The organism is Maribacter sp. ACAM166, from assembly GCF_005771495.1.
GTDB lineage: Bacteria > Bacteroidota > Bacteroidia > Flavobacteriales > Flavobacteriaceae > Maribacter.
Genome location: NZ_VAUW01000024.1, coordinates 1 through 57671 on the forward strand (window position 1 = coordinate 1; position 57671 = coordinate 57671).

The window sequence follows — 57671 nt, forward strand, 5'->3', positions numbered from 1 at the left end:
GTAACTTTAGAGTAGATTACCATAGATAGATTTTTAGATTAATGAATTGAATTTCAACACTTTAATTTACTGAAAATCTATCTTTTTTGTTGCATAATAATCAAATATTATTAATCGAACTCAGGTTAAAATGTTTCCGACCGATGATACTGAGAAGGAGAATAAAAAGGAAATTTCTTAGTCATTTACCTTAGTGACGACAAAAAAAGCTTATTTCAGTACTTCAATAGTACTGATTCCTTAGGCATTTTTTATTATGAAATAGTGTTTAAAGAACTTTATTTTAGCGTTATAATGCCATAAACTCAACGGGTCATTATTTTTTATACGCTTTATTTCTACCCTAACTAACGGTATAACAGTATAAATAAATACACTATTCATGGCGTAGTAGGCCACAGGTTTGAACGCTCGTTTTACGCAGCAGCAAGGAATTTAAAATTAACCTAAAACGTATTGAAACAATAAACTTGAAGTAGTTAACACGTAGTGCTATGATGTCATTTGTAACTGGAGCTTGCAGCCAAAAAGGAAGAGGATACCTATTTAGCTCGTAATAGGTATGGCGTTGAAATTTGAGACGTAAAACCAGTGAAAATTCGATTTTTTAATAATAGCAAAGACGGAAACTGTTTAATTACGTTGCCCAATGACTTAGAATTCTATAACGCTGTACATTAATTAGGTGTAGTAGGAGACGGCTATGAATAAATGGGGATTAAAACTCTTGTTTTTATGTGTGCAAAACCAATAAAGGAATAACCTTACAAGGCGAGCATATTAAAAACACAATCGATTTAAATTTGAAAGTCGAAGTTCAAATACTAAAAGACAATCCTAATAAGTGCTCAAGATTTGAGAGCCTTGCTTGTCAAAAAAATAGATAATCTATTGCAAATATATTAATCGTTTAATTTAAGTACAGCCATAAATGCTTCTTGTGGTATTTCAACATTACCAACCTGTCGCATACGTTTTTTACCTTTCTTCTGTTTTTCTAAAAGCTTTCTTTTACGGGATATATCACCACCATAACATTTGGCTGTTACATCTTTTCGTAAGGCTTTAATGGTTTCTCTAGAAATAATCTTGGACCCAATAGCAGCTTGAATAGGAATATCAAATTGTTGCCTAGGGATAAGTTCTTTTAACTTTTCACACATTTTTTTACCGATGTTAGCAGCATTATCAGCATGTATCAATGCGGAAAGTGCATCTACGGTTTGAGCATTCAATAAAATGTCTACACGTACCAATTTAGATTCTCGCATTCCAATAGGGGTGTAATCAAAAGAAGCGTACCCTTTAGATACTGTTTTTAAACGGTCATAGAAATCAAACACAATTTCAGCCAATGGCATATCAAAACTGAGTTCAACACGCTCTGTGGTCAAATAGGTTTGATTGGTAATTTGCCCTCTTTTTTCAATACAAAGAGACATTACGTTTCCAACAAAATCAGATTTGGTAATAATTGTTGCTTTTATATACGGTTCCTCAACACGGTCTATGGTTGATGGATCTGGCAAATCGGTTGGATTATTAACAATCATCGGAACCTGAGGGTCTCTACGGGTAAAGGCGTGGTAGCTAACGTTTGGTACCGTAGTAATAACGGTCATATCAAATTCGCGCTCTAAACGCTCTTGAATGATTTCCATATGTAGCATACCCAAGAATCCACAACGGAATCCGAAGCCCAGCGCAGCACTACTTTCTGCAGCAAAGACCAAAGAGGCATCGTTCAGTTGTAATTTTTCCATAGAAGATCTTAATTCTTCAAAATCTTCGGTGTCAACAGGGTAAATACCAGCAAAAACCATAGGTTTTACATCTTCAAAACCTGCAATAGGATTTGTAGTTGGATGAGCAGAATCGGTAATCGTATCTCCAACTTTCACTTCTCGCGCATCTTTTATGCCCGTAATTAAATACCCAACATCACCTGCTTTTATTTCTTTTTTAGGTTGTTGAGTCAGTTTTAAAGTGCCAACCTCATCTGCAAAGTAACTTTTATCTGTAGCAACAAATTTTATCTTCTGTCCTTTTTTAATAGAGCCGTTCATTACTCTAAAATATGTTTCAACCCCTCTAAAAGGATTATAAACAGAATCAAAAACAAGCGCCTGTAATGCTTCGTCTGGGTTTCCTTTCGGAGCAGGAATTCGCTCAATAACCGCACTTAAAATTTCTTCAATTCCAATACCTGTTTTCGCACTAGCAGGTATAACATCCTCTGCCTTGCAGCCTAAAAGATCAACGATATCATCGGTAACTTCTTCGGGACTTGCGCTTGGTAAGTCCACTTTATTTAAAACCGGAATAATTTCAAGATCATTCTCTAACGCCAAATATAGATTTGAAATAGTCTGAGCCTGAATACTTTGTGCTGCATCGACAACTAAAAGTGCGCCTTCACAGGCAGCAATAGATCGAGAAACCTCATATGAAAAATCAACATGTCCTGGAGTATCGATTAAGTTTAGAATATACTCCTCGCCCTTGTAGGTATATTCCATCTGTATAGCATGGCTTTTTATGGTAATACCACGCTCTCTCTCAAGATCCATACTGTCTAATAATTGCTCTTTTTTCTCGCGATCGGTAACAGATCCGGTAAACTCCAAAAGACGGTCGGCCAAGGTGCTTTTACCATGGTCTATATGCGCAATTATGCAGAAATTTCTAATGTTTTTCATAGCGGTAGTAGTAATAATAATGCTGCTTTATACCTAAGAGAATCCTCGGTATAAAAGAGCAAGTGCAAATATAATCTAATTTAAACCGCTAAGCTTTGCTGTATACCCCAATTTATTGTTACCGTGTTTTCATTGGATTACAAAAAATATAACCAAAAACATCATATTTTTTATTAGATTTGGTATTCAACCTAAGTTAAAATTGAAATTACTATTTGCTGCCTTATTCTTCGTATTGGGTACTTCCCAAAGTATCTTTAGTCAAGCCTTTGAATTAAAAGGGAATGTTAAAGATCAATACCAAGAACCCATTCCTTTTGCATCGGTTTTTCTATTGACTGTGACAGATTCATCTTTGGTGAGAGGCACTTCGGCTGATGAATACGGCAATTTTTCAATTGAAAATATCAATGAGGGGGTTTATTTTTTAAGGGCATCGTATGTGGGTCAAACCTCTAATGATCTGGCATTAGAGATTTTTAAGGATACAAAAATTGGTGCGGTTATCATTGAACAAAAAGCTGAGGAGTTAAATGAAGTTACGGTTACAAGTAATCGGCCAGTGGTAGAGCGTAAAGTTGACCGTATCGTTTTTAACGTGGAAAACACAGTGCTTTCACAAAACAATTCTTGGGATATTCTACGGCAGACCCCAGGTGTAATTGTCATGAATGATGAATTACAGGTGCGTAATCAAGCTACAACAGTCTATATTAATAATCGTAAGGTGCAATTGTCATCGGAAGAGGTGCGTAATCTGCTAGAAAATTATCAAGGGGAACATATAAAATCTGTTGAGGTTATTTATAATCCACCCGCTAGTTATGATGCTGAAGGGGGTTCCATTCTCAATATAGTTACTAGTAAAAACGTGTCTTTAGGCTATAAGGGTAATATAAGTGCTGGATATATCCAAGGGGTGTTCCCAAAATATAGTTTTGGTACTTCTCATTTTTACAAAACCAATAAGCTTAATGTAAATGCCAGTTATAACTATGCGCCAAAAAAAGAATTCAAGAATACATTGAATAACACTAATTATAAGAATGATACCGGTATTTTTTCTAGTTGGGATACCGATTTTGACCAAGTTATTCGAAGTAATACACATAGCGCAGGGCTTGTAGTAGATTATGATTTTGACGATAAAAACACACTAAGCCTAGCGACTAACGCACAGGTACAACCCAAAAAGGAGTCTGATTTTTTTCAAAGCACAACTATAAAAAATGGAGTAGGGGTGTTAGATTCTACGTTTACTACAGGTAGTTTCTTGAATGAAAAAAAGAATAATATATCTGGTGATCTTACATTCAAACATGGGTTTAAGGGAAATGGGAATCTTAATGCAAATGCACATTACACCTATTTCGATCTTAACCGAAGCCAAGATGTCAATTCTAATTATTTTTTGCCAGATGGTTCGTTTATTCGTGAATTCAATTTCTTCACGAATGCAGACCAGCAAATTGAAATTAAAACCGCTCAGTTAGATTATAGCAATTATATAGGCAGCTTGTCTTTTGAAACGGGTATAAAAGGATCTTTCATAAATTCTGAAAGTATGTTGGGTTATTTTCTTCGGAATAACGGCTCGCAATTCATCCCCAATTTGTCAGATAATTATATGTACGATGAAAAAGTATACGCGGCATATGTTAGTTTTTCAAAAGACTGGGAGAAATGGAGCGTAAAAACTGGTTTACGGGCAGAACAGACAGAAAGCACAGGGGTCTCATCAAGTGTGGCAACTATAAACGATCTTGAGTATCTTGAATTTTTCCCTTCATTTTATATTCTACATAACCTAAATGAGAACCATAGCCTATCTTTTGATTATTCTAGAAAATTACAACGGCCTCGCTATGATGATTTGAACCCGTTCAGAACGTATATTAATGAAAGAACTTTTGAAGAGGGCAACCCAAACCTAACGCCTAATTTCAGTACTAATCTTAATTTCAACTATACGCTTAATCAAGAATACTTTTTTGATTTTTATTATCGGGATAATGGTAGGTATATCTCTAGGCTTACGTTTCAGGATAATGAAAATTTAGTTTTGAGGGACATTACCCAGAATGTTCTAGAAAGTACTTCGTTCGGTCTTGATTTCACTTATGGAAAATCAATCAGTAATAATTGGTACTTATATAGTTACGTATCCCTCTTTCATGAAGATGAAACATTTATAGCGTTGCAGAGTGATGCCTATGCATACCAGAATGAATACAATGGGGCGTATATTGACCTCACCAATTACCTGACTCTTTCGAAAGACGGCACCTTTAAAGGGGAATTGGGGCTCGTATACATGTCTGGCTATTTACAAGGATCTTTTCTGCAAGAGGAATCTATCAATTTAACCTTGGGCTTCAGAAAGTCGTTTATGAAGAACAGGGCCATTTTTAGCGTAAGTGCGAATGACCTATTGGGGAAATACAACGCCTATGTCAATTCTAACTATTTAAATCAAGACAACCGCTATTTGTCCGTTCCAGAAACCCAGTATGTTAAATTTGGATTCACGTACAATTTTGGGAATTTCCGGTTGGAGGATAACCAACGAGATATAGAGAAAATTGAGCGGGAGCGACTTAATAATTAATTAGAGGTCTAGTGATACGAATTTGATAATTCCCCCTGTTAAATAGTTGTCATTTCTGTCAGAAATTTCCGATTTTCTTTCCTATTTTTAGAGCTTAGAATTATCATTGAATGAAGAGTGCTTTTATTACACTATTGTTATGTAGTCTGACTTTTTCCCTAGCGTTTTCCCAAGAATATTCTATTACAGGTTTTGTACATGATGCGAATGAGCACCCAGTCATTTTGGCAAATGTGATTTTGCTATCTGAAGATGGCGATTTCACAAAAGGGACTGTGACGGATGAGAGCGGTTATTATAAATTTACCGCCCTTACTAAGGGCGCTTATCGCATAGTAGCCAGCTATATAGCAAATACCGTAGAAAGTCCGTTAATTCAGCTATCTAAAGACACCGAACTGGAAAGCCTTGTAGTAAATGATGCGCAGGAATTGGATGAGGTAACCGTAGTTCATCAAAAACCCAAAGTAGAACAATTAGCGGATCGCCTGGTCTTTAATATAGCCAACACGGCCCTTTCTGAAAATGATATTTGGAATGTTCTAAAGCGCACACCAGGGGTCATGGTCATGAACAACGAACTATACATTAACGGTAGCCCCAATGTCAGCATACTGATTAACGGCAAACGCATCAATCTACCACAAGAAGACCTCATGAACTTGCTTTCTGGCAATTCTGCCGGCAATGTACAATCAATAGAAGTGATTACCAGCCCACCTGCAAAATATAGTGCTGAAGGTGGATTGATGATTGATATTAAAATGAAAAACAATCTTGTTTCGGGATATAATGGTTCTGTTTTCAATCGGTACACCCAAGGGGTGTTGCCAAAACACACCCTGGGCATGGATCATTTCTTTAAAGGAAAGAAACTGGACTTCTCTACGAACTATAGTTTTAGCGATAATAGGGATTGGATCAGATATACTGAAATCACCAATTTTTTGGACAGTGGTCAAGAAAATGAAACGTGGGCGGCAGAACAGAAGTCCATTGAAAGAACCAAAAGCCACAACCTCAATCTGTTTTTAGATATTCAATTCAATGAGAAGAATACCATTAGTCTATCTTCTAACACCAGTTACTCCCCAAATGGCGTCATTAATTTTACATCTACAACGGCTATAGAAGATGCTAATGGAGGTTTAATGGCAAGCCTAGAAGGGTTGAATATTTCAAAAAATGATATGTTCAATACAGCTTATTATTTTGATTGGGTACGTAAATTGAACGATAGTGGTGCTGAGCTTTCCTTTAATTCACACATCACCTATTATGATTTTAAACGAAACCAAGAACTGAACAACGACATTGTTGAGGGGGATTCTGAATTTATTTCTGAAAACACATTCCGTGTTTCATCTAATCAAATCATCAATTTGTATAGCGTTCAAACCGACCTTACACTTCCATTGAACCAGCATTCGGTTATGGAAACAGGGTTGCGGTACGCGGGCATTAACTCTGAGGCCAGCATAGTACAAACAGGTTTTGACCAAATAAGAGAAGGTGTAGGTCTAACAGATTCTGGCATTTTTAATTATGATGAGCAAATTTATGCAGGGTATATCAGCTTGAATAATAGCTGGGAAGACTGGAAGTTAAATTTGGGTTTACGAACGGAGTATACCGACACGAAGGGTGAGTTGAATACACTTACTGATATAAATACCAATTCATACCTGAATTGGTTTCCTTCCATGGCATTATCGTATACCGCAAATAAAAACGCGTTCTTTTTAAAGTCTTACAGGCGCATTATAAGACCGAAGTACAATAGCATTAATCCATTTAAATTTTATCAAACGGCAAATTCTATAGAAGAAGGCAACCCTAACCTTAAGCCTGCATATAGAGATTATGTTCAATTCGATTATGTATACGACAAAGCGTACAAACTCGTATTATTTGCAGGGAAACAGTCTGATGAACAATCGCAGCAATTATTTCAGGATAACACGACAAACATTATACGCACGCAATACATTAATCTTGAAACCAACTATTATTATGGGGCAGATGCAAGCTTTTCAAAAGACCTAACATCCTATTGGAATGCATTTTTTTTAATCAGCCATTTTTATGATGAGGATAGCTTTACCGATTTAAATTCGAATGAAATTATTAAAAACGCTATTTGGACCACTCATACGCGTGCCACCAATAGTTTTACTTTATTAAATGACAAATCACTTTTTGCTGATATAACGTACGCCCATTTTTCACCGCGTATTAGGGGTAATTCTAGAATTGAGGCCTATGGTAAATTAGGCATGGTCGTACGAAAGACATTATGGAACAAAGCTGCCAGTATTTCATTGGCCATAGAAGATATTTTTAATGATGGAAATATAGCTGCAACTAGAAATTATCTCGATCAGAACAATAGTACGTATACCAGAAGGGAAAACAGGGTGGTCGTTTTTGGTTTCCGATATAAATTCGGGAATACCCAGATTAAGGATAATCAAAAAAGAAAGAATACCGAAGAAGGTAAGCGTTTATAGGGGTTATTCTGTGCCAGTATGGAACCGGATACACCAAGGCTTGCCAGAAAAGGCCTCAATGCTTTACTACATTACCTTATTGGTATTGATTGCCGGTGCATTAAACCGTAGTGTTCAATCGATTAGTAAAGCTGCTATTTCAATGAGGGTATCTTTAGGAAGAATACTTTCAATAGTTTACTTCACATTCATGGCAGAACATATGTCAAGACCTTCTCGTATTTTTATATAACTTTGCATCCCAAAATTAGAATACGCCAGTGCCCAAAATAGGAGACATACAACTACCTGATTTTCCGTTGCTTTTAGCGCCAATGGAAGATGTGAGCGACCCACCTTTTCGTGCCCTTTGCAAGGAGCTAGGAGCCGATGTGGTCTACACTGAATTTATTTCGTCTGAAGGATTGATTCGTGATGCTGCAAAGAGCGTCATGAAGCTTGATATTTATGAGAAGGAACGCCCTGTAGGTATCCAAATATTTGGAGCTAATTTGGAGAGTATGTTGCAGTCCGTAGCGATTGTGGAGAAATCAAATCCCGATATTATTGATATCAATTTTGGTTGTCCGGTAAAAAAAGTAGTTTCCAAAGGTGCGGGTGCGGGTATTTTAAAAGATATCGACTTAATGGTTTCGTTGACCGAAGCTATGGTGAAACATACCAACTTACCCATTACGGTAAAAACCCGCTTGGGCTGGGATGATGATTCCATAAAAATTGTTGAGGTTGCAGAGCGTTTACAAGACGTAGGATGTAAAGCGATTTCTATTCATGGACGTACAAGAGCACAAATGTATAAAGGCAATGCCAATTGGGAACCTATTCGAGAAGTAAAAAATAATCCACGAATGCATATTCCGGTATTTGGCAATGGTGATGTAGATACGCCAGAAGCTGCTTTGAAAATGCGTGATGAATTTGGATTAGATGGCGCAATGATTGGTCGTGCTAGTATAGGCTACCCTTGGATTTTTAGGGAAATAAAGCACTTTTTTGAAACGGGCACTCATCTAGAACCGCCAACCATGGAAGAACGGGTTGATGCTGCACGGCGTCATTTACAAATGGCCATTGACTGGAAAGGGGAAATCTTGGGTGTTTTCGAAACGCGCAGACACTACACCAACTATTTTAAGGGCATTCCTAATTTTAAGGAATATCGTATGAAAATGGTCACCAGTGACGATTCCGCATCTGTTTTTGCAGCGTTTGATGAGGTGTTGGAAAAGTTTGGGGATTATAATTTCAGCTTAGCCTAAGCATCCACTAATTTTTTATTGATTCTGCTACTTGCAATTTTAGAGGCAATTATCCCCAAGACGATAATTGTAGCCAATACAACTATAACATTAATGAACTCAAACTTTACAGGGTAGGCAAGGGAAGGAGTAATTCTTAACCAGCCAATGGCAAGTTGTGACCAAATTAAAAGCACGCCGATACCCACACCGATTAACCCTCCAAAACCAGTAACTAAAATTCCCTGTACAAAATAAATACGCCTTAAATCTTTGATGGTCGTTCCAAGGCTGTAGAGTGTTTTAGAATTCTGTTGCTTGTCCAATATCATCATGATGATAGCACCTACTACATTGAAGAGGGCAATAATGAGCACCAGGGTAAAAATCAGGTACGTAGCAACATTCTCGGTATTCAGCATTTTATAGAGTGTGCTATTCAGTTGCTGTCTATTTTTTAGTTGAACGCCAGATCCTAAAACAGCTTGTAGGTCAGAACGAACAGCACTAGGCTCAACTCCGTCATCCATTTTAAAATTAATACCCGAAATCTGCAGCGAATCTTTCTCTAACAACGCTTGTGTTAAGGCGAGGTCAGCGAATACATACTTATTGTCTAAATCGGCCTCTACGGCATACACACCACCGATAACCATAGGCAATTGATTATATAGCGATGAAATACTTTGCTGAGAGATGGAACCCTTACCGGGCTTGAAGGCATAAATCTGCATGGGACTGCGAAACTGGTTGATCGTAACCCCTAATATATTGGCGACACCCAAACCGGAAACAACCTGAGACGCATTAATGGTCCAATCACCCATATACAAGGTGCTATCCACACCAGTAACCTTGGTGTAATTACTGTCAATACCTTTTATATAGGCAATATGGTTTTTTCCTCTGTGTTCAAGGGAAACCTTCTCCTCCAATTCTTTGGAATAATAGGCAAGTCCTTCTATTTGATTGAGTTTTTGTTCCTGCTCGGGGGATAGTGAAAACGTTTTTCCAGCTACGGGTAAGGCTTTTAATTGTGGATCAAAAGATTCAGTAAATGACAGGCTAAAGGTTTTTAGTCCGGCGAAAGCCGAAAGAACTATGAACAGTGCCGCAGAACCGATAACAATAACTAAAAAAGTAATAAAATTAATGATGTTGACCGCGTTCTGGGTGCTTTTAGAACGCACATACCGTTTGGCGATATATAAGGGAAAATTCAATTGATCAGGACTTTTTTCGCTTTGGCAGCAAATCCCTGTTCTCCATAGGGTTTTCCTCGCGTTTTAAGGACTTTTCTATATTCTCAATATAATCTAACGAATCGTCTAGGTAGAACATTAATTCGGGCACCCTACGTAATTGGTTTCGGGTACGTTGCGAAAGTTCGTGTTTTATAAGGGGCTGGTTCGATTTTATCCCTTCCATTAATTCCCCTGCCTTATCGTTTGGAAAAATACTTAGGTAAATCTTTGCGATGGATAGGTCTGTGGTCACCGCAACTTTGGATACAGAAATTAGCGTATTCCGTAACCCACCATCAATAGTGGCCTTTTGTAAAATGTCTACAATATCCTTTTGAATGACCCCAGCTATTTTACGTTGTCTTTGCGTTTCCATACTGCAAAAGTAGGTAGAAAAAATGTATCTTGACCGCTATGTGATGGATCGTGAAGTAAATAAGGCATGAAAAAAATTGAACATTTGGGAATTGCGGTAAAGGACATAGAAACTTCCAACACCCTTTTCGAAAAATTATTGGGCGTAGCTCCTTATAAACAGGAAGCTGTAGCCTCAGAAGGTGTGCTTACTTCCTTCTTTCAAAACGGACCCAATAAGATAGAATTATTGGCATCCACAGACGTGGACGGACCTATTGCCAAATTCTTGGAAAAGAAAGGTGAAGGCATACACCACGTAGCTTTTGAAGTGGATGATATTGTAGCGGAAATGGCACGGTTGAAGTCCGAAGGCTTTACGCTGTTGAATGAGAAACCTAAAAAAGGGGCCGATAATAAATGGGTCGCCTTTGTACACCCTAAGAGTGCTAATGGCATGTTGGTAGAACTCTGCCAAGAAGCCTCACTCAAAAATGAATAATTTAATAAAAGCTCATTTTCACACTGAGCCTGCCTTGCCGGCATGGTAAGATTAGTCGAGGCGCTACATTGATAAAAGTTAAATCTGCACAATGAATACGCCTGTTACATTGAACGCAGTCTAAGTGTCTTCAAGATCAACAAGCCACTTTTGAACCTTACATGTTGCACCAACGGATAGACAGCCTCAATTAACTAAGAAAGTATTCTACAAGTATGCATAAAAATCTTGTGTTGATTAAAAATAAGTGGTAATATTGCATCCGCAATTAGCGGGTCCTATAGCTCAGCTGGTTAGAGCACCTGACTCATAATCAGGTGGTCCCTGGTTCGAGTCCAGGTGGGACCACTTAATTACCAAGCAGTTACATTTTAATGTAACTGCTTTTTTGTTTTAACAGCGTGCTTTCAGCGTGCTTTTTTTAATTCGGTTCTATGTGATTTCCTTTCATAATCAACCCTTGTTAGCAATAGAAAACCGGCTTAGTCTTGATTTTCTCCCCTAAGTTTAACAGGGCTTCACAGATGTGAGGCATTTTTTTCAAAATGCACAGTTTTGTGCACACTCTTGAATTTTTTTTCTTTTTCAGATAAAATTCAACTTTTGTTGGTCTTATTTGTAGTGAATAGAACCCATTTGAGTTTATTTAGCGTGGTATTTCCTACTTTTAGGATTATTAAACCAGATACCAATTAATGGCATTATTTCAAACTTCCGTACTTAAGAATTACCTCAAGCAATTAGATGAAAAAACAGTTAATAAAGCATATTTAAAATATGTTTCCTATTTTCAGAATGCCACCATACAAGAAAATATAAGAAACTCTAAAGAAGAGCAGTTTCAGGCCACATTTCTAAATGAACTCTTTGTTTCGATTTTAGGATATACGCTCAATCCAAATCCTGATTTTAACCTTGCTACTGAATTTAAAAACCAAAAGAATAATAGAAAAGCTGATGGGGCCATATTATCAGGTGATATTGCAATTGGGGTTATTGAATTAAAAGGCACTAATACCAAGGACTTGGAGAGTATTCGCAGACAAGCGTTTGATTACAAAGCCAATCAAAAAGGTTGTGTTTATGTAATCACTTCAAACTTCGAAAAGCTTCGTTTTTATATAAATGATGCGACAGAATTTGAAGAATTTAATCTCTTTGAATTAACAGTGGAGCGCTTTAAGCTTTTATACCTCTGTTTGCATAGAGTCAACTTACTTACTAACCTTCCTTTGTCAATTAAGGAGTCATCCTTGGTAGAGGAGGAAAAAATAACCAAACGTTTCTATGCGGACTATTCTTTGTTTAAAAGGGAATTGTACCGCGATCTAGTACGGCGAAATGTGGTTCGATTAAAGAAATATAGGAAAGCGGAATTACAAGAGGTTTCTCTTGGTGAAGTTGGCCATGAGGAGATGGCCCGATTAGAAAAAAATGTTAAGCTCGGTCTATTTAAAAAATCACAAAAATTGATTGATCGCTTTTTGTTCATCTTTTTCTCAGAGGACAGGGGCTTATTGCCTCCAAATTCCACTATTCAAATCTTGGACAAATGGAAAGCAGATGTTGATTTTGGAGATGAAAGACCCCTATATGACCTGTTTAAGCAATACTTCAATTTTTTGGACCAAGGCCGGCAAGGCACGACTTCAAGGGCTGAAATTTATGCTTATAATGGTGGGCTTTTTAAACCAGATACGGTATTAGATAATCTAGAAATAGACAATGATTTATTATATAGACACGCCCTTAATCTTGCAACGTACGATTTCGAAAGTCAAGTTGACGTAAATATTTTAGGGCATATTTTCGAGAATTCACTGAATGAGATAGAAAGTATTAACGCCGAAATTGAAGGGTCGAAATTCGATAAACAAAAAAGCAAGCGAAAAAAAGATGGGGTATTCTACACCCCTAAATACATTACCAAATATATCGTAGAAAATACGATTGGTAAACTATGTGACGAAAAGAAAGTTGCTTTAGGCTTTAAGGAGGAGGAGTATTTTAAAGGGAGAGCCAAGAGGCCTAAAACGAAAATACTGGAGTTGGTGCAACTCCTAGACTCTTATAGATCTTGGTTATTGGAACTTACCATATGTGACCCTGCTTGTGGGTCTGGGGCATTCTTAAATCAAGCATTAGACTTTTTGATAAAGGAACATAAATATATTGATGAACTTAAGGCAAAAATCTTAGGTGGTGGTTTGATCTTTAGTGATATTGAAAACACCATTTTAGAGAATAATATTTATGGAGTTGACCTTAATGAAGAATCTGTTGAGATTGCCAAACTCTCGCTCTGGTTACGTACGGCACAACCTAGAAGAAAATTGAATGACCTGAGTAGCAACATTAAGTGTGGCAATAGTTTAATGGCTGATAAAAAAGGAGCCGGTCATAAAGCGTTTGGTTGGGAGCAGGAATTCCAGAAGGTTTTCGAAAGAGGTGGTTTTGATGTTATAATTGGCAATCCACCATATGTAAAACTAGAGACTATAAAGGAGCAATCTTTACAGCTAGAAAAATACAATTTTGAAACATTTGACAAAAGAGGAGATTTGTATGTGCTATTTGTGGAGAAAGGTTTTAATATACTAAAACCAAAAGGGGTATTGTCTTATATAATGCCTAATAAATGGTTACAGGCCGGCTATGGACAGCCCTTACGTTCATATTTTTTGACTAAAGCATTACATCAATTAATTGATTTTGGTGACATCCAGATTTTTCAAGGAGCAACGACGTATCCTATAATTTTTGTTGCAAGTAATAATAGTCCGGAGGAAGAATTTAAAGTTGCTGTTTTACAATCTGCAAAGGCGACCGATTTCGAAACCAATGTGGAGCTAAGTTTTGAAAGTTATAAAACAAGCTCCTTTGATAAGAATACATGGGTAATTTCATCAAAAGGTGATAAAGAAATTTTAAATAAACTAAATGACAAATATATACCATTAAAAGAATTTGTGCATGGGAATGCATTAAGGGGCGTTTTAACAGGACTAACCGAGGCGTTTTTAATATCTCAAGAAGTTTATAATAAAATGGTGCAGGAAGATGCCAAGGCAGTAGAATTTTTGTTTCCTTTTTTATTGGGTCGTGAGGCAAAACCGTTTGCCAACCCAACACCACTAAATTATCTTTTACTTTTTGAAAAGGGTTTTACTAAAAGTAAATTAGGTGAAGTTGCTGAAGAAGAAGCTTGGCTTTGGCTACAAAAGCAATATCCGTCGATTGCCGAATGGTTATCTCCCTTCGAAGCAAGAGCTAAAAAGCGAACCGATAAAGGTGATTTTTGGTGGGAATTAAGAGCATGCGATTATTATTCCGATTTCAAATTACCAAAAATAATGTACCAGGTATTACAAGTTAAACCTTGTTTTATTTATGACGAGCAAGGCTTGTACTGTAACAATTCTATGTGGATAATCCCTACTGAAAATAAAGGTCTAGCAGGCGTATTAAATTCCAAAATGGGTTGGTGGCTTATTACCAAATATTGTACACAAATACAGAATGGTTGCCAATTGATATGGAAGTATTTTGGGCGAGTGCCAATACCTAATCTGAACGGTGAACTAGATTTATTGGTAACTGATATGATTGCATTAACAAAATCGTTAGATACGCAACTTGATAGTTTATTAAACTTACTAAAATCAAAATTCAGCATAGAAAAATTTAGTAAAAAACTTCAAAGCTGGCATGATTTAGATTTTGCAACGTTTAGCAAAGAGCTCAAAAAGCAAAAAATACAATTGAGTTTGGCTGATGAAGCAGAGTGGCTTAACTATTTTGAAGAAGAAAAAATGAAAGCACAAGAACTGCAACTTCAAATTAGCCAAACAGAGTCAGCAATTGACCAAATGGTTTATGAGCTTTATGAGTTAACAGAAGAAGAGATTGAAATTGTTGAGAATAATTAAAACATATATTTTAGAATGGCGGAGTGTATTGATTGTGGAAAGCAGATAAAGGACATCTATGAAAGGTGTTACAGTTGTAATAACGAAAATCAAAGACCTCCAAGTAGCTCAGAAGAAAGGAATGAACCATCGGAGGGAGAATTGTTTTTACAGGAATATTTTGATAGTGAGGGTATCGCATATAAAACTGAAGTGCCGATAATAGGTTTAAAGAATGACCCTAAAGCATATAGACTAGCCGATTTTTATTTACCCAACTATGGACTTTATGTAGAATTTTTAGGAAAATGGTTTGTTTCAGAAAAGGAGAAAGAACGTTATCGTGAAAAGAAAAAGGTATACTCGGACAACGATATTCCATGTGTTTTTCTGTACCCTGAAAATTTAGGAATAGTAGATTTCATTATTCCTAGTAGAGCAATTAAAGAATTCAAAAAGCATGGTCTAATAAAAGGCTTGTGGTTGTTTAGACTTAAATTTTTATGGGCATATAAAAACGGCAATATAGTCTTGCTACTTTTTCTGTTGTATGTTTTCATTTTTGGAGATTTCAAGTGGGAAGAAGACACCAATTTGATATTGGGGATTGTCGCCATAATTTGCTATCAGATATTTACGATATACCAGTTTTATAGAAAGAAGCTAGATTAATGTATGGCTTGATTGTATTTAGGTTTAGAGCTTTGCTAAAAAAATATACTAATGTCGATGTCCTCGCCATGAGTTTTCCTGAAAATTGGCAAGAAAAGGCTCTTTCGCCCCTCGAATAAAGTGTTAGGCAAACGATTTGGACAGGATTCTTAAATGCACGTTTCTTCTCCATTGTGTAGCCTTCATAGGTAATGGCATCAATGACGCGCCAATACTTGCTACGAGTAATGTAGCAATCGCAATGGTAGGTCTTGGTAGCGATGTGGCTATTTAGAACACAGATGTTATCATCCAGAACGACCAACCGAGCAAGATTGCAAGGGCGATTCAAATAGGGCATTCCACTCGAAAAATTGTATGGTAAAATATCTGTTTAGCGTTCGGAGGTCAAGATGGCATTACCTTCCGCACGGGTGTCTTATTTCTGGTCTTCTTTAATAGTCTCGGTAATTAACCTCTTACGGACACTTTTACACTCTTTGCAAAAAGCGGATTTTGTAAAGAGTATTGATTTTTTCATAAAACTTGCTGGTAGCTGAACTTACATTCCAAAAGCATATAAAAAAAGCTTAATGTAAAGAGTATGCCGTTAAGTTGTAGCTTTTAAAATGAAACTTATACACGGTCCGCTTTATACTTTGCTGGAATTTTATCTTTAATAGACTCTTTAAAACGATGAGTAGTAGAATAGGATACCTTGCCATTAAATGCAAGTTGACCGACAACGATTGAAGGATGTAAATCAATTTCTTTTGAAACATTTCGCACCAATTCCTCAGTTATATAGTTCATGTTAAATTTTAAAGCAGAGAAAATAGAAGATTTAAGAAGGACAACATCTGTCAATTCATTTGCTTCCTTTTCTTTTTTAGATGTCTTTTTCGAACTTGTATCGTCTATGAAAATAAGATTGCTGTCATCCGTTTTTGAAAGGTGTAAATAGACATGACTTAGCTCATGAGAAAGCGTGTGCCAGAAATTATCTATTCTATCAAACCGGCCGGTTAAACATACAACAGGGGTTTTGCCATCAAGGAATGCAGCACCATCTAAATAAGTTTTTGATAAATGAGATAAATAAACAAATTTTACCCCTACCTCTTTAAGTTCATTTAGAAAATTCTTCACACCATTTGGTTGAGTAGTATAAGAATGCATTGTCTGCATTAAATTATAAAGTGCAGCACGATCAAATTTTTCAACATCCAATTTTTTAGAAAAATTTAAAACCATTTGATACCAAATTACAGCGTTCTTTGGATTAAATTTCTCCTTAAAAGCCTCTGACTTTTTATAGTTTAATTTTTTTTCTAAAGCATTAATAAAGTTGAAACCTGATTCTGAAATTTTATTTTGCCCCCAGAAGTCATTGATTTGTTTCTCTAGGTTTGAGACCTTGTCAAACTTTTTTAGCCAACCTTTTTTCAGCATTTCTGTTATCGGCATCTCTATGTATATCAATTTTTTACGATATACAGAATCATCTTTAGCGTCAAGATTGTTTTTGGTCAATTGATATTTTGTATCAAGTTGCATCCAATCTTCAGCAGATAAATCAAATGCACTTTGTAACAATTTAGCAGTTGAAATAGTAATTGATTTTTTATCCTTTACCATTTCATTAACATGTTTTGTTGAGATGGATAGAACTTGAGCGAGATCCTCTTGAGTCCATATATAATCATCGAGGAAATATTTCAAAGCCTGACCTGGGCTTTGAAATTGCGACAGTTTTGACATTTTGACTATTTAGAATTAAGCATACATTGCTCCAAGAAGAGCATTGTTTAAAGTTCGACAAACAAAAGTACAATTTAGTACTACAATATAACCATTTAGGTAATAGTATGCAAATATAACGCACGACTAACATTTTAGGTTATAAGACAAAATATGATAATTACCATTTAGGTTATTTTTTTAGTACTTAAATTTTCTATATCTTTGCATTAATTCGATTCAAATTGAATCAAAAAAAATCAGGCAGAAAACTACCTGATTTGGATTTTAAATAGAATTCACAAGGGCTACGAACCCGAGTAAACCTCAATGTGTCGTTACTGCAAAGGTATAAATTCTTCTTTAAAACACCAAATGGTATTTTCTGCTTGATTATTAATTAATTATTTAAAGCACTTAATTCGTCTTACTATCTTTTTTATCTGATTAAAACGGTTGATCAATAGCTATTAGATCGCCAATTCCTTTAAACACCTTACGGAATGTTTGGTTTGTGATGGAGGTTTTAGTCTTGTAGCTCAATTTTTTTTAATTATTAAATACAGTAAGATGACTGCAAATAAAAAAGTCGATTTATATGATTGCTATTGTAAAGGAGTAAAACCTGAAATAGCATATGAGTACTCTTTTAAAATACTTAAAGAGGAATACTCAACAAGAAAACAAGTTTTAATAGGTAATGATCTACATGAACTATATGGTTCTAGTGCTGCTACCCATTTTATTAGAATGGTAGTAAAAGAAGGCAAAAAGGAAGTTGGCCCTTTGACTAAAATAGATCTAACAAAATGCGGAATAGAGAAATTTATTATTCGTCCCTATGAGCAAGAAACTATAGATTTGGAAACTTGTTATTGCGAGGGTGCGACCCCAATAATTACTTTTCAATACCTCCTTAAAATAAATAGGGAAAAGTATAAATCTGAGAAGGAAATATTAACTGGTGCAGAAATTTTGGCTTTAGCTGGAAAAGATTTTAAAACTTATAGATTAAGGATGTTTACCAAAAATGGGAAGGTCATTATTGATGCAGACCAAACTATTGACCTTACCAAATGTGGAGTAGAAAGGTTCGTGGCAGAACCTTTGGATTGCACCGAGGGATTTGTTGCAAAAAATCAGTTTACTCTACCTGATGAAGATGTACATTTTTTAAATTCAATTGAGAATGAAGCAGAACTGATTCAAGAAGGTAATACAAAGTGGTTAATTCTCAGGAATTACAAAATTCCAGATGATTATAATGTGGCAATTGCAGATTTAGCAATACTTATACCTCCGCATTATCCAACTGCCGGATTGGATATGGTGTATTTTAATCCTCCCCTTGCAAGAAAAGATGGTGCTTCTATTAAAGCTTTATCTCATCAATCAATTGAGGGTAAAACATATCAACGTTGGTCCAGGCACAGAACCGCTGCTAATAAGTGGAATTCGGATATACACAATATTGAGTCTCATATAGATTTGATGGCGAGATGTTTAATATCAGAACTTGATAAACGTTAATAGCCATGGTACATTTTAAAATTACAGATAAAATGTGCCAAGAGTTGAAGAACCATCTCCATAACGGAGATGGTTTGGAAGCTCTTGCATTAGTAGTATGCGGACGTTTAAATCATGAAAATGATAACTGGCTACTAGCACATGAAATTTTTCTAATGCCCTACGAAAAATGCTCAAGAGATATTGATTACGTAAGTTGGAAAACAGAACATATTGAACATTTATTAGAAAAAGTAAGAGAGAAAGGTTTCGCTATTATAAAGGTTCATTCACATTTTGTAACGAACTCTGATTTTTCTGAGTTAGATGATGCTTCAGATAAATCATTTTTTGAAGCCGTATATGGGTGGTCAAACTCTGATTTGCCACATGCAAGCGTTATAATGTATCCTGACGGATCAATGAAAGGCAGAACTATTGAAAGCAATATATGCTTTACTACCATTCCTAAAATTACCGTAGTTGGCAGCAATATAAGAGAATTCCATAATAGTTTTTCAGATACATTCATAGGCAAAGAATTTATTAGAAACCAACAAGCATTTGGTAAAAAAACGACCAAAATGTTGAGAGGTTTAAAAGTTGGAATTGTTGGATGTTCTGGAACTGGCAGTCCTGTTATTGAACAATTAGTAAGATTAGGTGTTGGTACCATAGTACTAGCGGATGCTGATTTAATTGAACACAAAAACCTTAATAGAATTATAGGTTCTACTTTTGCTGATGCTAACTCTAATAGACTTAAAGTAGATACAATTAAACGGCACATTGAAAAGATTGGCTTAGGCACAAGAATTATAACCTTTCCAGTAATAATTCAAGAGAGCCGAGAAGCTTTAGATTCATTTGCTAGTTGCGATATTATTTTTGGTTGCGTCGATTCTTTTGAAGGAAGATATTATTTGAATTTGATTTCAACGTATTATTTAGTTCCGTTGATTGATATTGGTATAAAATTGGTTGCTGATGGAGAAGGTGGTATTGATTCAATTAACGGAAACATACACTATGTAGATCCAGGTTCAGAAACTCTTATGGAAAGAAATGTTTTTACACAAGAGCAATTGACTGCTGAGAGTTTACGAAGGATTTCCCCGCAAGAATACGAAAAAAGAAAAGCGTATTTCGATAATTTGGATATAGAAAGTCCTGCTGTAGTAAGTATTAATATGACATTTTCCGCTTTTGCTGTAAATGAGATGTTAGGCAGATTTCATCCCTACAGATATAGTGATAATGCTAAGTTTTCCCATACCTGTATTAATTTATCAGATTGGGATATTAATACACAACCTGTAAATGAAACCAAATCTAAGTCCGCACTAAAACATATAGGAATAGGTAATCTAGAACCCGAATTGGAAATTTATGTAAATGAAACAGCTGTTTAAATGGATACTTAGTTTTTTCACAAAAGAAAGTAAAGCTTTTAAGTTGAAAATAGTTTCTGAATTACCTAAAGAACCAGTTGAGCATACTCTCTACTTAGAAGGTAATGTAAAAGAGGATGACTATTGGTATGCATTATTAAAATGTCCCTGCGGTTGCGGGGACAATATAATGCTTAACCTAATGACCGATTCAAAACCTTGCTGGGAGGTTAAGCTTATTAACAAGCACCCTTCAGTTTTTCCATCAATCTGGAGAACGAAAAATTGTAAAAGCCATTTTTGGGTAAAAGAAGGGAAAATATTTTGGTCCTAAAACCTAGGCAAAATCTAAATCGAATAAGACATTATTCTCAAATTCAGTTTGAGGATTGCAAACAGTCTCTATTTGATTACCATACAATAAAAAACCATATGTATCAATCGGATGCACACACTCAATAGAATTCTTATTGATAATGAATTCTTCCCTTAGTTGCATAAGTAACCTGCCTAAGGCATTTTTACCAATGAGAGTTTTTTCAATAGTCTCTACCGCAGCCCAATCTTTATCTTTGTTTGATAGCTCGACAATAGCCTTATCTCCAGTTTCACTTAAAACTTTCGAAAACTCGCTAAAATTTTGGGATAATTTTACTTTTAATACCCAATACATAATTGAATATTTAACTTCTTCCCAGTCTTGGCGTGTGTATTTTAAATATTTCCTGCTAATCATTTTAGCCGTCATTGGGCTATTCTGTTCAATAATCTCTTGTTGAATTTCTGGAAATAGGGGAAATCTACATGCCTGATATAAAGCTTCAGCTGTAGGAATTATTACCTCATTTACTCTTATAGAATATCCTGGAGCCATGTTTGACAAACCACCAAATTTAGCTTTTGTACTCTTAAAAGTTACGACTTCGCTTCTATTGTATGTCCTCTGGGTAATTTTCATCAATGACAATATAATAAGATTTGTTTATAATCCTCTATTTTTAACGCAAAAAAGTGGTGTCCAATTGTGTCCTGGCACGTCCCACCAAAATACTAGTGGACAAGTGTTGGAAATATTACGCCAGGTAAAAAACAAAGTTCCAGTCCCGAAGGTTCTATGCGACCTCACAGTATCTCCTAAAGGCCTTTTTCTTTTGTCAGGGTTTTCAGATTTAACTTTACTAAGAATTTCCAGTCCTTTATTCAAAAAAATTGATTCAATTCTCAGTCTATTTTCAGAACTACTAAAAAAAGTCTCTTTTTTTGGCATATTTGATGGACGAAATGCAGGAACCTTTTCGTGTACTTCTTCTAGTTTAGCTAAATATTCTAAAGCTTCTCCAGATTGTTCCTTAACAGGGTAGATACAATTTGCCTTTTGTTTTGGCCATTTCACTTGGTTTTCAATAATGTAATCATGTCCAACTATGAGCCGTTTTTTGATGGCATCGTCGAATTCCTTCATAAGGCGAAACTCCATATTTCCGAACCCTAATTGGTGATAGCAGAAAAAGCTAACCGCTATTGTTTTGGTATTGGCCAAAACCGCTTTGTAATTTTCATTGACACCATCTTCTTTCTCAGATAACCAAGTTTTTAAATCTTTAAATACAGTTCCACCCGTTGCAAGTATATCATCGAAATAAATAAAATTACGTTTAGGACGATTAGCAAAATTCTTATAATTTATCATATGCTCCGTTTGAAGTATATCATCTATTATTTCTAATAATTCTGGCTGACTTTTATTGGCTATTTGCATATCAAAAAAATGAGTGTTTTCCACCAGCACATTCATATTAGGATACTTATAGAATTTCATTATTTCTGTTAGTCTATTTCTTAGTAAGTCTTTAGCTTTTTCCTTAGATATATATATATTAGGAAGAAAATGTAATAGTTCCTCTAAGACAAAGGAACCATCTTCTCCAAATTGATTTGCCCATATAACAATATGCTCTATAGTAATTTCAAATTTTCTAGCTCCATAATCACATTGATAATCCTTGATTATTTCATAGATGGCTTCCGCTGTTTGCTCCATTTAATATTAGATTTATATAGGGTGGCACTTCTTTTTGGCTCCGATTCAAAAAAATAAAGTTAATAACCTTTTTACAGTTGCTATTGAATTGATGGTATTTTATTTGAAAAGTCCATAGAATACTTACCCAAAAACTTTGCGCGTGGATCCTGATCAATTTTTGTATTGTTCCGGCAGATAAACGTTAAGCAAAAATCGGATAGGGCGCAGCTACTTTGCTATGAGGTAAGTCATATTTGGTCTTAGTTCATTTTTTATACTCCCCTATTGTCCTTTAGTTCTCAACTAACTATTAATTGGTAGCCCACTTTTAATCGACTCTTTACAAATTGCACCTTTTGTAAAGAGTTTGTTGTGAGATATAATTTTTGACTAGAAAACCGGCACGGCATTATTCGATGCTGAGCAGCACCTATCAATAACCTCCAATATTTGTTCCGATGTACATTCATCTACTACCGATAAATCAAATTCACTAGCAAAATCATATAAGAATAATTTGAGTTCCCCATAAGTCTCATGTTCCAAACCACTACCATTCGGTTCGTAGATTTTATAGGCCAAAGACCTGCCAAATTCCCTATCGAATTCCTTTTTGGAACGGGTCTCATCATATTCGAAATCTTCCAAATAGGATATATATTTTTGGTTTAATGCCCAAAAATATAACGCGGTAATCTCATCTTTTTCAAGATTTTTTTTGAATCGACATAAGAATCCGGATAGGGTAAGCCCAATTTCATAGGGCATGCTAAAACCATAAAAATTCATACTTTGAAACAAGTCGGTAATTGTTCCGTTATTTGATTGCGATTCAAAACAAAAGGCCATCAATAATTTACGGAACACTACTTTTTTAACATATGCAACCGTGACCGAACTGACTTCTTCTGTGATGAACAATTTATCGTTTATGGTTATCAAAGCTTTGAAAATATTTCTGTTGGTCTGGGGTTCCGATTTGTAGATTATACAAAGATATTAAGTAACAATTATTGTTCAACGGGAAATTGGCATTTAATTTTTGCACCCTTTTATATTCCCATGCTCCTGCGGAAGTCGCGCAAACCTTCCACTCCAATCCTCCACATGCGTACGCGCTTCGCCGGTCCGAAGCACAAGTCTTTCCGTTCCAGTTTTGCACGACACCCTTGGTGCCGCGCAAAAGCCCAAGCGGCGAAAAAACCGCTTGATCTTTCCTCTCCCTGTCCACAAATTTTTGTTTTTCCGAAAGAGGACAGAAATTTTTACTTCTCTTTACTATTTATTGACACTTTAGGATTTAAACAAAGAATTAATTCGCTTACTTAAGCAGCAGCAGCAGTTGAAGCTATAAGACAGCTTAACCAATCAGTTTATAGTCTATGGAGCGAAATGAATCTTGACTATAGCTCTTAGCGACCTGCATCACGAAAATAAATATTATTGGTCTATTATTCTACAATTTTTAACACCCCTTCAATACTTTCCTTAAAGGAGTTGCTTGCGCGAATAACATCTTCCATTGCATCCATATCGTTTCCTGAAATAGTATGGCTAAAGGCATGGGCACGTTCCAACATTCTTATATAGACTTTTGGGTCATTATTTCTTGTCAACCTTCTCAATCCTCCCAAATAGTCTTCACGGTACACGGTAGGAACAATAATCTTGGTCTGATGTGCAGTCGATAGTTCGGCGTTCATCATCACACGTGCCATACGCCCATTGCCATCTAAAAAAGGATGTACCTCGCTTACGACGAACATCATATAGGCCGCCTTTGAAAAAGGATGTGTTAGTGTCTTGTAAAAGTCAAAACTCTGTAACAACGTACCTCGCACAAGCTCCATATCGACAAAGGATGTATCCCCGGCCTGATTATTCTTGTCCTTGAACTTTCCAGGTTTTTTGTCGGTACGGGCGCTGAGTAATATAGCGTGACGGTATTTAAGGATTTCAATAAAATTCTCCCCGGAGTATGGAACAATTTTCATTTCGCGCTTGTTGGAAACTAACTGGTAGGTGCCCAGAACATCATGTGAATCTTCATTTCTTGATGGTACGGGTTGTTGGGTGGCAATTACCTGTTTCGCTTCACCAATCTCAAAAACGGTACCTTCTATGTAGTTGGAAAAGTAACTTTCATAGAACGCAAAATTTCGATATGCCTCTGTTGTCGTATTCTGTTCTTTGCGGTATTTGAACTCTTGTTGTTTCAGTTCCCTAAAAAGTAGTTCGAATAGCTGTACACGTGTTGGGTCGAAAGGATTACCGATTGCACGTGCTTTAGCCAAGGATGATTTCAATTCTTTTGCCGGTCTTGTGGTCAATAAGGCACTTATAACCCTATTGAGCTTTTCGAACGCTGTCTCCAATCCCAATTCTTTAGAAATCTCCCTAGCACGATCACGAACCTGATTGAGTTCCTCTTCTCCATTAACACGAACGATTTTTTCCAATTTCTCCTCGATTTGTGGAAAGGCAAGTGTTTTTGAATCGCCACCTGTTTGTCTTGATACTTGAAGGTTTTCAAGCAAAGCACGCTCCCTTTGCGATACCATCAATGCTCCGGAAAAAGAAGTATCTCCCTTGATTGCTTTCGGACCTTCTAAAAAGCGTATTACAATTCCCGGAAGTTTTACCTTTTTAGTGTATTTATAGGTCACGAAGATTTGGCCACTAACTGTAGGAGCGAACTCAAATGCCGAGCGATGGCTTAAAATGGCACCTGGATATAGATTTCCAAGAATTGGGAATATATTTCGTCGAATGATATCCTCAGGAGTATCTTCGAGGTTCGAGGTATAGATCCTTGAAGCAATTTTGCGAACGATACCATCATCTTCCCATTTCGATATCCTACGCGAAATGACCGAGTCTGGAGAACCATAAATAATTTCTTGCAGGTGTAAAGGCGTATGTTTTTCCATTATAATCGGTTTAAATGTAAAATTGCAAAATATTTTCCACTATGATTAAGTTTCAGTAAAATATTTTCCAGTATATCAATGTCTAATAATTTTCTAATAAAACACTGATATTAATTTATTAGTAAAATATATTCCAGTGTAAACTACAAATTGTTAAATATTTTCCAGCATAAAAACCAGGGGTATCACAAAATGTGATACCCCATTAGCTAAATCAACTTTTCCGATCTTGTTCCTATGTACCAGATACTCCTTTATCATTTTGATAAAAAGAATTAGCCGTTTAACTTATTTTACTCTACTGTAAACCTTAAAAATTGGGGCTATCTCTAAATAAAGTATCAATGCCAATTTTGTATTGAGCAGCTAATTTTCCATGATATGTATTCCCCAAGCCCCTGCGGAAGTCGCACAATCCTTCCGCTCCAATCCTCCCCACCGGACACGCTACGCCGGTCCGCACGGGAGGCCTTTCCGTTCCAGTTCTGCACGACACCCTCGGGGCCGCACAAAAGAACAATGGGGAAAAACCCTTGCTCTTTTCTCTCCCTGACCACAAATTTTTTGTTTTTTCTATGTTCCCCAAACACCAAACAAGACCATATATGTTATCGGTCTGGTCTCATATAATCTGATATGTACCGATATGGTTTTATGTCATAAAATACTGATTGTTAAGTTGTTATAATCAATAACTATATATTATATTTATCCACGAAGGTGGATGGCAAGTAATGTTTTGCGCACCGCAAAACGCCTACTTCTGCGAAGTGAAAACGGATAAAAATCGAACTGAAAATGGCCAATAGCAAAGGAGGCAGGAAACGCCTTGGGGACAGAAAAAGGGAGCACGCCATAACGCTCAGGTTCAATGGCGCGGAACTGGAAAAAGTGAAGGGCATCCTGCGGTCGTATAATCTTGATATTGGAAAAAGGGGAACCGTCGGCCCATTCCTAAGAAAGCTCATATTGAACGGGGAGACGATAAAGGAGAAACGGATTCCCGATGGACTTTCCAACCTCAGTTACCAGATGAACAGGATAGGGAACAACATCAACCAACTGGTCAAGGTGGCCAACTTCAAGAACATGCGCAGCCCGAACTCGAACCTCGAACGGGAGATAGAAAAGTCCAACAGACTGATGCACGAACTCATAGAAAAAATCAACAACCAACGGTAAGATGATAGCAAGGGTACTTTATCGAAAAAATGTACAGGGAGTCCTGAACTATGTATTGGGCAAAACGGAAAGTACCATACTCGGTTTTCAGAACACCTATTCCGATACGGACACCGACACACAGTTTTTCGGGAGGGTGCTCCATTATCTTGGCAACAGGCACGATACCGAAAAGCGATATCTGCACGCCTCGCTTAATCTGCCCCGTGGCGAGCATTTGAACGACACCGACTTTTTTGAACTTGCCAAAAATTATATGGAACACATGGGCTACGGCGAACAGCCGTTTATCGTGGTGCGCCATAACGACACGAAGCACGAGCATATCCATATCGTTTCCACCACCATAAAGGAGGACTGCTTGCAGATAAACCTCTCCAATGATATCAGAAGGAGCATTGCGACCCAGAAACACCTAGAAAAGGAATTTGGACTTTCCCCATCCCCAGATACAAAACAGACCAAGGAACTGCCTGTCTACGACATGCCCCATTTCCGAAATGAGGATAGCAACGGGGTCAAGTTCTACATACAGGACATCGTGAACAACACCCTTCAAAAATACAAGGTGCGCAGTTTTAATGAACTGTCCAGACTATTAGAGCCACATCACATCGAGGTAAGGACCGTGAACTATAATGGAAGAATAGGCGTAGCCTACGGTATCTCCGTAAAGGACGGTTATCGTTCAAGGTTCATCAACGGCTATACCGTACACCCGCAGTTGAGCGGCCCAAAACTGCAAAAGGTATTTGAGGCGAACAAGAAATCAACGCTGTTGCCGATGGTAAAGAAGCGGCTTGAAAAGCAACTTCTGACCACCTATGGACTTTTCAGGACCATAAACCCCGAACACCTACCCGATATCCTGAAGGCCTATCAAAAACTGGATTGCAGGATCGATTTTGACGAAAACGGAAAAGCCATGGATTTTATCATCTATGACAAATCCGGTCATGTTCTCCATAGTGAAGAAATAGCGACCAATATCGGTATACGACAAAACACGGAACTGTTCGATAGCGAACATACCCAGATGTATGCGGAAAGCGAACAGCTGGAACTGGAACTCCAAAGGTGCATCAGGGAAGCATATCAAAGCGGTTATCAGAATTCAAGGAGCAACATCCTTTTCTCGGAACATATCGATAGGATATCGATAACTGAAGTCGTGGCCGAAATGGCCAGATCGGAACGTTTTCTGTTTATTAGCAAATACCTGAACATGGACAACCATAAACTGGGCAAGCTGATAAAAAATCGAATCGACATTGTAAAGAACAAGCTTTATGCCACCGAAACGATAAAGGAGGAACAAGAACTACATAAAAAGGCGGAACTACTAAAGGATTCCATCCGAAAAGGACTGTTCGACACCCCGAAACAAAAGGAGGTACTTTATGAACTTCTTGGGAGTATCGGCACCGAATATGAAAACGGTACGCTAAGCTACACGCATTCTAATCGACATAAAATAAAACTGGATTTTGGTAACATACCGTTACCGAATCAGATTGATTTTTATGCCTCCCGAAGTTTTATCAGGGAAAATGGGAAAGTTTTGGACGGACTGTTGAACGACAGGTCCGAAAAGGAAATGGATCTAGGTCCTACGGCGATATTCCTACCGTTGATGTTCCCGAGGGTCTACGATGCCATGGTTCCGAAATACCGACAACAGTTTGACCGGCTAAGCCTCAAAACCTATTATAAATATGGCCAAAGCATGCAGGTATCCTTCGAGAAATCCCCTTCTGATCATATCGAGTTTTTCAATGCCAAGGGCTTCTATTTTGAAAGGAAGGAGGAGCGGATATATATCCGTTCGATATATCCAAAGTCTCCGGTAAGCGTTCCGCTTGCACCAAAAATGCAGACCTATCTGGAATCATCTAAAGACCTTAACAAGACTTTGGAAAATCAAACTATAATCTTGGAGGATATAGTATCCAAAGGACGGGACAGCCTAAAAAACCTTTGGTCAACATATTTGGTAGAGCGTGGCCAATACAAGAAAGCGGCGTATCTTTTTATATTGGACGGGATCAGGCCAAATCTGCCACTGGAAATACTGGAGCACCATATGGACAACGGACTGAGGGAAGCATTGGAAAGCGTCGCCAAAATACAATTGGACAGGAAGCAGGCGCATATCCTACGGAAAGGCATCTATGCATTGGGCAATCTACTGGGAGGTGAACGCCCCAGATCGGAGGAAGCGTTCAACGGCTTTAAAGATGAACTTACGGACTATTCAAAATACAAGAGCAGGGGGTTTTCGATGTAGAATATAACGAAATGCTTTGCTCATGGAATTCTGCGCACTAGCGCGCGTTTTTCTGTGGTTAGGGAGAAGAAAGAAAATTGTGGGCTCTGATAAAACGCTAATGCTTCCACTTCTTCTAAAAGCTGTGGCTTTTTAATGTTTGGCGTTAGTAATCTTAGCATTAATCTCATCGAGTATTTTCTCTGAAACACTTTTGCCATAATGTTTTTCCGTAACCTGAACACTTGAATGTCCAAGCCCCGAGGATATTTTTCGAATATCTATACCCATATCCAAACCAATATTTGTCCAAGTATCTCTAAGGGTGTAGGTAGTGATTTTTTTGTCGATTACTGCTAAGGCCGCAATACGTTTAGCATACTTATTGAATATTTGAACCTTACCCTTATTTACCTTAAACAACCTTTCAGGGGATGTTTCTTTAGGGATAATTGGAAAGAGATAGTCATTATCGTCTTGTCCGTTCAAATAATGATTAACGATTTCCAAAGATTCCTCGTTTTGGAGAACGCTGAAATAATCGCCTTCGTAATGTGTTTTCTTGCGAAAATATTTGATGCGGTTTTCTGTAAATTGAAATCGTTTTAAAACAGCCATATCAAAGAAATTCATTCCCATATTGTTGAACATAAAAAGCAGATAATTACGATTGTCCCAAATAGGTGTATGCGGTACTAATTCTAAGGTTCGAATTTTATGGATATCCTCCAAATCGATAGGAGCAGGGGCATTCGCATGGCTTTTCTTTTTAATATTGGATAAGGGCTTATGCTCTTTCAAATCCACAAAAGTTTTTCCGGCGTCGTTCATTATGGCCTGTAGGCTGCGGAGAAAGATAGCAGGAGTGTTTTTTGAGGCATAGCGGTTAATCAAATAGGCTTTAAAATCCTTTGAGAAACCATAGTCAATGGCTTTGATTTCCATATCAAGATTTTTAAATTCCTCCAATGGAATCAATTTATCTTCAATGATTTCATACAGCGTTTTTATTTTGAGGTCTTCCATACCTTTTAAATACCTTCTGTATTTTATTAATGACTTTAAAGCATCTTCATAAGAACTGGCTGTAGAAAATCTACCTTCCATTCTCAGGCGATTTAAATATTTAGCTCCATGATTAAGGATGGTTCGTGATGGGGATTTATTAAAATATAGCTGTTCAATTTCTTGTTTCAGTTTATTCATATCCCAATGCTTAATCTCCCCCTCATGTTCTGCAAGCCATAAATCAACTTCCGAATAGATTTTTCGTATACGTTTTGTGTGCCTCACAGAGTTTATAATCCCTGTAATATTTCCAGTAGTAGGGTTAAATTGATTTTCCTTTAAATGTAAATTAAGAGAAATATAGCGTGTTTTTCTATTGTGACTAATACGAAGAACTAGCATATACTTATTTCCTATAATTGTGTTAGACGAGCGTTTGTCGAAGGTTATCTTAATTGTTGCCATAGTGAATCGGGATTATTGAGAACTTTTTTTCAGCGTGCTTTCAGCGTGCTTTTTTTGGTTTCAAGTGGTTTAATATGGTTTTAAATATAAGTAAAAACCCTGTAATACAGACCTTTGTATAAATAATAAATCATATAAAACCATAATCGGATTGACTCATAATCAGGTGGTCCCTGGTTCGAGTCCAGGTGGGACCACAAAAAACCCCGTAACGTCAATGTTTACGGGTTTTTTTATTTCTGTATACGACGAAGTTATGTTTTTTACCCCTTAATTTGATGGTTAATAACTATTTTTTTATTTCTTAAAAGGGTGGATTAGCAGGATATTTTTAAGTGTTTTGACACATATTTAACAGGAACGTTACTATAGCAATGTTATTTGCTGGCTTTTTTCATTCAAATTAATATCCAAGCATAGTTTTTATCATTTCTCGGTAACCAGGGAATTCATTTGGATTTAAAAGAATCTGATCTTTATTGTCCGCAAGATTTAAAACCTTAAAATCAGGTGCAGGACTTGTTTGAAGTATATATTCACTCAAAACTTTTGCTCCTAATTTGTTATTGCCACGTAAACTGTAATAATATGTATAAGATGCAGGATTGTTGGCTTTGTCTCCTAATTCTGTCGAAAGCCTGTCTATTTCTGATAATATTTTCTCAATCTTTTCGATTTCAGCATTCAGTTTAGAAATTTTTTCTTCGCTGTACATTGAAGGAAATTCATTTTTATATTTTTCTTGTCTTTTAAGTTCGCCTTTTTCAAATTTTAAATCTTTCTCGAAATATTCTTTACGATACTTAACATTATCGCTGTATAGCACAGAATCTGTTAGTTTTAATTCCACAAATTCGTAACTTTCTGGGTCGTTCATTTTTGGTTTTAGATATTCTTCAACATTCTTTTTTACAATATCTTGTTGAGTTGGCTCTTTATCTGATTGGCAGGAAGTCAGTCCGAATGCTACAATTGCAATTCCGATAAATAAATTAGTAGTTTGTTTAATCATAATTTCTGGTTTTTGTTTTTTAGCTGGCGCACGATGCATTGATACAATTAATCCTTCCAGTTCCACTTTATACCCTCTTAACAATAAATCGCGTTAGTAATCTGTCTTTCCTTAATATCCTTCAAGGCTAAATTAGAATTTTCATTAATTAATGCATTTCAATTTATCTACCAAAACCTCTTTATATGTAAAGTAATCATAATCATGATAGCCGTCCGTTCCTTGTAATCTAATTAACTGAATTGGAGAACTAATTAGTTTGTTGTAATTGCTAGAACTTATTACACCGTCGAGTCCAAAGCTTCCACAATCGAGATCTCCATTATGGCGTATAATTACAATTTCACCGTTTTCCAATTTAATTTTAGCAAAAGAAACATCATTGCTTAGTGGACTAGTACAACCTAAATCGTGAATAGATCCTATACTAAATATTTTTTTTCCGTCGTAGTTTCCGAGGGCAATCCTTAGATCATCTAATTCTGTAGATATAAGATAACTTTTGGTTAGCCTTTTCTGAATATTATCAAATTTATCTATTTCATTGGTTACATATTGGCACTCACTCTTCTCCTTAATTCTTTGAATCTCTTTCTCCTTTTCTTTTTCTTTTTCAGCTACTAATTCCTGTTCATTTTGTTGCAATAATACTAGGTCTTTTTGCTCTTTTACCTTCTGTTTTTGAGCAATATGCATATCTCTGATAAAACCCTTGCAGTTTTCAGTTTCAAAATACCAACGGTCATTCTTAAATCCTAAAAGTGTTATTTCTTGTTTATAGTTAATCCGACATTCAGCTTTAGTGTAGGAGTTGGCATCTGAATATATTATCGGATTTCCATCAGGGATTATTTGAACCTCTTCATTAAGTTTAAAGTAGTCTTGAGCAGAAAGGCTAGATGTCATAAGAAGTGTTGTAATCAGGATAATTTTAATTTGGTCAAACATACTTTATAAATTAATCGTTAATTTCTTGTTTCATCTTTTTACTAAGGTAATTAAATAAAGAAACCCTCCAAAGAACGGTTAAAACTATGGAGGGCTAAACAAGAAAGAACGGTATAACTTTCCTGCTATGTTCTATTAAAACGTCTTTTTTTCAATTCTGTATTTATATATTTAAGGTTTAGAAAAATGTTGTGCAGTATATCAGACTCGCTAAGATTAAAACTATTAACGCTTGTATGGTTCAACCTTACATTTTGTACCCTTAATTGTTCGTGCAACTGTACGTCCGTTAAGTAGGTGTAATCAATAACACTATCCTCTACCTTTATCTTTTTCATGCCTTGAAGTATTGTACGTTGATAACTGGGTTCAATCCCTCCAATAAAATCCCTTGGTGATATCTTACAACATGGGCTATCATAGTGGCGTTAAATTTTGAGTGTAGCTCAATAGCTGTATCCATGAATTTTGTGACTAGGTCGTACTCTTCTTTTTTATTCTCGTTCAGGTAGATATTAAAATCATCTTTGTTTATAGTCGATTTAAGCCCTGTTTTAGATACTTTGGGAGCGTACACGACCATTTGCCTAATAGTAGCCTTTATACTGCTTTCTAGGGCGTTAAATTGCTCTCTGCTTATATTTGTTTTAGTTTTAAAAACAAGTTCCCTATCTAGGTGTTGGGGCTCATTCTGGCAATATTTATCCCAAAATATTTCAAGCGTATAATCAAAAGGACTTTCTAAAAAATCAGCTTGGTCTGTTATCATTTTGAAGTCCCCGATTGCCTTAGTGGTCAGTTTGGTCAATTCGCTGTAAGTATTGAATACTTCCTCATCTTTTGTTAGATACTTTTTGTATCCATCAGCATCAAAACCAATTTGTGTTTTTACATTTTTACTCATAAGATATTTATTAAAATTTACTTTTTGTAATTACTCTTAATCAATAAACAAAGGAATTTCTAATCCATCCTTTATTTGCCATTGTTCCATAAACTCCTTAACTTTTTTCAATGTTTCTATTACTCCGATACTACTATCTGTGAAAGCACCTGTGGCATCTTGTATAAGATTATCCATTTCTCTACCTTCTAGTTTGTTCTTTAAAATATATTCTTCCAATTCATCGAAGGTTCTAAGTACAACATCTTCTAGTTCAACCTCTTTTATTTGGTATTTTGTGGCATTCTCTATTTCCTGCAACACATCTAATTCTTTCTTGCTATCCATATTTAATTGTTATTTAGTTTATTCTGTAGCACCCTTATTCGCTCCTGTCTTTCTTGCGGCGTCATTTCGACAAAATCCTCTATACTGGTAATACTTTCTATCTCGGTTCTATTTAATTTAGGCAAAGCGTACTCCAGTAGCTTTATAATAGTATCAATTCTTTCTTTGGCAGATAACTCCTCAAAATCGTTTATTACGTTATCCCATTGCTCATCTAAAAGGCTCTCTATTCGTGTTCTAAGCGTTTTTAAGTCCTTATTGCTGCTACCTTTAGGTCTGCCTGAATTTTCTCTTTTACCTCCTCTCATATTTGATTAATTTTGATTTTTTTTCAATTATGCACTTGCCAAAATTGAATTTGTTAACCTGTCTTTAAATTCCTGTAACCTGTTCAGGTATGGTAAATAAACATTGTTGCCGTTGTTGGCTTTCACGGTGTCAAAATGACTTTGAACAAATGCGGAGCAATCCCTAACCGTACCAAAGCCCAGTTTAATTTGGTCGCTAGGTATTTCAATCGATTCAAAGTAGTTTTCAAGGTTTAGAATATCAGCGTTCCAATCTTGGGGCTGCTCCTCTGTGAACGGGTCAAATTGCTCGCTTACAAAAACGTCAAAAGGCTCATCATCTAAAAATAAAATGTTTTGTTCAGGGATAACATTAGTAACATTAGTAACACTTTCGGGTTCTTTGTAAATCGGTTTTTCCCGTTGTTCCCTGAATAGTCGCCAATCTTGTTTTATAAGATAGTCCGCAAGGTCGCTACCTTCTATTTTGTCATTTTCAGGTGCTAACCTTTCCAATAGGTCCGAAAAAATAAACCTTGTTTTAGGTAGTCTACTTTCATAATTTTTTGCTTTTGTTTCCCATTCTTTGAAGGTGTTGCCATCTTTTGAAAGGTCTGGAAATACATACACAAAACGTCCTTGCAATACTTTCAGCTTATCAAATGAGAAACTACTTTTATTATATACCGCCAACCAAATAAGGCTTTCAGGCGTTTCGGGCAATCCAAAATACAAAGTGCTATAAATAGCCGTTTTAGGGGCTTCTACCAACGCAACGGGGTTATTTGGGTACTTGTTTAGTAAGTGCCCCCCAAACAGGCAGGAAACCCTTTTATCCTGCTTTGTGTAAGCTTCCAGCCATGCAGGCAACGGCTCGTTTTTTCGGCTGTGGTGTTTCTCGATTATCGAGTGTAAAAAATCCGTTCCCGTGGTGTGGTTCTGTTCGTCAAATTCCTTTACTTGTATTGCCCTTACATTGTCGTTTATATCAATAAAAGGAAAAGTAGTTGCCCCTGCTCTGTAACCATTTGCAACCGTACCCAATCGGTACAGCTGTATAACCTTTGTAACGTCATCAACTTCAAACGGAAATTTAACCATATGGAATAGGTTTTGGATAAACATATTGTTTTCATAGCGTTCACTTAATAGTGTTTGTTTGAAAGTTCCAAAGTCAAAAAATACTGGTTCAGGCTTGGATTGAGAGATAAAATATTTTTGTTCTGGGAGGGTAACATTAGTAACACCAGTAACATTTTGTTCCTGCTCCCAAATCATTTTGGCATATTCATTTAGGTATGGATTCAATTTATAGGCACATTTATTTTCACGGTCACAACGTCCGTATTCCTTTGGTAAAGGTTCTCCCGTTTCAATGTCGATATAAGCAACGAACGTTTTTTTGTCGCAGTTTGGGCAATTATGCTTTTTGCTGCCCCTTTCTAATTTATAGCGGTATGTGTTACTATTGTTATTAATGTTACTCATTTAAAAAACATTTTTTTTACGTTAAGTCTTATTGAACGGGCTTGATATATGCCGCTAATTGGTTTCGAGAAATCCTATCTACAACAAAACCTAATCCTTGTAGCTGTTTTATGAAATTTGACTTTTTAAAAGGTGTCATCCCATCCTCTATACAAAAGGCTTTATATTCAGCGTATAAGTCTTTAATTAACTCATGTTCGTCTGGGCTTTTCTCATAGTCGTTTTCATTCAAAAACATCTGTACGCTGTTGCTTTCTGTTTTATATTGCTCAATGGCTTCTTGTGCCGCTTTGCAATCTGAAAAACGCCTTTGTTCCAATAATCTATTAAGGCCATCCAGTACCCAATTGAATACTCCTGAAAGTTCGTTTTCAATTATTTTGGTGTGTAAATTTTTATCCTGTTCCTCTGGTGGTATGGTAACGTCAAAGGGAATTATTAAAAACCTCCTGAAATATGCCGTTGTATGCTCAACATCCTTAGGTAGTTCATTGCAGTTAAAAATTAGTTTTGCATATTGCTTTAAAATGAATGGCTGCCCATAAGGCAAACGGGCTTCAACGGGTTCGCCTGAAACTAACTGTTTAAATATTGACGCTTCCAATTTGCCATTTATTTCGCTTGCGTAGTTTACCAGTTTATTAGCCAACTTCGCCCTAAAATATCCGTTGTCATTTGTAAGGCTTTGCAATGAATAGCTGCTTATATTGTCATTTCCCAACAAAGCACTTACCACCTCGAAGAAAACGGACTTACCATTCGCACCAGTACCGTATAGTATTAAAGCTTTCTCCTCTTTTAATGCGTTACTACCATGTTTAATAAAAACAAAGCCTAGATATTCAGCCAATACCTTTTGGCGTTCTTTATCGGGCAATACTTTATTTAAATATGATTCAAATAGGGGAGCCGTCGCATTAGGGTTATATTCAAACGGCAATTGATATGTAATGAAGTCGGAGCTATCGAACGGTCTTAGGTTTGTTCCCTGTGGGCTTATTTCAAACGTCCCATTTAGCAGGTTAATCAATACAGTATCCTTATCACTTTCGGGTGTTGGTAAATATGCCGTTGCAAGGAATTGTTTAAAAAGCTGTTCCCTGAATTGGTAAAATCTTGCAGAAAATTTGGTAACACCCATTTTCTCTGCTCCCTCGCCTAAAAATTTTTGAAAAGTTTCCTTATCAATGTCAGCCCAAAACGTACCATTGTACAGATAAATAAAATCGTGGTTTTTACATAAGCCCCAACGATTTTTTTCGGCAAAATTCAAAGCGTTCTCAATTGATAGAACTAAATAATGCTTAACATTCAATTTTAATTTATCCAACTGCTTTTGGATATCCTGTGCCTTTTCGCTTCCTTTCCCTGCCTTTTCCAGTTCCTTCATTAGTTGCTTAGCCTCAGGAAATGCAAGTAATTTAAAGTCAAGCCGCTCAAACTGTTCAATCAGCTTTTTTAAAATATCATAATGTGGTGTAGCTTCACTTCTTTTAACCAGTTCTTTAGTATGTACTGTAAAAGTATCTGCTTTGTCAAGGTCATCAAACGTAACATTCAGCTTCGTTTTACCTTCCTTTCTTTGCCCATAAGGCGCTAATAATGTATCCTTACTCATATCCCGTTTTTATTAAAAATTAAAATCCTACAATTCCTTTTTGTTGGGTTTTTTATTGATTAATATCTAGGATTTCGTTTAGATCATACCGCTTAGCTTTACCCAAACCGTAGTTTTTTATTTCACCTCGTTCATCTGCACGGTACACGGTAAATAAGTTGACATTGATAGCCGCGGCTAGTTCTTTCGCTGAAACTAAATTTCTCATTTTCATACTATTAATTAATTAATGTTATGAGAGAAAACCGTATTATCAAATTTTATACCTTTGGACTTACCACAGTACCAAGGGCGTTGTTCGATATTTCGGATTTCGCTCTTTTTTTTATGCTCTATATGAGCTTCCTAATCTATAAACGTAAATTGGGGTATTCTGTAAACTACTGTTTTTGATTAATTTTACGTTTTCGCCCCGATACCTTACTTTTAATAGCGTATTTGTGTTTTAAAGCATTGAATATCAGTGGTTAATGTTTATATATTAAAGTTTTGTTAAGATATACTTTTTAGGTTTTCACTTCGTTTGTCGACCGTCATTTTATTGATTTCCTCAACCCTTAATCTATTGGCTTCGGTTATAGCGGAATTTTTACCACCTACGTAAATAAAGAAATTTTCAAGTTGCTTATGCCCAGTTATTGCCATACAGCTTTGAGCATCCCATCTTAATTCTTTGTATAAATAGGTAGCCAATGATTTACGCCCTGTCTTAGTTGTAATCAGTTCGTGTTTAGGATATTCACCTATTTTACCATTTTTGGATTCATTAAGTACTTCCTTTATTTCACATTCCTCACACACCTCTTTCACCATCTTGTTAAGGTGTGCGTTTTGGCTGCCTTCATTATCGCTAAACCTAGGAGGGAAACCACCATATTTATCGATAACCCTTTTTACACGGTCGAAAATCGGTATTTCAACGGTTGCCCCTGTTTTCCTTTGGGTCAAAACAATAGCCCCATCCTTAATATTATCCTTTGTAAGTGCATTACAGTCCACAAACCTCTGTCCAGTACCACAAAGCACGATTAGCCAATCCCTTGCGTATTCCATTATTTCATTTGGCATTGTGGTTGAGAATATTAGTTCCTGCTCCATTTCTGACAACGGGACTACTGTTGTGTCGTAGCTGTAGCCTTTTATGTTCCTGAAGTATGGGTCGACCTCCTGATTGTCATTATAGGCAGCCGTTAATATGGTCTTTAAGGATTTAAGTTTACGCCCTGCAGTAGAAATAGCGTATTGTTCAGTTAGAAACGATTCAAAGGAATCGATTGTCTTATTATCGAATGAATTTAAGTTGATTTTTACGCCTTCCTCTTTTTGAAACAGTTCTAAAGTTGATTTTAATTGCTCATATTTCCTTAAAGTTCCCTTGGTGTATTGTTTTAGTTTGTTCCCTTTGGTTCTATAGCCTTTTTTCTCGCACTTCTTTATAAACGCATCAATGTAGTCCGTAATACTCTTGGTATCGGTTTTAGTGAAGGTTCTTTCTTTCTCGGGTATCCTACGTATATCATATATTATTTGCCTAAAGTCGTCCCCAGTAATATCGCTTACAGATTTTGAGAGGTCGAGTTCTACATCTGTTATGTGATTAAGGAATTTTGTTTCTATGGCAGTTAAATATTTGACTATCCTTGCATCCCTTGGCATTTTCTTTTTGAAATCCCAGTTATTTTCAACATCGGGAACGCTAATCTTTGTACTTATAAGAAAATTTTTGTGCCTTCCTATAGATATACGAGCTTGGATTTTTGAATTTCCTTTCTTTGTTCTAGGGTAAAAGTTTACTGTAGCCATAATATGTATACAACATTAATTACAGTAAAATTAGTAATAAATAGTAATGAGTAGTTGTAAGCCTAAGTAAAACGGGTATAAAGTAATTAACAGCAATGTTAAGATGTATACTGCCTTCGGGTACAGGTGGGACCACAAAGAGAAGCCGAAAGGCTTCTCTTTTTTTGTTTATAGCTATAGTAGCTTTCACTTACATCTTACAAAGCTATGTGCTAATCAAATTCTATACAGGAGCATGCCACGTATATTGTAGCCTTTGCTCTTTTTAAAATTAACCATAACTGGAACTTGATCCCGTTATGGTTAATTAAATAGTCATTATTTTAAGAAATGCTTAATGCTGATGTTTGTGTTTGGTGTAGTGTTCTTTTAACAAGTCCCTGCCAAAATCACCATCAAAATCACGCCAAACCGAGTGAATGTGGTTTGCATTGTTTTGGCTGTTGTCAAATTCGATCATAAAGGTTTTTGCCTGTATGCGGTAGTAGTGTGCTTTTCCAAGTTCTGTGGCACCTGCCCATGCAAATCGCATCTCATCCATTTCCTCTTTATGGATGTTATTTATTTTCTCTATTGCCTGATCTGCAGGGATAGTGGAAACATATTCGTAAATGATGTCCATTACAAGTTTTTTCTGAGCGGTATTTAGATTACTGACCAATATGCCTTCAGGGGCTAGTTTCTCTACTTCTGACTTGTTGAGGCTAACCACATCGTTGTACGCTTTTTCATTAAAAATAGCAATCTTCTTCTGACTACTGCTCAGCATATTGATTAGTTGTAATCCCATATCTTCTTCATTTACCAAAGGGCTAAATCCTTTCCGTTCACCTTCCATTATTCTTCCTGGGTTTGAACCGAAGAATCTAGGGGCATAAGAAACAGTATCAGCTACGGTCGTAAAATGTAGTGAAACATGATGTCCTTCAAAAGTCCACATCCAAATGTCTTCCTGTGCTGGATTTCCGTAAATGGAAACGTAATACCTTTCTGGATCTCGGTAAACCGAGTCGCCAGAACTTGCCGCCAGTACGTTTTCTAGGCCAATGATTTCAGTCGTCTGCTTGTAGCCGGTGTCACTTAATGATGACTGGAGCAGCCTATGGACTAATTCCTTTTGATCCGGTCTTAACGCTTTTAACGGCAGTCCTTGTCGTTCATGAGAACTCCAGGGTAAAAAGTGCCATTGGTCTCTAGTATCTGCATTAAATTCATGAATAATTGTTGCTTTTTGGGGTGCTGTCAAAGAATTAATAAATTGGTTGACAATCGTCACATCTTGTGGGAATCCCAAAAAGGGGAAAACGGCAATAAGGACTACGAGGATATGTTTTTTCATATGTAATACGATAGTTCACCTACTTTATAAGGTTCAGATTAATACGTTATCTTAAAAATACTTCCACCAAAGTCATCACTAACATATAATGCACCATCTGGCCCTTGTGCCAGTCCGCATGGGCGGTGTTGCAAGGTGGCATCTGTTGGGTTGGCCAAATCAAATCCGGCAAAATTATCGAGGAAAATTTCCCAATCTCCACTTGGTTTTCCATTTTTAAAAGGAACAAAGGCTATAAAAAAGCCCTTTTTAAGCTCTGGAGATTGATTGTGAAATGCTATGAAGGCGCCATCTTTATATTTATCTGGGAACATGTCTCCCGTATAGAAAAGGACATCATTTGGGCCTAAATGCGCAGGGAAGGCCACAAGGGGCATAATAGCTCCTTTTTCACCTGACTGCTCGCCGTCTCCCCCATACTCGGGAGCTAAAATACGCTGCTTTTTAAATTGGTCGTAATACGTATAGGGCCAACCTGCATTGTCATGTTCCTTCAATTCATATAAGGTTTCGGCAGGTAATTCACCATCTTGTTTTTGAGTATAGAGATCTGGATAAAAATTGTGTAGTCCTCCCCGGCCATGATCGGTCGCAAACAAGGAGTTTGTTTTGAAATTCCATGTAATTCCAACTGAGTTTTTAAGGCCCGTAGCATACCGTGATCCATCGGCAAAGGTCTGATTCAGTTTATCGGACCTAAATTTCCAAATTCCTCCAGCCGAATCCAATATGCTACAAGGCATCATCCCTGTATTTGCTTCTTGATCCCTGCATGCATCGTTCCAAGAACCTATGGTCACATATAGGTTGGCATCATCATCAATCGCAAATGGTTTGGCATTGTCCATGCCCATATCAATTAAGCCACCCACAATTTTTTCCGGGGTATCCGTATCAATAATGTTATGGTCATCATTCAATTTATAGCGAAACACACCCGTATTTGAAGACGCATAGAGGTAGTCGCCCTTTGCTAGAATTCCTGTGCCGGGAACGTCGGCAAAGTGCTGTTGCTCATCTATGGTGCCATCCTTATCATTATCCTTAAGTAACACAATGGCCTTGCCATCTTTCAGAACGGATCTATTGGCATAGATATCACCATTTTTTGAAATGGTCAAATGTCGAACAGCGCCTAAATCTTTTCCAACTTCTTGAACTGAAAATCCTTCGGGGGCTTTTAAAATGGTTTCATTACGTGCTGTTTTTTCTGATGGCTTAGTTTCGTTTTTGCATTGCACAAAAAAAGTTGCAACTACCATAGCGGTTATCAACAGTAATGGGTTTCGGGTAATAGGTGTTCGTTTCATTTAGTGGTTTTAGACGATTGGCAAGTTTTAAAGTTACTATTTCAATATCACTTCTATACCAAAAAATTAAAATACACCTATGTTGTTAATTGTTGAACTACAAATTACTATCGAATTTTCAATCTTTTTATAAGATGAAAACGATACCTCAGGCAATTCACTTCCTACTATTTTTCTAATAGTCAATCTTGGGCATGCCCAAGAGGAATATAAACTCTGGGAAGGCGAAAAAAACCTTTTATAAGGACAACAATCTCCAGGAGTTCGAAAAAGAGGCATGAGGGAACAACAGTAGCGGGAAAAAGTACGGAACCTACGCTAACAATTTATAAAACTGAAGGGCAAAATACGGGCAAGGCGGTCATTATAATTCCTAGAGAGGGGTATGAATTGGTGGCCATGTACCATGAGGGGGATGAGTTGGCAGAGCTGCTATCAAAAAAGAGAATAACAGCGGCTGTGTTAAAATATAGAATACCCAATCGAAAATCTTCAAATGAACCACACTTGGTGTCGTTGACCGGATGCTCGCAAAGCACTTAAAATTATAGTGAAAAAGCGGAATTCAATGGTGTTAACACAGATTAGATAGGCGTTATTGGTTTTTTCTGTCGGAGGACATTTGGCAACGGTTCTGGAGCTTTGGAAGAGCGAAGAGGTGCATGCAACCGATGACGATTCTTGTAACCTTAAAGAGACTACGTTATATGCGCAAAAACTACGGGACCAACAAGTGTTAGCGGAAACACATGTTTTACCTAATGGCGGTCATGGCTTTGGGGTTGGTAGCGCCTCTGACGGTGCAGAATAATGGGTTGGCCTTTAAATAAACTGGCTAAAGAACAATACATTTTGAGTACGTTATAGGAACGAACCTATGCTATTAATTCATTATTCTTTTTGGCGTTTACCTATTCGGAATTTGACCTTAGAATATCGGAGTCAACACAATATTTCTATAGGCTACAGTGCCATGGTCACCCTGTAAATAAATTGGGCCTGGAGCAAAAACATCAGCGCTAATGGCTCCACCTGTAGGGCCTTCCACAGCTGCATTATCTACAATCTTTTTTTCGTTTAAGATGACCGTTATATGGCGGTCTACCAAGGTAATGTCTAAGGTCTGCCATTCACCTGCGGGTTTTTCGGCAGTTTCATTTGGAGTAACACGGCTATAAACGGCACCCATATTATGGCTGTCAAGTTCTAATCCATAAGAGTCCACTACTTGTATTTCATATAAGCCCCTAAGATATACCCCGCTATTGTTGCCCTTAGGTACGTTGACCTCTAATTTTAAATTGAAATCTGCAAACTCTTGTTCGGTACGTAGGTTTCCATAAGAGATATGTTCACCATTATCGGGCTGTGCGGGATCATTCTGCATGGTACCGTTTACCACCTTAAAACCATTTGCCATGTTAGGGTTAATAGGTCTCCAACCGTTCATATCCTTCCCATTAAATAGTTTTATAGACTTCCCATATTTAAGCGCAGTTAAGTCTGGTGCAGTGCCTACGGCAGGCATCCGTTCTCCTCTGAAATAACTAAGTTCCTCTCCGGTTCCTCCCCAAGATGGTCCCGTCATCGTGCCGGCAATGGCATCGTTTATTTTGGTAATGCGTAAGGTGTAGGTTTTGATATGGATACGCTCTTTTCCAATGGCGTCTTTCTCGAGTACTTGTTCAGAAGTTCGGGTTACGACCAAGGTATTTTCATCTACCAAATACATATCTGAAACAGGGAGCACACTACCACCGATCCATAGCAGCTCTCCGTCTAGAACTCCTTGCTGCTCATGCACTTTAAGCCAACCAACACCACCACCCACAATATCAATGCCCCATGTACCCAGAAAACTGTTTTCCGCTTCGGGAGATAATTCACAGGGCGTATTCGCAAATAAGGAAGGACCGGTTAATACAACAGCAATAAGGGCAAGGACTAATTTTTTCATGATTTCGGTTTGGTTTAGTGTCTTAGATAGGGCATACACTATAGTATGTATCGCATACTAAAAGTAAGGATTTATTTGGTAGGGGGTACTTTAGTAGTAAAGTTTATACTAGGTAGTATTGTGGTAAGCCCAAACACAACCTATTACATAGAGGTAAATCCATCAAGGAATTGGAGGTTTTTTTGTTTTTCACAAAAACGTTGTGAGCATCTTAGTACATCTCTTAACTTTACACCCCATGAAAAACCGAAAATTGAAAATCAGTGATATCATTTTTATAGTTTTTATCGCCTTGTTGCTTATTCCACAAACTAGAACACCCATTCAAGTAGCGCTCAACAAACTAAAGGTGGCAGTATGGTCTCCAAGTATTTCAGCTATGGAAGATCAAGATCAGGTAACGCCTTTTAAATATGCTGTACAAGATTTAAACGGTGTATCTAAAACCATTCCAATTGGTCAAGGGAAGGTCACTTTTTTAAGTTATTGGGCGACGTGGTGTCCACCATGTATTGCAGAAATGCCCGGTATTCAAGAATTATATATAGATTACGGAGAGACCATCAATTTTGTGTTGCTGACCCAAGAAGAGGCTGAGAAAGCACAGCGGTTTATGACTAAAAGTGGGTATGACTTACCGGTGTATATTCCTCAAATGCAAGCTCCTGAAATACTCCAAGAAAACAGTCTTCCCACCAATTACATTATTGATGCCCAAGGTACTATTATCATCAAAGAAACCGGTGCTGCAGATTGGAACAGTGGCAAGGTGCGCAAATTGTTAGATGGGCTGCTTTCTAAATAAGAACGATATGCGCACGAATCTTTAGAATCTTAATTAACGAAGTCTTTCTTTAATATAAGTAGACATCACTTCTTTTTTGTTCAACGCTTTCTCTGCAAAATTGAAAAGGCTTAAACACCTGTCTAGATTTTGATTCTCATACGATACTTTATAGTAGATGTTATTATTCAAATAGTCTGTAAGCGCCCTTATGCCATGCATAAAAGGCATAAATACGGCGCCAAGTGGAAGACTTTCTTTTTCTGCATCCGTTAAAAATTCAGGGTTTGATGCGAGTCCGTCTACAAAGGCTTCGAACAGTGCAGTATTAAACGTAATCTTTTCATGATTTTGTTCATCTTCAGGTGCTGTGTTTACAACAGTTCTAATAGCATCACCAAAATCGTAATAAAAATAGCCCTTCATTAGTGTGTCTAGGTCGATTAGGCACAAGGCCTTATCAGCGTTCTTGGAGAACAGGATATTATTGAGTTTTGTATCGTTGTGACAGATACGCACCGGTAGGTTTTCGGTATCTAAATGGTTGAGTTCGTTCAGAAAATAATGTGCTTTTTGAATAGCAACTTCCGCAATCTGACGTTTTTGGGGTTCGGAGGTGTTAAGCGCTAGTTTAAATTCTTGGGTTCTATGGGGAAGGTTATGAAACTTTGGTAGGGTATCTTTAAATAGGCTGACATCTATTTTTTTCAAGAAACGATGGAATGCACCAACGATTCTGCCCGCTTCAAAAGCAATATTCGTATTGGTGGTCGTGTTGTAGGTAGTACTATTAGGTATATAGTTCATCATGCGCCAGAAACCACCATTTTTCTGTAGGTAATTTGCGCCATTTTTGGTACTTAAAAAAGTAATTTGAGCATAATTATCTGGCCCCAAATGAGGAAGGGCGTAGCCTATGTTATCCATTAAAATACCTGCATTCTTAAACACATTATGATTTATTTTCTGAAGAATGAATTGTTGGTCCTCCCCATCTGTCACCAAAAAGGTGTCATTAATTAGACCGGCATTTAAGGGTGTCCAGTGAAACTGATTTCCGTTGAGGGTAAACTCTTGAAGGATATCAAGAATGTTTTGTTGGTGGGTCATAAAAGTGATTTGCGAAATAATTGTTAAAGGTATTAAAACCATTGATGTCAAGCATCAACCCTTGAGATTAGTTCTTCTATTCCGTTTTAGAAAAGGAACTATGTGGTGTTGTGAAAATTCGTTTAAATGATACTTCGTGTTATGAGCAGGTTAAGCATAGCACACTATAGAACGTAAAAATTTAATTTATATACACACAAAGGCAATAGAGGTTATATGTTATACGTTTGTAAGTCAATTCCTATAGTTGTAGATAATTCCGTTTGAGAAATAAAAGTATATTCATTTTAAATGCAGTATAACTTTTACGTAAACGATTTGTACCATTAGCCAGTTTTTAAAAGAGATTTAAAACCCCCAATAATGATTCAGATTAAAACCTACTTTAAAGTTTCAGTATTATTTCTTACTTCCCTGTACACCCAAGCGCAATGCGAGGTGTTTAAAAGTGAAATTGCCGACGTTAAAAAGTACATGTTGCAGGTGAGTCAGCTATCTGATTCATTACGTCCGGCTTCTGAAATTGCATCATTTAATGCTAAGTTTAGTACAGCACGATTCAGTACCAAAACGGTTCTGTTATTAATGGGACAAGCGGTTACGGCTGCCGATGAAGCTGTTCTTCTTGCTTCGGAAGCACAATATGACTCTCAGAGCTGCGGATTGGTAGAAGCAATGAGTTATAGCATAGACGCAGAGCGCCATGCCATTGACGCTCGTGATTTTTCCAGTGAGGCATTTGAAAATGTAAAAAGCGCCTCCAAAGCGAGAAACTTGGGAAATTTACAGTTCTATATGCGAAAGGCGCAACGTATAATAAGGGAAGCCATAAATTCTGCGGATGCATCTGCATATGCTGCCGAAATTGCACATTACAGCTGTAGTCATGATGAAGACCATGCCAGTTTAGATAAATAATTTTCTCTGGTAATTTCAGAAATCAAAAAGCGTTAAAAGGTGGTTTAGTGTTGTATGCACTGGGCTACAAATAGCACTACACGGTTTCTGCTTTTCCTGCCCCTAAACCCATATATAATTTGAGGACAGCAATTATAAATAACGACATAAGGGCATAGTCCCAATTTCCTGTCAAGTCAAAAATCCCACCAAATAACATTGGTCCTGTTGCAGCTACTAGATACCCTATAGATTGTGCCATTCCAGATAATTCTGTGGCGCCTTCGGTATCGCGTGAGCGCAACACTAAAAACAGTAAGGCAAGCCCAAATGTGCCGCCTAAGACGATACCTAATAAAGATATCCACATAGCGACCAAGCCAAACTGAGGTAAAAGGAGTCCGGTTAAACTTATTAGTTCAAGAAGTATTAATACAACCACTATTCCGCGTTGGTTTTTCAACTTTCCTGCCAAATAGGGGATGCAGATAGACCCGATAATTCCGGTTGCTTGAGATAAGGAAAGCATCCAACCGGCAAAGGCAGCATCATAGCCCCTACTTTGTAGAATAACAGGTAGCCATGCCAAAATAATATAGAACACCATCGACTGTAGCCCCATAAACAGGGCAACTTTCCAAGCCAATTTTGATTTGACCAGTTTTTTCATGGCTACGCTAAAACTTCTATTACTCGAGGTTTTAGTCAATTTACCCACCTGGGGCATCCAAACAAAAATAGCTACAAACGATACTAGCCCCCAAACTACTAATGAACCACGCCATCCTAAATTAAGATTGTCTGCTAGAGGAACACTTAGCCCAGCAGCCGTAGCCGCTCCCACAGACATAATACTAGAATACATACTGGTAATAAACCCAGAATTTTCACTGAAATTTCGCTTGGTCAAACTGGGCAACAGTACATTTCCAAAGGCGATTCCAATACCTAATAAAAAAGTACCCAAGTAAAGAGCAGGGATCCATTCAATATAGCGCAGGGCAATCCCTAAAGTCAATAAAATCATGGCTCCTAATAAAGTACCGCCAATACCAAAGCGTTTGGTGAATAAGGGTGTTAGTGTAGATACAACTCCGAATGCAATAAGCGGAAGGGTCGTCAATAACCCTAAAAGCGTATTCGATAACCCTGTACTACTTCTAATTTCTTCGATTAACGGACCTACACTTGCTAAGGCAGGACGCAGATTTACCGCAATAAAAATAATACCTACTATTAAAAGGTAGTTATTGATTTTCTTAGGGTTTTTGAAATGGGATTCGGACATAGTAATAGCCATATAAAAACGATGCAAAAGTACCGAAACCTAGACCCATAATTTCTATAGAAGTTTAAAATTTATATATAAAACCAAGTGAATAGCTATTCGCATCGTTTGCAAAACTCAGCTGCATATGTTCCCTTTGGTATGGAGTGGTAAAAATGTAAGCGCTACCGATACCAACAACGGCTCCTGCCAACACATCCCAACTATCATGTTTTTGGGCATTTATTCGACTATACCCGGTATAGCCTGCTAAAATATAGGCGGGTATTCCGTAACTCCATCCATATCTTTTCTGAATAAAAGCTGCACTCTGAAACGTGGTTGAGGTATGCCCAGAGGGGAAGGCCCGATTCCCATTGTTGAATGGTCTTTTTTTGTCGGTCGCATATTTGAGACCTATGGTTACGGCTTGGTTAAGTGTAAAACCCTTGGCAAATTGCCAAGTACCCTCATAATCGCCGATAACTAAGCTACTTGTGAGCGCTGTTGCGGGCATCACAAACAGGAGTATATCACCAGAGGTCTGTATCGTCTTGTTTTGACTATAAACAGTTGTGCTAAGTATGAGTAGAAGCGTTATTGTACAGTGTCGTATTTTGTGCTCGAAAGTAGAACGCATAAAGTTTCGTATTTGAGTTTTTTTTAAAAAAATACAATTTGATTCTAAAGAGAATTTAAAGTTCGGATAGGTTGAATACCAATAGGTCAATTATTTTGCGGTAAGGACGCACAATGATTTTTCTAAAATGGAAATTGTAAGTTGATTTGTATCTATTCGGTTATGTTCACCATCTACTTGAGTATCGAAAAAATCTGCATGATTACGGGTAAGTTGCACATTTGTTGTCTGAAAGCTTTTCGATTCTTTTAGCCAATGTACTTTTCTAATAATGATTAAAATACCCAGCCATAACATTTTTAATCGATTAATTTTCTTGATGACCAGCACGTCTAACATGCCATCTTGAAGGGAAGCTTTCGGAGTTAAACTCAATTTATAGCCCATTTCATTTGAATTCGAGACCAAAACGATAAATGGATTTATCATTGGGGCTTCCCCATCGATACCAATGGATAATGGCGTATTCTTTTTAATATCGCGAAACGTTGTTACACAGGCACTGATATATCCTAAAAGGGTTCTTTTTTCAGAGGACTCATAATGTTTGATTAAACGGGCATCAAAACCTACGCCTGTATTGCTAAAAAAATAACGACCGTTGATACTCCCAACATCAATATGTTCTTTATGTTTATCCCTAATAATCTCTAAAGCCTTTCTCCTTTTCTTCGGAATTTTAAGGTTAGATGCCAATCCGTTGCCCGAACCCATAGGTACAATACCCAAAGCAATATTCTTACCTATTAAACACGTGGCCACTTCATTTATAGTTCCATCACCACCGCAGGCAACAATGATATCTGCCTTTTCTAAAATGGATGCTTCTGTCAATTCTGTAGCATGTGCTTTATATTCAGACACCTTTATTGTCAACTCGTGTACCCCTTTTATAAAATAGGGTTGTAGCTCCTCTTTGGTTAATGAAGCGTTGCCATGACCAGCAATAGGGTTTACGATGAAATGTATACGAATCATTGATTAAGCGATTTTAATTGAAGCCCTCCATTATGGTACAGCTCATCTGCTACTTGGTAATTTGAGATGGCTATTTTTTTAAAGGATTCATCCATTGGTATTTTTTGTAGACCGTTATCCATAGCGTTCCAGTTATAAAAATTTACTGTTTCTCCATCGCCTAACACTAGAACTTTTCCATCTTTTAGGTATCCTAATTTTCTATAATTGCCAATAAGGGCACGTTCATCTTGCGGACCCATTTTAAGGATATCCATTCCGAACAGATTGCTATTGTATTCCCATCCTAAGGTAGAGAATAACGTAGGAAAAACATCTATCTGTGAACAAAGCGTACTGATTTTTGAGGCTTGAACATTGGGTAAATTATAAATAAAAGCTGGAATATGGTAGTTAGCCACATCCAATTCCCATTTACCTGCACTACTGGCGCAATGATCACTCATAATTACAAAGACAGTATTTTTGAACCAAGGTTTAGTTTTGGCCTCTTTTAAAAACGCTCCGATTGCATAATCCGTATATTTTACAGCACCACTTCTACCAGTACCAGAGGGAATATCTATTTTTCCTTCCGGATAACTAAACGGTTTATGGTTGGATGTGGTCATTACAAAATCGAAAAATGGTTTGCCAGATTGATGAGCTTTATCTGCTTCTTTCAACACCTTATTGTAGATATCTTCGTCGCAAACGCCCCAAGCATTTTTCAAATGTGACCTCGTCATCTTCTATATTGGTACGCTTTACAGCTATATTGGCATCCAATAGAAATCCACGGCCTCTATCCACAATATTGAAACCATTGCCTCCAAAAAAGGTATTCATATTATCAAAGTAGCCATCACCACCATAAAAGAAATTACAATCATATCCTTTTTCCTTGAACACCTCTCCAATTGTAAAAAGCCCCGTGTTATTATTTCTTTTTACGATGCTACGGCCAGGAGCTGTCGGTATCGAAAGGGCTATAGCCTCCATTCCTCTTACGGTACGCGTTCCTGTAGCATATAGATTATCAAAGAAAAGACTGTGGTTGACAAGAGAATCTAAAACCGGAGTTATGTTCTGGTCACCACCCAAACTGTTCAGATATTTCCCACTAAGACTTTCAATACAGATAAAAATAACATTAGGTTTTTGTTCTGTGCCAGTCGTATCTAAAGAATGAATTGTTCTATAAATCTCATTCTTATCTGGATGCGTAAATTCGTCGTGAAAGGGTAGGTATTGTTTCTTTATAGTTGTAAAAGCATCAGCTTCTGGGATAGTGCTGTAAAATTTAGAATAAGCCAACTCATTGTTTCTAAAGGCTGCAAAGAATGAATATATACCGGCTTTTGAAATCTCGTTGTTATACCTGTTTTTCGACCATTCTGCTTGGTCATTGTTTATGAAAAATCCAAATAGGACACATACTGCAACCCAAGGTAACGTGGCTATAAAGCGTTGTTTAAAAGTCGTCTCGTTTTGAAAAATTGCTTGAAATAAGTTCTTTTTATAGCATATAAAAAGCGTAGCTGCAACTAAAGTAATTAGTGAACCTAAAAGCAATGGTAAAGTATACGATTCATTAATATTTTTGACCACTTCATAGGTGTAGATTAGATAATCTACCGCTATAAAATTAAAGCGCCGTTGAAATTCCTCCCAAAAAGTAAACTCTCCAAAAAAGGAGAAATAGATAATTAGAACAGCCAGAAAAAACCCGAACCAGGTACTTATTCTATCGAGATAGCTTCCACACCATTTTTTGGGGAAAATTAGCAAATAAAGTAAAAAGGGCATCAAGAACATTGAAAGTGTTCCAATGTCATATACAAGTCCTGTTGCAAAAGTTCGCACAAGGACACCTATATGCATGTCTACCTCTGAAAAGTCCCAAAATAAAAATGTAAGACGTACTAAAAATGAAGTAGTAATGAATAGCAGCACGAATGCTTTAAGTAAGGTATAGCGTTTTGGAAAAAGAAGGTTCCACATATTAAGGTAGTTGTTATAAACTGACCTTAAAAGTATGTGGTGATTCTTAAGAGATCTTAAAGCTCACACATTGTTGGGTGAATTTTATTTTACAGTTTTTAGTTTTCTGTGTGATATGATAATTAAAAACATCATACAAACAAGAGCTACTAAAGACGCAGGTAATGTTCCCAAATCCATCCCCCCTTTGTTTATGGGCTTGGTTAGAAAATCACCGAAGGTCGCTCCAAAAGGTCTTGTGAAAATAAAGGCAATCCAAAAAAGTACAATCTGGTTGATTTTTGTAAAATAATGCAATAAAATCGCCAAAATAATAATGCCGGCAGTAACCATCGCGCCATTCATGTAGCTCAACCCAACGACATCACTAAGATAATCGCCAAAGGCCGTACCTAAGCTATTAGAAAATAAAATGGCAATCCAATAATAGGTTTCTTTGCTACGATTAGTAATGGGATATACTTCTAAATTATTGAATTTTTATACCATAGAAATAATGTCGTTAATAGCCCAATAAATAACAACAAGCTCCCCCATGTATAGCCAAGATGCAGACTTCGGTCAATGAAATCTGAAATCTCTGTGCCTAATGTCGTAGTTGCAATAATGACCAGCCAAAACCATATTGGGATGTACTTTTTTCGAGTCAATTGAATTCCTAAAACAATACAGAAAAAAGCAAAGGTGATAAGAATACCGACCATATAGCCCAAACCTAAGGTTTGCGCAATAAAATCACCCAAGGACTCTCCGAGCGTGGTAGCCACGATTTTCATCAACCAGAAAAGCAAGGTGATTTGTGCTACTTTATTAAGTGTTTTCATGATAGAAGGAGTTATATTTTATATATAAAGCCTCCGCGAAATAATTGGGTTTCAAAATAATTCTGATAGGCGGCTGAAAAACCTTCATTCCTAACTTCTTGACGAATGCCAAAACGATTAAATATATCGGAAGCAGAGAAGGTGAGTTCCGCTTTTTTGTTCCAAAGGTTTTTCTTGATGCCTAAGTCTATAGAAGAACGGGACAGCTCTCTACCTTGGGGGAATGTTTTTATCGGAATAATAGACACCCGTTAATTGAAAGGTGAAATCACTAGGCAAACGAAGCTCTGAGGAAAGCTTTGCGTTCCAAGCATTGGCAGTAGATTCTTCAATTACAAAAGGCCGCACGAATGGAAATAGCACAGTGCCTTCATATTTTTCTATTGCATTTTAGTACCAGTTAATAGTACTGGAGAGGCTCCAATTTTGGGTTATGTCTTGACTTACTAATAATTCTAAACCGGTATTGGTAGCACTACCTGTATTTTGGTAGATTCTATTTACAATATCATAATTAGGATTCGAATCATCAATACTGAAAATACGCATGTATTGATCCTGTATGATTCTATGGTACACGGCGGAAAATAAGGAGCCAGAATCCCATGAGTATTTGTGAGCCACTTCAAAGGCATCGGTAAATTGAGGGCGTAAATAAGGGTTGCCAACCTTTAAAAGCTCTGGGTCGTCATATTTTGGGAATACCCGTAATTCTGGTTCACCTGGCCTATCGATACGTCGATTATAAAAAGCAGATATTTTGTTATACTCGTTTAATTTATAGGTGAATCGCACACTAGGGAACAACTCAAAATAATCGTATTTATCATTATTAGGATAATAGGTATTCGCAGGGTCTAAGTCATAAAATACGTTTGTCTGTTCTGCTCGTAGGCCTGCTTCAACATCATAAAATTCTTTTTCCAATAAGTAATTTACATACCCGGCATATAAATTTTCTCCCCAATCGGAAAATGAACCAAGCCCGGGATAAATTATAGATTGATTACCTGGAGTAATCGTATAATCTACAGGCAGTCTTCGAATACGCAGTTTCGCCCCTAGTTCAACTCTTCCATTACTAAGAGGCTTTACATAATCACTAGATACACTTGTGGTATTTTCTATTGCCTTAATAGTAGTCTTGTCCCTACCAATGCGAACTGAAGAGCTATCGTTTAATGAATAGGTTTCGTCTTCTAGACCTTGGGTATATTGTGCGTTGGCGCTCAAAGTATGTCCAGTTTGCTTGAATGAATGCCGATAGTTAACTGCGGTATTGACATAACGGGTTACTTCCTCTTCTTCCCAATTATAAAATCGGTTTCTGCTATTGGTATTCAAATCAATAAATGCGACTTGAGAAGTATCGATATGCCGTTCACGGTCATAAAGTCCAGAAAATGTAAAGCTGTTCTTGTCGTCTAGATTATAATCAATTCCGCCATTAATAATCGAACGGAATTGCTTTCGGTTTTCTGGCACTTCAGAAATAACATTTCGACCATCATCATAATTTCTAGTCGTAAATTCATTATTCGGCAGCGCTTCTTGAAGTATAAATTCTGATTGCAAGAAGTAATTAAGTTTCCCTTTTCTATAATTAAGATTGATGCTAGGAATCAATTTAGGGTTTACAGAAAAGCTACCAAGATCAGTAGGCGTGTCGGGTCTTCGTTTACCGAGTGCACCTAATCCGAAGGATAGCCCCACATCACCATTTAGGCCCTTTTGTCTCTCTTTTTTGTAGATAATATTTACGATTCCTGCAAAGCCGTTGGCGTCATACTTTGCCGATGGATTATTAATAATCTCAATTTTCTCAATGTTGGATGCAGGAATGTTTGCTAATCCCTTTTGGTTACCAAAACCGGTTAAGCTACTTTGTTTCCCATCAATCAGTACGACCACTTTATCGCTACCTCGTAAAACTACTTTTCCGTCTTGATCAAAGGTGACTCCTGGCATTGTTTTCATGGCATCTAAAACAGAACCACCGGCTTGCGCGATATTATTATCAAGATTGAAAGATTTTTTGTTGAGGTCGCTATTGATGGTGGCTTCTTGTCCAACTACTTGCACTTCGTTTAGTTGTTCTGCACTGGGTTGTAGTAATATTTTTCCAAGGTCATAATCGTTATTTAATCCGCCTGCAATAAATGGCTTTTCTACAGATTCATATCCGATAAATAAAAATACTAACATGTATTTTCCTGTAGTAAGTCCTAAGATTTCAAACCGACCATTATCATCGGTTATAGCGCCAGTCACCATATCTTGGGTTTCAGAATTTTGGACGGTAACATTGGCAAAAGGTGAATTTTCTTGGGTAATTGCATCATTCAATTGCCCTGTTACTCTTACCGAGCTTTGGGAAAAAGCTTAAGCTACAGAATAAAGGCTTAGAAACGCAATGATAATATTTTTCATGAAATCAACTTTAAACAACAAGGATACTGCAAGAATCTAAAGACAACTTTAAGAACGTTAATTTTCTTGAAAGAAAATCTTGAAATGATGTTCATTAGCGTCATAACTATAGGAAGGTTTGAACCCATAGCGGTCACATATTTTTTTCACGATTGCCAACCCTAGTACGGTAGATTTCACTTCGTCCGATTCTTTATAAAACCGATGGAATAATTGGTCAGGTTTCAGAATGGCTCGGGCACCTTTATTTTTCACAGTTAGAAATCCTTTTTCTAGAACTACCTCTATTGGGGTATTTGGCAAGGCATATTTTATGGCGTTAGATAATAAATTCTCGCAAAGTACTACTGCTAGATTTTCATCCATCAAAAGAATAACCTCCTCTTTACTTTTCAATTGTATTTCTGAAGGATAAAGTTCAGAGAGATTTTCAATTCGTTTTTCAAGAACTTTGTTCAAGTTACAAGGCGTTACGTTTTCGAATTGCTTGTTTTCAATTTTGGAAAGTAGTCCAAGTTTTTTGTTTAATTGTTTGAGTCGATGAATATCATTTTGAATGGAGGATAATTGTTCGAATTGTAGATTATTGAGCTTCTCACCGTTAATAATCGTATCTACCTTTGCCTGTATAATAGCTAAAGGGGTTTGGAGTTCATGAGAAACATCTTCTGTAAATTGTTTCAGGGTTTTATAATCAGAACGAACTTTATCGGTCAACGTGGTAATTTCGGTATTGAGTTCAGAAAATTCTAAAATATCACTATCTACCAGTGAAATAGTGTTTTCAGAAGTCAATGAAAATAGCTTCATTTGCTCCAAATTCTTAAAAAATGGATGCCATAGTTTTCGCGTTCTAGATTTATTCAAATAGAACAGAAAGATGAACACGAGTAAAATGACGATGAGATAAGAAACGACAACGGCAATCAAGATATCTTCTGATTCTACAATAAGTGCGCGAACGGTTATCCGGTACTTTTGGTTATTAATAATAGAGAAAGAAGTTAGCTCTCGAAACTCTTCTATTTCATTTTGGGAAGGGTCAAAAATCAAGGTATCCTTTAAATGTACAACCTCTAATTGAGAAACAGTTTCGACCTCAACCATAGGAGGGAGTTGGTACATAGTACTGTTTTCAGAAATTGAATTTTTAATTCGTGCTTCCGTAGAACGTAGCTCCTCTTCTACCTCTCTTTGTAAAAGATTCTGTACGTAAAAATAAAGTCCAATTGTACTGAATACCATTAACACAAGACTAATCCAAAGAAATGTTTTAGACGTCTTTCGTAGTAATCGTATCTTTTTAGTATGCGCTGTCATTGATTAACCTTCCATAAATTTATCACCACTACCATAAGCGGTCTTAATGTATTTTGCTCCGGCATCGGTCATTTTTTTACGTAGGTTGTTAATATGAACGTAGATAAAATCGTAATTATTAGCCAAATCGCTATGATCTCCCCATAAATGTTCGGCAATTATTTCTTTGGAAAGGACCCTTCCCTTATTGGTAATAAAAAACAACAGCAAATCATATTCTTTACGCGTAAGCGCCATCGGTTTTTCGTCGATATAAGAGGTTCGGGATCTGGTATCGATTGAAATTTCATTAAACTCCAATCGTTCTGTGCCACCAAACTTTCCCCTTCTTAGCACTGCCTTTATTCGGGAGTTCAATTCGGCTAAATGGAAAGGTTTGGTCAGGTAGTCGTCTGCCCCTAAATCAAGTCCTCTCAACTTATCCTCTAAGGAGTTATTGGCAGAAATAATGATGGTAGCCGATTCTTTTTTATTCTTCTTTAGTAGCTTGAGAATATCTAGACCGCTGCCAGTTATTAAATTAATATCCAATACTAATAGGTCATATTCGTATAGGTCTATTTTATACAAAGCTTGCTCATAGCTGGAAGCTGTTTCACATACATTCCCATCTTTTTCCAAGTAATTGGCGATGGCATATAGCAAGGCATCTTCGTCTTCTACTATTAGAATTTTCATGGCCCAAGGTTAAGGTATAAATATACGTTGCATATCTAAAGAAATTCTAAAGAACCATAAAGGCATACATTTGGGATTGTAAAATATTAGTCCTTCTTTTTTTTACTGACCAACCCTTTGGTAAACTCATTAAGTGTTTCAACCTTTTCCTCGAAATCGCCCTTTATGGACTTTCGATATTCGTTGAGGTTTTTTACAAGATCATCGATATTTTCAGGCAGTACATCCTCAAAAAATTGTCGTAGTCGTTTAGCCGTTGTTGGTGACTTTCCATTAGTGGAAATAGCCACTTTCACATTACCCTTTGTCACGATACCGCCCATATAGAAATCACAAAAAGGAGGATTATCAGCAACATTAACCAGAATCTGTTGTTCTCTACAATCATGATATACTTGCTCATTTACAGGAACATTATCGGTCGTTGCAATAGCCATATGTTTTCCGTTTATGAAAGACTTATCATATGAAGCCAAATTCATTTTTATATTGAATTTATTGGCCAATGCAATAGTATCCTCCCTAAACATGGGCGAGACCATTTCTACCTGAGCATTCGGGCTTGATTTAAGTAAAAAGGTCAATTTTTCTAAGGCTACATTACCGCCTCCAATTATTACTATTTGTAGGTTAGATACTTTTAAAAAAACTGGGTAAAGCTCATTCCGTTCCATGTATATATATTTAAGCTATGATAATGCTTTAGTACTACGCAAGAGCCTTAGTAACTAAATTTAGTGCGTATTTAGAAAGCGGTAATTTTAATGCTGCTTCTTGACCTTTTACAGACATTTTTCGCCAGGTTTTTTGAAGAATACCAATGGTTTTATCTTCAGGATGTTTTAGGGCAAAAGACTCAAAATAGTACTGTAAAAAAACCAAACAGATAACATCTTCTAAGCACTGTGTTTCTTCGTTTTTCTTGAGTTGTTTTTTTTCAAGCAGGAAGCAAACGTTGTCTATAGTATCTTGGCTGTAACCGACATCTTGTAAAATAAGCGATGCTTTCTTGGCATGGAATGTTTTCAAATCTTGTCTCCATCGTAAGTATCCCTCACGATTCATATCATAAGATGCCCTAGCAATTTCCCACCTACAGATATGTTGACAACGCACAGTGATACGTAATATTTCGGATGCTGTAGGGTGAAATTCATTCAAACATTCTGTCATACGAATGCTATAAAGCACTTCTTTGGGGTATGTTTTACCCTCAAAAATTTCGGTATAAGGGTCTTGTTTGTTAGCGGCATCAAACTGCTGAAAAGCCAGTACTAATTTATTTGGGGTCGCCATAATCTTTGAGTTGCGCCAAAGCTATTCAGAAAAGCCAACATACACAAAGCCATGTTCTATTTTAAAAGATAAGTAGTGGGCGCATCAAAACGTATATTCAAATTTTCTTCTATTTTCAATGAGAATATATTATAATCAATTAGGAAGCGTAAGTGAAGAAGAAATAACTAGCATTGAGATGGTCGATACAAACAAACCTTAGTTCAGCACCATGATTGTTTTATCGTAAATGAGAAAGGTTTT

General features: G+C 36.9%; 51 protein-coding genes, 1 tRNA gene and 1 pseudogene. 17 read left to right on the top strand and 36 right to left on the bottom strand.

Features of this window, described 5'->3' with window-relative positions; genetic code table 11:
* Positions 1-902: 902 nt before the first annotated feature.
* Complete coding sequence (gene lepA, locus ES765_RS14635) at positions 903-2699, bottom strand: translation elongation factor 4 (protein WP_138115062.1); 1797 nt, start codon at positions 2697-2699, stop codon at positions 903-905.
* Between the two features lie 202 nt (positions 2700-2901).
* Here lepA and ES765_RS14640 point away from each other — a divergent pair, with 202 nt between their 5' ends.
* From ES765_RS14640 to dusB, 4 genes are all read left to right on the top strand, one after another.
* Complete coding sequence (locus tag ES765_RS14640) at positions 2902-5307, top strand: outer membrane beta-barrel family protein (RefSeq protein ID WP_138115063.1); 2406 nt, start codon at positions 2902-2904, stop codon at positions 5305-5307.
* Positions 5308-5417: 110 nt separating this feature from the next.
* Positions 5418-7817 carry a TonB-dependent receptor gene (locus tag ES765_RS14645; protein ID WP_138115064.1) on the top strand — a complete coding sequence of 800 codons (2400 nt, stop codon included), beginning with the start codon at positions 5418-5420 and terminating at the stop codon, positions 7815-7817.
* Positions 7818-7875: 58 nt separating this feature from the next.
* The gene (locus tag ES765_RS21790; protein ID WP_171017310.1) at positions 7876-8049 is read left to right on the top strand and encodes a hypothetical protein; all 174 of its coding nucleotides are present in this window, start codon (positions 7876-7878) and stop codon (positions 8047-8049) included.
* A 28-nt stretch (positions 8050-8077) separates the two neighbouring features.
* Positions 8078-9076 carry a tRNA dihydrouridine synthase DusB gene (gene dusB / locus ES765_RS14650; protein WP_138115065.1) on the top strand — a complete coding sequence of 333 codons (999 nt, stop codon included), beginning with the start codon at positions 8078-8080 and terminating at the stop codon, positions 9074-9076.
* Here dusB and ES765_RS14655 read toward each other — a convergent pair.
* Together ES765_RS14655 and rbfA are read right to left on the bottom strand one after the other, a co-directional pair.
* Positions 9073-10278 (bottom strand): ABC transporter permease, encoded by a 1206-nt coding sequence (locus ES765_RS14655; protein ID WP_138115066.1) that lies wholly within the window; start codon positions 10276-10278, stop codon positions 9073-9075. The genes dusB and ES765_RS14655 overlap by 4 nt on opposite strands.
* A gap of 4 nt (positions 10279-10282) precedes the next feature.
* Positions 10283-10675, bottom strand: coding sequence for a 30S ribosome-binding factor RbfA (gene rbfA, locus ES765_RS14660; RefSeq protein WP_138115067.1), 393 nt, complete (start codon positions 10673-10675; stop codon positions 10283-10285).
* Positions 10676-10741: 66 nt separating this feature from the next.
* Here rbfA and mce point away from each other — a divergent pair, with 66 nt between their 5' ends.
* From mce to ES765_RS22745, 5 genes and pseudogenes are all read left to right on the top strand, one after another.
* Complete coding sequence (mce, locus tag ES765_RS14665) at positions 10742-11155, top strand: methylmalonyl-CoA epimerase (RefSeq protein ID WP_138115068.1); 414 nt, start codon at positions 10742-10744, stop codon at positions 11153-11155.
* Positions 11156-11429: 274 nt separating this feature from the next.
* Positions 11430-11503, top strand: a tRNA-Ile gene (locus ES765_RS14670).
* Positions 11504-11850: 347 nt separating this feature from the next.
* Positions 11851-15084: an Eco57I restriction-modification methylase domain-containing protein gene (locus tag ES765_RS14675; protein WP_138115069.1), complete on the top strand. Its 3234-nt coding sequence runs from the start codon at positions 11851-11853 to the stop codon at positions 15082-15084.
* Between the two features lie 15 nt (positions 15085-15099).
* Entirely contained in the window at positions 15100-15735 is a 636-nt protein-coding gene (locus ES765_RS14680; protein ID WP_138115070.1) for a hypothetical protein, read from the top strand.
* 175 nt (positions 15736-15910) lie between these two features.
* Positions 15911-16096: pseudogene (locus tag ES765_RS22745) on the top strand (hypothetical protein); the annotation flags it as partial.
* 254 nt (positions 16097-16350) lie between these two features.
* Here ES765_RS22745 and ES765_RS14690 read toward each other — a convergent pair.
* Positions 16351-17475, bottom strand: coding sequence for an XRE family transcriptional regulator (locus ES765_RS14690; RefSeq protein ID WP_138115071.1), 1125 nt, complete (start codon positions 17473-17475; stop codon positions 16351-16353).
* A 549-nt stretch (positions 17476-18024) separates the two neighbouring features.
* On the opposite strand from ES765_RS14690, the gene ES765_RS14695 reads away from it, so the two are divergent.
* The 3 genes from ES765_RS14695 to ES765_RS22970 are packed head-to-tail and all read left to right on the top strand — an operon-like array spanning position 18025 to position 20688.
* Positions 18025-18984, top strand: coding sequence for a multiubiquitin domain-containing protein (locus ES765_RS14695; RefSeq protein ID WP_138115072.1), 960 nt, complete (start codon positions 18025-18027; stop codon positions 18982-18984).
* A 5-nt stretch (positions 18985-18989) separates the two neighbouring features.
* Entirely contained in the window at positions 18990-20375 is a 1386-nt protein-coding gene (locus ES765_RS14700) for a HesA/MoeB/ThiF family protein (protein ID WP_138115073.1), read from the top strand.
* Positions 20359-20688, top strand: a complete 330-nt coding sequence (locus ES765_RS22970; protein ID WP_410504650.1) for a DUF6527 family protein — start codon at positions 20359-20361, stop codon at positions 20686-20688. The genes ES765_RS14700 and ES765_RS22970 overlap by 17 nt, the downstream gene beginning before the upstream one ends.
* Positions 20689-20691: 3 nt before the next feature.
* Here the strand turns inward: ES765_RS22970 and ES765_RS14705 are convergent, their stop codons facing one another.
* The 4 genes from ES765_RS14705 to ES765_RS14720 form a co-directional block, all read right to left on the bottom strand.
* Positions 20692-21312, bottom strand: coding sequence for an NADAR family protein (locus tag ES765_RS14705; RefSeq protein WP_138115074.1), 621 nt, complete (start codon positions 21310-21312; stop codon positions 20692-20694).
* A gap of 24 nt (positions 21313-21336) precedes the next feature.
* A complete protein-coding gene (locus ES765_RS14710; protein WP_138115075.1) occupies positions 21337-22395 on the bottom strand; it encodes a hypothetical protein in 1059 nt (352 codons plus the stop codon).
* 372 nt (positions 22396-22767) lie between these two features.
* The gene (locus ES765_RS14715; protein ID WP_171017311.1) at positions 22768-23319 is read right to left on the bottom strand and encodes a hypothetical protein; all 552 of its coding nucleotides are present in this window, start codon (positions 23317-23319) and stop codon (positions 22768-22770) included.
* A 509-nt stretch (positions 23320-23828) separates the two neighbouring features.
* The gene (locus tag ES765_RS14720; RefSeq protein ID WP_138115077.1) at positions 23829-25307 is read right to left on the bottom strand and encodes a Fic family protein; all 1479 of its coding nucleotides are present in this window, start codon (positions 25305-25307) and stop codon (positions 23829-23831) included.
* A gap of 798 nt (positions 25308-26105) precedes the next feature.
* Here ES765_RS14720 and ES765_RS14725 point away from each other — a divergent pair.
* A complete protein-coding gene (locus ES765_RS14725) occupies positions 26106-26489 on the top strand; it encodes a hypothetical protein (protein WP_138115078.1) in 384 nt (127 codons plus the stop codon).
* Between the two features lies 1 nt (position 26490).
* Positions 26491-28776: a relaxase/mobilization nuclease domain-containing protein gene (locus tag ES765_RS14730; protein ID WP_138115079.1), complete on the top strand. Its 2286-nt coding sequence runs from the start codon at positions 26491-26493 to the stop codon at positions 28774-28776.
* 132 nt (positions 28777-28908) lie between these two features.
* Here the strand turns inward: ES765_RS14730 and ES765_RS14735 are convergent, their stop codons facing one another.
* The 13 genes from ES765_RS14735 to ES765_RS14790 form a co-directional block, all read right to left on the bottom strand.
* The gene (locus ES765_RS14735; protein WP_138115080.1) at positions 28909-30228 is read right to left on the bottom strand and encodes a tyrosine-type recombinase/integrase; all 1320 of its coding nucleotides are present in this window, start codon (positions 30226-30228) and stop codon (positions 28909-28911) included.
* Between the two features lie 403 nt (positions 30229-30631).
* Positions 30632-31306, bottom strand: a complete 675-nt coding sequence (locus ES765_RS14740; RefSeq protein ID WP_138115081.1) for a hypothetical protein — start codon at positions 31304-31306, stop codon at positions 30632-30634.
* A 78-nt stretch (positions 31307-31384) separates the two neighbouring features.
* Positions 31385-32146, bottom strand: a complete 762-nt coding sequence (locus ES765_RS14745; RefSeq protein ID WP_138115082.1) for a hypothetical protein — start codon at positions 32144-32146, stop codon at positions 31385-31387.
* Between the two features lie 167 nt (positions 32147-32313).
* Complete coding sequence (locus tag ES765_RS14750; protein WP_138115083.1) at positions 32314-32526, bottom strand: hypothetical protein; 213 nt, start codon at positions 32524-32526, stop codon at positions 32314-32316.
* Complete coding sequence (locus ES765_RS14755) at positions 32523-33092, bottom strand: hypothetical protein (protein ID WP_138115084.1); 570 nt, start codon at positions 33090-33092, stop codon at positions 32523-32525. Before ES765_RS14755 ends, ES765_RS14750 begins: the two co-directional genes overlap by 4 nt.
* A 36-nt stretch (positions 33093-33128) precedes the next feature.
* Entirely contained in the window at positions 33129-33419 is a 291-nt protein-coding gene (locus ES765_RS14760) for a hypothetical protein (RefSeq protein WP_138115085.1), read from the bottom strand.
* Between the two features lie 2 nt (positions 33420-33421).
* Positions 33422-33727, bottom strand: a complete 306-nt coding sequence (locus ES765_RS14765) for a hypothetical protein (protein ID WP_138115086.1) — start codon at positions 33725-33727, stop codon at positions 33422-33424.
* 27 nt (positions 33728-33754) lie between these two features.
* Positions 33755-35194 (bottom strand): DUF6965 family protein, encoded by a 1440-nt coding sequence (locus ES765_RS14770; RefSeq protein ID WP_212744248.1) that lies wholly within the window; start codon positions 35192-35194, stop codon positions 33755-33757.
* Between the two features lie 28 nt (positions 35195-35222).
* The gene (locus tag ES765_RS14775; RefSeq protein ID WP_138115087.1) at positions 35223-36812 is read right to left on the bottom strand and encodes a phage/plasmid primase, P4 family; all 1590 of its coding nucleotides are present in this window, start codon (positions 36810-36812) and stop codon (positions 35223-35225) included.
* Positions 36813-36864: 52 nt separating this feature from the next.
* On the bottom strand, positions 36865-37020 hold the full coding sequence (locus tag ES765_RS21795) for a hypothetical protein (RefSeq protein WP_171017312.1): 156 nt from the start codon (positions 37018-37020) through the stop codon (positions 36865-36867).
* Positions 37021-37304: 284 nt separating this feature from the next.
* A complete protein-coding gene (locus tag ES765_RS14780; protein ID WP_138115088.1) occupies positions 37305-38615 on the bottom strand; it encodes a tyrosine-type recombinase/integrase in 1311 nt (436 codons plus the stop codon).
* A 334-nt stretch (positions 38616-38949) separates the two neighbouring features.
* Positions 38950-39954, bottom strand: coding sequence for a DUF3500 domain-containing protein (locus ES765_RS14785; protein WP_138115089.1), 1005 nt, complete (start codon positions 39952-39954; stop codon positions 38950-38952).
* Positions 39955-39992: 38 nt separating this feature from the next.
* Positions 39993-41264 (bottom strand): PQQ-dependent sugar dehydrogenase, encoded by a 1272-nt coding sequence (locus ES765_RS14790; RefSeq protein ID WP_171017313.1) that lies wholly within the window; start codon positions 41262-41264, stop codon positions 39993-39995.
* A gap of 598 nt (positions 41265-41862) precedes the next feature.
* Between ES765_RS14790 and ES765_RS14795 the strand changes: the two genes are divergently transcribed.
* Positions 41863-42075 carry a prolyl oligopeptidase family serine peptidase gene (locus ES765_RS14795; RefSeq protein ID WP_138115090.1) on the top strand — a complete coding sequence of 71 codons (213 nt, stop codon included), beginning with the start codon at positions 41863-41865 and terminating at the stop codon, positions 42073-42075.
* A 117-nt stretch (positions 42076-42192) separates the two neighbouring features.
* Here the strand turns inward: ES765_RS14795 and ES765_RS14800 are convergent, their stop codons facing one another.
* Positions 42193-43221 carry a DUF1080 domain-containing protein gene (locus tag ES765_RS14800; RefSeq protein WP_138115091.1) on the bottom strand — a complete coding sequence of 343 codons (1029 nt, stop codon included), beginning with the start codon at positions 43219-43221 and terminating at the stop codon, positions 42193-42195.
* A 238-nt stretch (positions 43222-43459) separates the two neighbouring features.
* Between ES765_RS14800 and ES765_RS14805 the strand changes: the two genes are divergently transcribed.
* Positions 43460-44026, top strand: coding sequence for a TlpA family protein disulfide reductase (locus ES765_RS14805; protein WP_138115092.1), 567 nt, complete (start codon positions 43460-43462; stop codon positions 44024-44026).
* 33 nt (positions 44027-44059) lie between these two features.
* Here ES765_RS14805 and ES765_RS14810 read toward each other — a convergent pair whose 3' ends face one another.
* Positions 44060-45115 carry a phosphotransferase enzyme family protein gene (locus tag ES765_RS14810; RefSeq protein WP_138115093.1) on the bottom strand — a complete coding sequence of 352 codons (1056 nt, stop codon included), beginning with the start codon at positions 45113-45115 and terminating at the stop codon, positions 44060-44062.
* A gap of 363 nt (positions 45116-45478) precedes the next feature.
* Between ES765_RS14810 and ES765_RS14815 the strand changes: the two genes are divergently transcribed.
* On the top strand, positions 45479-46033 hold the full coding sequence (locus ES765_RS14815) for a hypothetical protein (RefSeq protein WP_138115094.1): 555 nt from the start codon (positions 45479-45481) through the stop codon (positions 46031-46033).
* Between the two features lie 76 nt (positions 46034-46109).
* Here the strand turns inward: ES765_RS14815 and ES765_RS14820 are convergent, their stop codons facing one another.
* The 13 genes from ES765_RS14820 to ES765_RS14865 form a co-directional block, all read right to left on the bottom strand.
* Complete coding sequence (locus tag ES765_RS14820) at positions 46110-47300, bottom strand: CynX/NimT family MFS transporter (protein WP_138115095.1); 1191 nt, start codon at positions 47298-47300, stop codon at positions 46110-46112.
* 64 nt (positions 47301-47364) lie between these two features.
* Complete coding sequence (locus ES765_RS14825; RefSeq protein ID WP_138115096.1) at positions 47365-47919, bottom strand: phosphatase PAP2 family protein; 555 nt, start codon at positions 47917-47919, stop codon at positions 47365-47367.
* Between the two features lie 90 nt (positions 47920-48009).
* A complete protein-coding gene (locus ES765_RS14830; protein ID WP_138115097.1) occupies positions 48010-48897 on the bottom strand; it encodes a diacylglycerol/lipid kinase family protein in 888 nt (295 codons plus the stop codon).
* Positions 48894-49625 (bottom strand): LTA synthase family protein, encoded by a 732-nt coding sequence (locus tag ES765_RS22750; RefSeq protein ID WP_317131425.1) that lies wholly within the window; start codon positions 49623-49625, stop codon positions 48894-48896. The genes ES765_RS14830 and ES765_RS22750 overlap by 4 nt, the downstream gene beginning before the upstream one ends.
* Positions 49567-50880: an LTA synthase family protein gene (locus ES765_RS14835; protein WP_317131426.1), complete on the bottom strand. Its 1314-nt coding sequence runs from the start codon at positions 50878-50880 to the stop codon at positions 49567-49569. The genes ES765_RS22750 and ES765_RS14835 overlap by 59 nt, the downstream gene beginning before the upstream one ends.
* An 84-nt stretch (positions 50881-50964) precedes the next feature.
* Positions 50965-51333, bottom strand: coding sequence for a hypothetical protein (locus ES765_RS22360; RefSeq protein ID WP_317131427.1), 369 nt, complete (start codon positions 51331-51333; stop codon positions 50965-50967).
* An 11-nt stretch (positions 51334-51344) separates the two neighbouring features.
* Positions 51345-51704 (bottom strand): hypothetical protein, encoded by a 360-nt coding sequence (locus tag ES765_RS22365; RefSeq protein WP_249356469.1) that lies wholly within the window; start codon positions 51702-51704, stop codon positions 51345-51347.
* Positions 51705-51715: 11 nt separating this feature from the next.
* Complete coding sequence (locus ES765_RS22370; protein WP_249356472.1) at positions 51716-51952, bottom strand: outer membrane beta-barrel protein; 237 nt, start codon at positions 51950-51952, stop codon at positions 51716-51718.
* A gap of 142 nt (positions 51953-52094) precedes the next feature.
* Positions 52095-54050, bottom strand: a complete 1956-nt coding sequence (locus ES765_RS14845; protein WP_249356474.1) for a TonB-dependent receptor domain-containing protein — start codon at positions 54048-54050, stop codon at positions 52095-52097.
* Positions 54051-54191: 141 nt separating this feature from the next.
* Positions 54192-55454: a sensor histidine kinase gene (locus ES765_RS14850; protein WP_138115098.1), complete on the bottom strand. Its 1263-nt coding sequence runs from the start codon at positions 55452-55454 to the stop codon at positions 54192-54194.
* Positions 55455-55457: 3 nt separating this feature from the next.
* A complete protein-coding gene (locus tag ES765_RS14855; protein WP_138115099.1) occupies positions 55458-56132 on the bottom strand; it encodes a response regulator transcription factor in 675 nt (224 codons plus the stop codon).
* 86 nt (positions 56133-56218) lie between these two features.
* Positions 56219-56806, bottom strand: coding sequence for a bifunctional precorrin-2 dehydrogenase/sirohydrochlorin ferrochelatase (locus ES765_RS14860; RefSeq protein ID WP_138115100.1), 588 nt, complete (start codon positions 56804-56806; stop codon positions 56219-56221).
* Between the two features lie 34 nt (positions 56807-56840).
* On the bottom strand, positions 56841-57428 hold the full coding sequence (locus tag ES765_RS14865; protein ID WP_138115101.1) for a DUF4202 domain-containing protein: 588 nt from the start codon (positions 57426-57428) through the stop codon (positions 56841-56843).
* Positions 57429-57671 lie beyond the last annotated feature (243 nt).

Coding starts and splice junctions, on each gene's coding strand:
- lepA (WP_138115062.1), bottom strand. CDS start 2,699: ATGAAAAACATTAGAAATTTCTGCATAATTGCGCATATAGACCATGGT.
- ES765_RS14645 (WP_138115064.1), top strand. CDS start 5,418: ATGAAGAGTGCTTTTATTACACTATTGTTATGTAGTCTGACTTTTTCC.
- ES765_RS21790 (WP_171017310.1), top strand. CDS start 7,876: ATGCTTTACTACATTACCTTATTGGTATTGATTGCCGGTGCATTAAAC.
- rbfA (WP_138115067.1), bottom strand. CDS start 10,675: ATGGAAACGCAAAGACAACGTAAAATAGCTGGGGTCATTCAAAAGGAT.
- mce (WP_138115068.1), top strand. CDS start 10,742: ATGAAAAAAATTGAACATTTGGGAATTGCGGTAAAGGACATAGAAACT.
- ES765_RS14675 (WP_138115069.1), top strand. CDS start 11,851: ATGGCATTATTTCAAACTTCCGTACTTAAGAATTACCTCAAGCAATTA.
- ES765_RS14680 (WP_138115070.1), top strand. CDS start 15,100: ATGGCGGAGTGTATTGATTGTGGAAAGCAGATAAAGGACATCTATGAA.
- ES765_RS14690 (WP_138115071.1), bottom strand. CDS start 17,475: ATGTCAAAACTGTCGCAATTTCAAAGCCCAGGTCAGGCTTTGAAATAT.
- ES765_RS14695 (WP_138115072.1), top strand. CDS start 18,025: ATGACTGCAAATAAAAAAGTCGATTTATATGATTGCTATTGTAAAGGA.
- ES765_RS14700 (WP_138115073.1), top strand. CDS start 18,990: ATGGTACATTTTAAAATTACAGATAAAATGTGCCAAGAGTTGAAGAAC.
- ES765_RS22970 (WP_410504650.1), top strand. CDS start 20,359: ATGAAACAGCTGTTTAAATGGATACTTAGTTTTTTCACAAAAGAAAGT.
- ES765_RS14705 (WP_138115074.1), bottom strand. CDS start 21,312: ATGAAAATTACCCAGAGGACATACAATAGAAGCGAAGTCGTAACTTTT.
- ES765_RS14710 (WP_138115075.1), bottom strand. CDS start 22,395: ATGGAGCAAACAGCGGAAGCCATCTATGAAATAATCAAGGATTATCAA.
- ES765_RS14720 (WP_138115077.1), bottom strand. CDS start 25,307: ATGGAAAAACATACGCCTTTACACCTGCAAGAAATTATTTATGGTTCT.
- ES765_RS14725 (WP_138115078.1), top strand. CDS start 26,106: ATGGCCAATAGCAAAGGAGGCAGGAAACGCCTTGGGGACAGAAAAAGG.
- ES765_RS14730 (WP_138115079.1), top strand. CDS start 26,491: ATGATAGCAAGGGTACTTTATCGAAAAAATGTACAGGGAGTCCTGAAC.
- ES765_RS14735 (WP_138115080.1), bottom strand. CDS start 30,228: ATGGCAACAATTAAGATAACCTTCGACAAACGCTCGTCTAACACAATT.
- ES765_RS14745 (WP_138115082.1), bottom strand. CDS start 32,146: ATGACATCTAGCCTTTCTGCTCAAGACTACTTTAAACTTAATGAAGAG.
- ES765_RS14750 (WP_138115083.1), bottom strand. CDS start 32,526: ATGAAAAAGATAAAGGTAGAGGATAGTGTTATTGATTACACCTACTTA.
- ES765_RS14755 (WP_138115084.1), bottom strand. CDS start 33,092: ATGAGTAAAAATGTAAAAACACAAATTGGTTTTGATGCTGATGGATAC.
- ES765_RS14760 (WP_138115085.1), bottom strand. CDS start 33,419: ATGGATAGCAAGAAAGAATTAGATGTGTTGCAGGAAATAGAGAATGCC.
- ES765_RS14765 (WP_138115086.1), bottom strand. CDS start 33,727: ATGAGAGGAGGTAAAAGAGAAAATTCAGGCAGACCTAAAGGTAGCAGC.
- ES765_RS14770 (WP_212744248.1), bottom strand. CDS start 35,194: ATGAGTAACATTAATAACAATAGTAACACATACCGCTATAAATTAGAA.
- ES765_RS14775 (WP_138115087.1), bottom strand. CDS start 36,812: ATGAGTAAGGATACATTATTAGCGCCTTATGGGCAAAGAAAGGAAGGT.
- ES765_RS21795 (WP_171017312.1), bottom strand. CDS start 37,020: ATGAGAAATTTAGTTTCAGCGAAAGAACTAGCCGCGGCTATCAATGTC.
- ES765_RS14780 (WP_138115088.1), bottom strand. CDS start 38,615: ATGGCTACAGTAAACTTTTACCCTAGAACAAAGAAAGGAAATTCAAAA.
- ES765_RS14785 (WP_138115089.1), bottom strand. CDS start 39,954: ATGAAAAAACATATCCTCGTAGTCCTTATTGCCGTTTTCCCCTTTTTG.
- ES765_RS14790 (WP_171017313.1), bottom strand. CDS start 41,264: ATGAAACGAACACCTATTACCCGAAACCCATTACTGTTGATAACCGCT.
- ES765_RS14800 (WP_138115091.1), bottom strand. CDS start 43,221: ATGAAAAAATTAGTCCTTGCCCTTATTGCTGTTGTATTAACCGGTCCT.
- ES765_RS14805 (WP_138115092.1), top strand. CDS start 43,460: ATGAAAAACCGAAAATTGAAAATCAGTGATATCATTTTTATAGTTTTT.
- ES765_RS14810 (WP_138115093.1), bottom strand. CDS start 45,115: ATGACCCACCAACAAAACATTCTTGATATCCTTCAAGAGTTTACCCTC.
- ES765_RS14815 (WP_138115094.1), top strand. CDS start 45,479: ATGATTCAGATTAAAACCTACTTTAAAGTTTCAGTATTATTTCTTACT.
- ES765_RS14820 (WP_138115095.1), bottom strand. CDS start 47,300: ATGTCCGAATCCCATTTCAAAAACCCTAAGAAAATCAATAACTACCTT.
- ES765_RS14825 (WP_138115096.1), bottom strand. CDS start 47,919: ATGCGTTCTACTTTCGAGCACAAAATACGACACTGTACAATAACGCTT.
- ES765_RS14830 (WP_138115097.1), bottom strand. CDS start 48,897: ATGATTCGTATACATTTCATCGTAAACCCTATTGCTGGTCATGGCAAC.
- ES765_RS22750 (WP_317131425.1), bottom strand. CDS start 49,625: ATGACGAGGTCACATTTGAAAAATGCTTGGGGCGTTTGCGACGAAGAT.
- ES765_RS14835 (WP_317131426.1), bottom strand. CDS start 50,880: ATGTGGAACCTTCTTTTTCCAAAACGCTATACCTTACTTAAAGCATTC.
- ES765_RS22365 (WP_249356469.1), bottom strand. CDS start 51,704: ATGAAAACACTTAATAAAGTAGCACAAATCACCTTGCTTTTCTGGTTG.
- ES765_RS14850 (WP_138115098.1), bottom strand. CDS start 55,454: ATGACAGCGCATACTAAAAAGATACGATTACTACGAAAGACGTCTAAA.
- ES765_RS14855 (WP_138115099.1), bottom strand. CDS start 56,132: ATGAAAATTCTAATAGTAGAAGACGAAGATGCCTTGCTATATGCCATC.
- ES765_RS14860 (WP_138115100.1), bottom strand. CDS start 56,806: ATGGAACGGAATGAGCTTTACCCAGTTTTTTTAAAAGTATCTAACCTA.
- ES765_RS14865 (WP_138115101.1), bottom strand. CDS start 57,428: ATGGCGACCCCAAATAAATTAGTACTGGCTTTTCAGCAGTTTGATGCC.